Genomic DNA, 57,017 nt, shown 5'->3' with positions numbered 1-57,017 from the left:
GGGGATATCCTGCAATCCCAGTGTTCCTGCATTGCGTAAGCGATAGAAATCAATGGCTAAATCGAGCCCCTGCCAGCTTTCAAACGGCTCCATATCGATATCAACAGAGTCGTCGCTTACATCGTCTTGTCGCAGCATCCTGACTAACTCAGCACCATTGGCCTGCAGAATTCTTTCCCGCAAGGGCTGAGGCCACTCGTTTGGCAAAAAGCGCTGCCGAGCCAGTTCGTGCAAATGCCATTCGGTAAATTCAGCATAACTGCCACTCTGCAGCACCTCTTTCTGCCACATCGCCTCATTGCCCTGCTGCGCGGTCATATACGCATGTTCGCGCTGATACAGGCCGAAGAACCGGTCAAAGCCACGCACCTCTGACAACACAGGTGTACTAACTTCAACCCGATTCGGCCCGTGCAGAGTCAGTAACTTATAGGCAGGCTGATAACCGGCGATAGACGGGGCCTGGATATTTACCAGCCGCTGTCCGTCATGGCCCTCGACCACACTGGTATGATTAAAGTGCATATGTCCGGCGACATGCAGTTGCAGGCCGGTATCAGCCAGCACCTGACTAACGTTGCGGGCTGGTTCACGCGCCATCTGGAAGCTTTGTGAACCAAACAGCTGACGAATATGGGGTGACATCCCACTGTAGAACTCTGCCATTGGATAGTGGCTAAAGGCGATCAGCTGCTTGCCCTGTTCCCGCGCCCTCAGCACCACCTCTGCTATCCACTCCACTACCTGTGGTTTATGAGTCAACAGCATGTTGTAACCCGCATTGCCAGCGCCTAAGAAATCCTCAGCCCGGTTCAGCTGTTCACGCTGGTCTGCCACTGGCTGGTATATATTGGCGTCTATCGCAAGTAACCAAAGCCCTTCAACCGGCTCAACCAGATAAGAAGCATCACTCACCGAGGTGCAATTGGTCAGCGAGTTTTCGTCTTCCGTTTGGCTTGGCGCACCTTCACGGCATATGCGGTAGTGTCGCTGCGTTAACGACGACGCCTGCTGCGCCTCACGCAAATTGTATTCTGCATAGGAGTAGCCGGAGTAAGGCGTTTCCCAATAAATATCTTCAGTCTGCGGCTGCAAACCGAACCCACCCATGTAATCAAAAATTCCCGCATAGCCAAGCTCGGTCAGTTCATCGCTGCAAATAACATCCGACGAGGCTGACTGCTGACACTGCTCGTGCTGATGGCTGTATATAGCGAGCGGCGCCCCATCAGGTCCGAGAAAATCCGGCTTTCCTGACGCTAAGTCATAAGGTCGAACCGGGTCATGGTTGCCAGTAATCACAAAGAACCGCATGCCATGCTCTTGCTCGTAGCGCTGCAGCAATCGCTGCAGACCACGCAAATGCAACGGCTGACCGTCGTCACTAAAGTCACCGGGCAAAATAACCAGCTCTACCCCTTGCGCTGTCAGTTCATCTAACGCTGCATGCAGCGCAAAGTAGTTTTCATTGAACAGACGGGTAGAGTGGAGCTGCGCCTGCATGGTACGCAATACAGCCCGCGGCTGATGGGCAGTTTCGCCAATCCCGGCGAAAGCACCATCGCTAAAGCTTGCATACACATCATGGAAATGAACATCCGGCAAAAACGCTATCCGGGTGCCGGTAAGCGCAGGTTCCTGACTGCTATCAAGCGCAAGGCTGTGGCCACAGGCGGCGAGTAGGATCAGTCCGCTCACCGCCTTGCCGAGTTTGCTCAACGCCATCAAATATCTGCCCGGATACCCAGGCTGATACGACGCCCTGAGAACTCATTCATAACCGGGAAGCGAGGGTCGATGGTGTAACCGCGGGTCGCTTCATCGCTCATATTAATGCCTTTAAGCGTCAGTCTGACCCGGTCACTCAACTGGTAGCCCAGCGCTATATCGACCTGACCATAGCCTTCGCGGTAGACCGGATACATATTACGTTCGATCACTTCCACGTAGTCATCTTTGTAGTTGTACGAAACCCGTGCATCGAAGCGGTCATTCTCAAAGTACAAGGTGGCGTTATACACTTTGTCCGCTAAGCCTTCCGGTGGGGTCGGAATGTTCAACGTTGATGCCCCTGTTAATGAATTATCCAGCATCGTGTAGTTGCTGTTAATACCGAATCCTTCAAGCGCCGGGTGAATCGCGTCGAATGGCAAATGCGCAATCAATTCGAGGCCGGAAATACTGTAAGAGCCATCCGCGTTAATCGGCTGATAGACATCAAAGTCGTAATAACCGTCCAGGGTGCCGTTGGCATTCAGCTTCTCAACGTCTTCCACGATGCCTGTCAGCTCCTGGCGTACCACGCCCTCAATGCGTTTTTCAAAATAGGTCGCGGCAAACAAACCGCCATTATCAAGGTACCATTCGAGGCCCAGATCCCATTGGTCTGCATAGGTCGGCTCAAGGTCCGGATTGCCGTCACTGAAACGGAATTCGTTCCAGCTGACGCTGCGCCGGTAGGCAATGTCAGTCAGCGCAGGACGCATCAGGGTGCGTGACGCCGCTCCGCGCAACACCACCTGGTCAGTCAACTGTGCCGTCAGGTTGAGGCTGGGCAGGAAGTCACGGTAGCTTCCATCGCTCGACACCGGTGATTCGGTATAACCGGTCGAACCATCAGGATTCTGAACCTGGTGAAAGCCAAAGGAATTAACCGACGTATCCACAGCACGAACGCCAGTATTTAAAGCCACAGGCACACGGCCCACATCAAAACTGAAATTGGCCATCAGGTAGCCAGCCAATACCTCTTCGTCCACGCGATAGAACTCACCTGGCTCAAAGTCCACCGCAAACCCCGGGTAGCGGAAGGTGTCACGCGCGTACGCATTGGACGGTTGCATCCAGTTGATGTCGTTGGGCCGATACCCGCCACCAGGGACAATATCCGTCACATACTCAAGCTCGCTTTCAGTCAACAACCGCGTATTGCTCCAGGATGCATCCCCTGCTGCAGGGCCACCCACCAGGGTGTCACCAAAATTACGCTGCTTCGATTTATCGGTATAACGCACACCAAAGCGGATATCCATTAATGCAGGTAGCCAGTCCAGCCGCATGTCACGGGTAATATCCAGTTGTGCCGCGTACTTATCATCTTCAACCTCTTCCAGGTTCACCTGATACGATTCAAATACGTACTGCTCAACGTCCTGATACATATCGAATCCGGCACCGCTTTGGCTGGGAATGGTTTCACCGCCGCGTTCGGTATAACGTGTGCGTGAAGGCGCAAACGCCACATGTTTGAGGTTGGCGAAGTCTTCTAGTTTACTGGCGCCTGAATAACCCACCAGGCCCGTTACACTCCAGGGACCCTGCTGCCAGTCGAGCGATAAACTCAACTGAGAAAAATCGGTATCACCGACGGTTTCTTTACTTAAAAACTCATGCTGGGTCGCCGTATAAGACGCATCCGTCAACACCATAATGCCGTAATCAGCCAAGGTGGTGTCATCGTAGTCATGGATCTGCTCCAGGGTACTGATACTCGACGCCGAATAAGCTGCCGCATCGTACTCATCTTCCGTGGTGTTATAGCCACCGAGCATGGCGTCCAGGGTCAGACTAAAACTGTCTGACGGGCGGTACTGTAGCGCCGCAGTCGCGCCCCATTTCTCCTGATCATTTAAATAAACACGGTCGCCCGCCTTATTCAGGAAGACCACCCGCGAGGTTTCCTCACTGTCAAAGCGGTCATCAATGACGCGTCCTGTATCACGCTCTACCACGTCAACCGCCTGCTGCCCCTGGGCGTCACGTTCTGCACTGCCGGTGCGTGCGGCAAAGCGTTCCAGCGGGCGGAAGTCGACCCCTGAATTGGAGTCCGTCCGGTTGGTCCGGGTTGCATACGACAACGATGCCAACCCACCCCAGGGACCCGATGTCGTGCTGGCCAGGAACGAAACCCGCGGGTCTACTTCACCGGACATCGAATTATGAGCAGCTTCCGCACTGGCAATAAAGCGTGACTCTGAATAGTCAAACGGACGCGCGGTGGAAATCATTACTGAGCCCGCGATTCCGCCCTCTTCGTCCGCTGCTGTTGGTGATTTCTGAATAGTGACCTGCTGAATAATTTCAGAGGCGAAAATATCAAATTCAACATCACGACCACCGCTACCTGACGCTGTGGCCAGGCCGTTAATCGAGACATGAGTAAATTCTGTGGGCAGGCCGCGCACATTAACCCGGGTTCCGAGGCCTTTGTCACGCTCAATGGTAACCCCGGGGATCCGTTGCAGTGCTTCGGCCAGGTTCTGTTCCGGGAAGTCAGCAATATCAGTCGCGACCACTGAGTCAGAAAAACCGGTGTTATAACGCTTCAGATCATTTGCCTGCTCCAGGCTACGGCTGTAGCTGGCGGTCACCGAAATTACTTCAATATTCTCTTCGGTTTCCGCCGCCTCGTCCTGTGCCAGTGCAGAGCTCATTCCCGCATACAGACCGGTCGCAAGTGCAACCTGAATACAAATAGCTAACGGCGAACGTGCCGCACGACCAGAACTAATACAAACCTTGGATACACCCATGACAACCCCGCAAAATTGTGTTTGTTATAAGCACTCAGAGCAACTGAGCACCTTGCGGAGAAGTACATTAGCGCCGGATTATGACAATTTAACTGAATAATTTTTGCGCTTTAATGAATAACCATTCACAACCATTCTCTGTCAGTTAACCTGGTTACGTTCATGCTCAAGTAGCCAGCGCTTGCGTTCGAGCCCACCGCCATAACCGGTTAAGTTGCCATTGCTGCCAATTACCCGGTGGCAGGGCACCACAATAGCGACCCGGTTATAGCCATTGGCATTGGCTACCGCGCGCACCGCAGTGGGTCGCCCCAGATAGTCCGCCTGTGCCTTGTAGCTGCGGGTCTGAGCGTAGGGGATCGTTTGCAGGCCTTGCCACACCTGCTGCTGGAAATCGGTTCCGGGCATATCCAGCGCTATCGAGAACTCGCGCCGTACACCAGCAAAATACTCCTCAAGTTCAGTTTTGGCTTGCCGGATATGGTCATTCTCACCCAACATAACGGGGGCTTTTAATAGCCGCTGCAGATCTCTGAATTCGGTTTCCAGCATCCGTCGGTCAACAAATTCGAGCAAACAAACCCCCTTCTCAGTCGCCCCCAACAACATGGGTCCGAGTGGTGTTGTAAGCCGGTCAAGTAAAATGGGTTGCGTCTCTGCGCTCACCGAGGGTTTCTGCCCGACCAGTTTTTTATAGGTATAACCGAACCCACTCAGCGACTGATAGCCCGTCTCATAAGCGCTGTCTATTACTGCCCGGCCATGCTTTAACTCTTCCAACGCCTGATTAATCCGGTACATTCGCTGAAACGTCTGGAACGTCATTCCATAGTGCTTTTTAAACCATCGTCGCACCGTTTCCGGGCCTATTCCCCGTTGCCGCAATTGCTCGTCGGTCACTTTGGTTTTCTCAGCATTGCGCACCATGTCGATTGCCTGTGCTACAGCCGGCGGTGCCTGGCAGGCATTCTCGGTGGGCCGGCATATCTTGCACGGCCGGTAACCGTGGTCCAGTGCATCTTTATAATGAGTGAAAAACTCGACGTTTTCCGGCTTAGGTTTGCGCGCACGACAACTGGCAATGCAAAACACCGAGGTCGTTTTCACACCGGCATAGAAAATCCCTACGTAGGACGGGTCTTTATCAAGCAAGGCCTGATAATAGCGTTGCTGCATCTGTTGATCAGTTATTCGCATCGGATTAATCCTTCGGTTAAAAACCTTTGGTAGGCTAAAGTTAATCTCACTGCGTGACTGTCAGCAACCGAAAACTGGACAACTATTTTAGCCGCATCTGTCAGTTCTGATACCAACTTGGTATCATCCACCGCAGACCATCGATGAACGAAAAATCAGCAGGCGGGCCCATGAGTAAGAAAAAACCAGAATCTATCGTATTAGAAACCCCGACCGGTTCTGATCATGTATTGCTGCATTCATGCTGCGCCCCCTGTTCCGGCGAAGTAATGGAACGCATGGCTGACGCTGGTATCCGGTTTACTATTTTCTTTTACAATCCCAATATTCACCCGGAAAAAGAATACCTGCTGCGTAAAGAAGAAAATATCCGTTTTGCTGAAAAGCTTGGGATCCCCTTTATCGATGCGGATTACGACAGCAAAAACTGGTTTCAACGAATCAAAGGGCTGGAGTGGGAACCTGAACGCGGTGAACGCTGCACCGTCTGTTTTGACATGCGCTTCGAGCGCACCGCACTCTACGCTCATGAACATGGTTTCGATACCATCACCAGTTGCCTGGGGATTTCCCGCTGGAAAAACATGGAGCAAATTAACGACTGCGGACAACGTGCAGTGGCTCGCTACCCTGGTATGCATTACTGGACCTTTAACTGGCGCAAACAGGGTGGCGCCGCGCGGATGGTCGAAATCGCAAAGCGCGAACGGTTCTATCAACAGGAATATTGTGGCTGCGTCTATTCCTTACGCGACACCAACCGCTGGCGAATGGAAAACGGCCGCGAACGAATCCAAATCGGGGTTGAGTATTACTCGCCGGAAAACTGAATTCCTGAAAGGTAATACCCAGGCCTGTTTATTCATTGGCTGCCAGATCACTGGCCGCACACTCCATCAGCAGTTCGCGGACCACACACTTGGCGCAGTTATTTATGCATTTAAAGTCACTCGCCACCAGATAGCCATGGCTCATTAAGAACCGTAGACGCGAACGGCTGATACAGATCGTTACCCCTTCATCTACGGCGGTGTTCTGAGCGCCGGGCTCAATGATATAGGGGTGACGGGGTTTGTTTGCCATCAGTGTACCCTCCCATCGAGCTGTGCAGACGTGACAACGCACAGGCGCTTTGATTCGCTCTAATCAATACACATTGGTAGCGCTGAATAAGCGCTCGAACGTCACTTTCTGTGTTACTTGTATAAAGTCGGTTCAGGGTGTGCAGCGACTGGCTAAAGTCATTTAACGCGGCGGCTTGCTGGTGCATGCGCAGTTTAGTCGCCGCCAACAGGATAACCGCCTTGCAATAGGCTTCCAGATTAGTATCGCTGGGAGGCTGCTGGGTCACAAACGAGGTCGCCAGCCGGACACAGCGCGCCAGCGAAACCTCAGCCGCTTTATACAGCCCGCACTCCAGCTCCTGAGTCGCAATTCTGAGAAAATTTGTGTAAGTCGCTTTACCGTTGTTCATTGTGATGACTCCCATGCTGTCCTTAAATCCTAGTGTAATTGAGAATCATTATCAACACGACCAATTAAGTTAGCTTGCTATCTATCCCTTTTTCGCACTGATTAGTCGCTTCGCTGTCTAATCCAGGTTGTATTTCTTACCCAAATAGGGGAAAGTCTTTACGTTTTGTTCGAAGTAACTATCAGGAAGCTCTTATGTTTATGCGCAAAAAGACTCTAACCGCTATCGCGGTCAGCGCAGCGTTAACACTCGCTGCATGTTCAGACCAGGCAGACCAGGCAGACAATGCGTCTGCCAATACTGGTTCTGAAAATACTCAATCCCAGGTTGCCGGAAACGACACGGCTCAACTGGATTCCAGCAATCCATTCGCTCAACCGTCAGAACTTCAGTATGAAGCCCCTGACTTTAGCATCATCGAAGATGACCATTTCTTACCTGCCTTTGAACAGGGCATGCAGGATCATATGGCCGAGATTGAAGCCATTGCGACCAATTCAGAGCCTGCAACCTTTGAAAACACCATCGTCGCGATGGAGAGAAGCGGTGAGTTATTAACCCGTGTATCGCGTGTATTCTTCAACCTGACTGGCACCGACAGCAATGAACAGCGCCGTGACATTCAGCGTACGCTGTCGCCGAAACTGTCAGCGCATTCAGACGACATTAATCTGAATGCTGACCTGTTCGCCCGCGTTGAATCACTTTACAACCAACGTGACGAACTGGGTCTCGACTCTGAAGCTGAACGCTTACTTGAAGTCTACTATGACCGTTTTGTCAGTGCGGGCGCGAAGCTCAACGAAGAAGAGCGTCAGCAAATTCGTGAACTGAACGAAGAACACGCTAACCTGACCACTCAATTTGCGCAAAACCAACTGGCTATTACCAGCGATATCGCTGTAGTGGTTGACTCCGAAGAAGAGCTCGACGGTTTGTCAGACAGCGAAATTCGCAGCGCTGCAAATGCTGCGCAGGACGCTGGTCATGAGGGTAAATACTTACTTAGCATCACCAACACAACACGCCAGCCAGTGCTGTCTTCGCTGAATAACCGCGAACTGCGTCAGCGTGTGTGGGAAGCGTCTGCCTATCGCGGTACTTCAGGTGAACTGGATAACCGTCCACTGGTGAAGCGTCTGACCGAAATCCGCGCTGAACGCGCTGAGCTTTTGGGCTTCGACACCTGGGCTGATTACCAGTTGCAGGACACCATGGCAGAAAACCCAGGCAACGTACTGGAAATGCTAAGCAGCATGGTGCCAGCGGTTGTGGCCAACACCGAGCTTGAACAGGCCGATATTCAGGCCCTGATCGACCGTGAAGGCGGCGACTTTGAGGTTCAGCCGTGGGACTGGGCTTATTATGCTGAACAGGTGCGTCAGGAACGTTATGACTTAGACGAAGAAGAAGTACGCCAGTACTTTGAATTCAACCGTGTATTGCACGACGGCGTCTTCTACACCATGAACCGCCTCTATGGTTTGACCTTCGAAGAACGTGATGACCTGCCTACCTACCACCCGGACGTCGACGTCTACGAAGTGTTTGATCACGACGGTACCAGCCTGGCTATTTTCTACGCGGATTACTTTGCGCGTGAAGGGAAACGTGGCGGCGCCTGGATGACCTCTTTTGTTGGTCAGTCACACTTGCTTGAGAAAAAGCCTGTGGTTGTGAATGTTATGAACATTCCAAAAGGTCCAGAGGGTGAACCGACGCTGATTTCCTATGACCATGTCACCACCATGTTCCATGAACTGGGCCACGGTATCCACGGCATGCTGTCAAACGTGAACTACCCGTCGTTAGCCGGTACCTCGGTATCGCGCGACTTTGTTGAGTTCCCGTCTACTTTTGAAGAAGACTGGGCAGCGTACCCTGACGTGTTAAGCAACTACGCTAAGCACTACGAGACTGGCGAACCTATCCCGGACGAACTGCTGGAAAAAATCATGCAGTCGCGCAGCTTCAACCAGGGCTTCGATACCCTTGAGTACATTGCGGCAGCATTCCTCGATATGGAATGGCATATGCTGGATGCAGACACTGAGGTCGAAGACGTAGAAGCGTTCGAAGCAGCAGCGTTAGAGAAGCACGGTGTAAATATGCCGGCAGTTCCACCACGATACAAGTCGACCTATTTTAACCACTCCATTGGTGGTGGTTATTCAGCTGGTTACTACGCGTACATGTGGAGTGAAATTCTGGCTGCGGATGCCTTTGCTTATGTACAAAGCAGAGGTGGTCTGTCACGCGAGAACGGGAACCTGTATCGCCGCGCTATTCTGGAAACCGGTAACTCTCGTCCACCAATGGAATCTTACATTGAATTCCGTGGTCAGGAGCCAACTACAGAAGCATTGCTAATTCGTCGTGGTCTGAAAACCAACGTCGAGTAAGTTAATCCTACTGCCTAAAAAGCCCCGGTAACCAACGTTGCCGGGGCTTTTTTTATCATCCACTAAAACAAACCGTTGATATCAGCAAACAACTTCAATCTGGCTGAGTAAGTTCAATATCAACTGTGAACGGCACCGTTTCAGTTTCACCTCGATACCAGATCTCGACCGTGTTCGGCTCGCCATGGAAATAATACACATCGACCGGCTCCCCATCCCGACGAGGTAACGTCAATGTGGCAATTTCCGCCAGATAGCCATGCTCATCCCGAGTGAAGACCTGGTTTCGTTGCTCAACCATGGGTTCGTTAATATCCGCAACTTCCCGGGGGGTGAATTCAGCATAATCAACAATAAGCTGGTTCCCATTCAAGCTCAGGCCCGCTGGTAACTGGTCTTTCTGATAACTGTCTTTAACAATCCCTGGGGCGGTGAGAACCGGAATAGTCGCCTTCAATCTGGTCGGTGTGACCACAAAGCGAGCGGGATCGTATTCTATTCGGCTGACCATAAAACTAAACGGCAGGCTGTCCGCACTTTCTTCATCAGCCTCGACGACCTCCACCCGCTCTCCACTTGCAGCAAAAAACTGCACGTCACCAGCATTCGGCTTATTGTAGCGCTCAAAAATAGGGATAAAGAGGTCACTTTGCACCACTGGGTAATGGAAAAATACCTGAGCGGGATAAGTAATACTCGGATCTGATGCCGGTGAAATACGACGCTGGCGAATTTCGATCTGCTGCTGCATCGCTGCTGCATCCAAATCGTTATATTCAGCACGCACTTCCTTACGGTGATTATAAACCGGCGGGGTCAGAGGAAGCTGCGGCAACGACGTCAGGTTGACCTGCTCTGCTGCGCTCGGTGGAGTGAATGAGTACACCGGCAGCTCAATCGTCTGCTTTACCTCACGCCGCGGGTGTTCGCCAGCCAGCAAGGTCACCTTAGCCGTCTCCACCGGCCCATGGAAAGCGTATGCGTTATACAAGGAAGCGCCTTCATCCGCGTCCAGAGACTGATTAAATGTTTCTAGCTCAGCCTGAGCATCCTCTACGCGCAATTCACCGTCAGCAGCCTTACTAATCAATTGACCAAGCAGTTCACTCAGTCGCGGCTGACGATCGCCACGCTGGCGGCCGGTAACCCGTCGCTGAATATATTGACCACTTGCAGTAATGGCTTCGCCAATCACCTCATCCTCACGCAGCCCAGTGGGCTCACCGTCAGTGCTCTCAATTTCAATTGCGTACGAGTAGTTGTTCAGTTCCAGCAAGGTCACCACGTACCCGTTCTGCTCAACTGGCTGCCCAATATTCGCTGCAGTCAGTTCGAGTTCAATAAAATCCTGCGGCAACTGAGCATAAAACTCGGCTGTTGCAGCAACGGCTCGCGGGGCATTCTCTTCGCGTGGTTTGGTAAAGCAATAGCCGTCCCGCATACGGATAATATCCGCTGTTTCTTGTTGGCTACTGTCCTCATCGGCTACCTGCAGTAACTCTCCGCTTTCTAGCTGCACACTCTGCAATCTGAGACGATGTGCCAACGGCAACGAGAACCCCTCATGCAGTGACAAGCCCTGCCCGTTTGAAGAGCGAAAACACGCTCGGGAGCTTGACTGGGTACTCACCAATAAGCTCCCCAGATAAGCATCGGTCATCGACTCGATGCTCGCGTAATCACCGAGCCGATGCATCCGCGGCTGGGTATATTCAATTTCATAAGGCTTTGAGTCAAAAGCCAGCGTTTCCAACTCCCAGTAATAGTTCTGCTGCTCTGCCTCCCACAGTAACTGGGCCAGTGCCTGGTCATCAAGCTGACGCAGAATCTCATATCGGCGCTCATTTAGCTGCAAACGTTGCTCCATTTGCTGTTGTACGGTCAATGTGGTGGTCTCTGTCTGTGGGCTACACCCCAGGGCCAGTCCCAGCAACAGGGCCCCAGCCAATACCTGCATTGCTCTAACGTTCATCGGTCCGTGCACTCCTTCTACGGTGAGTATTTCCTTCTGAGAAGTAGAGGTTACCTGTCTGCGCTTCGTTTGCACATTGGTTCAGCACAAAAAACCATACCTACAATCCCGAACGTTTCCATTGTATTCTCCTTACCTGGCAAAACGACCGTTACCGTTGAGGCGTCTATGAAGTTTGACCATTTTTACCAGCTCGCGATCGAGCGAAAAGGCAGCAAAGCAGCAGTTCGTGAGCGTCTTCCGCATGTCGCAACCGCCCGCGAATTAACCGAATTCGGCGATGACCGCTACCTGGCGGCCCTGACTAAGTGTGTCTTTCGCGCAGGTTTCGTCTGGCGCATTATTGAAAATAAATGGCCAGGCTTTGAACAGGCATTCAGCGGTTTTGTACCAGCCTATTGGCAGCAGGTGCCGCCCGAGCGGTTAGAAACACTGGCACGCGACGAGCGCATTGTGCGTAATATGCAGAAAATTGCCACGGTGCCGCGTAACGCCTTCATGATTATGGAAGCAGCAGAAACCCATGGCAGCTTTGGTAACTTTCTCGCCCAATGGCCATCAAGCGACCAGGCAGGCTTGCTGCTCTGGCTCAAGAAAAACGGTTCGCGCCTGGGCGGCGCCAGTGCTCAGTATTTTTTACGCATGGTCGGCTATGACGGGTTCGTTCTTTCCGCAGACGTGGTGACTGCATTGCAAAACCACAACCTCATGGATGCCACGCCCGGTACCCAAAAAGGTCTTAAGCAGGCGCAGCAGGTCTTTAACCAATGGCATCAGGAGACAAAACTGCCTTACGCTCACTTGTCTAAAATTCTGTCAATGACACTCGACGCGCGTTAAGGCAGCCAGATAACCCCTGCCTGGTTTAGTGTTCAACCTCGATATTAAAACGCAGGGTGAACGGCATGGTCACGGGAATCGCCTCGTAGCATTCACCCATGATGTCACCCACATAGCAGTCCTCATCTGACTGGTCTTCGGTCTTCTTCGTCAGTTCAGTCACGGTACCCGACCAGGTACCGCTCAGGTAGCCATCTTCAAAGGCGTCAAGGCTGAGTTGAAAACTGGAGGTGCGAAACACATCCGCGTCAAAGTTGAGCTCCCGAAGCGGGTTTAGCGGCTGAAAATATACCTCACTATTACCAGAGCTAAGCGATGGAATGTCGATGCGCATCGATGCATAGTTGAAGTTCTGAATAATACTGGCGTAGGAATAATTCCCCACTAACAGTGGCGAAAATGACATATACATCATCAGGCTATCATCACTAAACCGGTGTGCCCGGTAAGTGGAATCTCTGTCACAGGTCCCCCCAGACGGACATGCAATAGTGAACTGCCCGGCATTTGCACGACGAACTTCATAGGCTTCGCCGTCAAGCTCATACTCAAGTACATAGCCTCCGCTCGCCAGAATTTCTTCATCCGTTTTCGAGCTATCACAGCCCACTAACACCGCCAGCAAAATACAACTTAACACCAGGTTCCCTTTCATCAGCATGCTCCTTTAATTAAGATTCCTATTTTTTACCCATCACTTCCTGTCGTTCCCGCTCATACTGCGGATACGACTTATCAACGCGCTGACGGCACTCGTCATAATCCTCAATAGTGCCGTTACGGCACTCCTGCAACTGACGCGAGCGAACCTCTTCATACCAGGCCTGAGTCGTGCAGCCAGTCAGGCCTAATGCCAGAAAAAGAATAATTAGTTTCATAAAAAAGTCCTGTTAAAGCTTTATATGTAGAGTCAACGCTAAGGCTGTATATCAGCCGGCTCTTCGTGCTCCAACTCCCCAACTATACTGCCGTCAGCACTATAACTGACGAGTAGATAACTATACCCTGGCGCCAGATACAGTGGGAAACGCTCGCCCGGATACAATAAAACCTGGTCGTAAGCCACCTCATTCATTCCATGCTGGTAAGCTCTAACCAGAACTGCCTCGTCACCGTGTCGCAGTTCATCTGCAATAACGACCGGGGTTCCCAGAGTTTGACGATAGTACCCTGTTTTCAAACTGTCCGGCCCAGGCAACGGAAGATGGACCTGAGCGTCGACAAGTCCGCGGTACTGACCAGTTACCCGCGAACGATTATTATCATCTGCTAACACCATCCCTGAGTTTGCCAACGCAGAATCGCTGCCAGCATATCCACAACTGGTAAGATCGATAGTGAATGGATCAATAGCCGACTGTTCCTTTAATCGTGCTGCCATCCAGCGAAGCTCGTCGGGTCCTTTTGCGGCTTCCGCAATATGATCCCAGCCGGCAAAAATTACAAACCGGGCGTCGTCGTCCGCTTGCTCAATTTGATTGAGAATGTTTGTTGCCTGGGTAAGTTCACGCACCTCAAATGCCGACTCACCCTCAGCTATTGCTCTCGTCGATTCATAGCCAAAAACCTGAAAACCCATAGCCTGCGCCTGACGTATCAACGCTGAAAACGTCGGTTCCTGAGTGTAAAAACCATGTACCGGGGAAAGCTCTTCACTATCCGCCAAATCAGCCTGAAATGCCTCAAAACCGATATGAGTGAAGCCCGCAGACTTCAGTATTTCAAGCTGACTAGCCACAAATACTCTTGCTTCGATGCGAAAATGGTTTTCGTTAAACATTACCACCTTCTGATCGGCAACCACGTCACTTATCCACGAGGATACAGGCGCGAGTCGAGTGATATCATCGTCGGAAAAACAAGACTGCGACTCAGGTATATCCTGTAAAGTGGCAGCCAGATCCTGACGACCAACAAAGGTGTAGAAGGTTGCCCGCATCTGGTTACTCAGCCCAACGGGTTCGAGCGCTTTCACTCGCTCATAGGTCACACCGAAAGCCCCTCTCTCTAATAAGGGAGCCATATAATCGGCCGAGCTTTGAGGACTCACAAACAGCGCGGCCATCATTACTCCCTTAACCATCCTTGGCGTGTTCATCACCGCGACGAAACCAGATGAATGATATTTGCCGGGCTGGAGATCCAAAACGCTTTGAAGTCGTCCGGAAGCGGTTCAATTTCGTCCCGTCGGTGGCACCCTTGTTCTTTCAGATACGCTGACGCCGCCTCGATATCATTAGTTACGATTTCCAGCCAGGTTTCGGCCTGACTAAGAGCCGCCACAGAGTCCAGCCACAATACCTTATCGCCAAACGCAAACTTTGGCGTCGCCCCTGGCTCATCGGAGGTTAATTCCTCAAGTCCAAGTACCTCACGGTAAAAATGCACCGTTGTTTGATACTCATGGGTAGGGATCTTCATCGCAATATTGGCGCCCGGCGTAAATACAGGTTTCATTAGTTATCTCCAGTCAACCGCTAATGCAGTCAGCAGTTGATAATAATCAGAGATTACGAGCACAACAAAATATTTACAAGAATAAATACTACCTAGCTGTACTGGGCTGCGAACTCTGCAGAGGGGGGTATGACCTGGATTACATCAATCAGCACGCCGTTCGGATCTGCAGTAATAAAGTGGCGTTGCCCGAAGTCTTCGCTTCGAATCGGCTGGTGCATGGTTAAACCCGCCTCGCGCAAGCGTTGATAGTGACTGTCTGCATCATCCACTTCAAAGTTAAGCAGTAAGCCACCCGCAAGCGGCTGACGAAAACTCTTTGGTATTGTCGGGTGCCCGGCTTGCAGCAACGCCAGTTCAAAAGGTTGCCCCTGCCCTGCGCGCAGGCTGACATACCAGTCGGCTTCGAATGTTACTTCAAACCCAAAATAACGGGTGTAAAATGCTTTCGATGCTGCCACATCGCCGGTCATCAGCACTGGGTAAACACTGTTAAATTTCATATCAACCACCTCAAGTCAGAATAGAGTGCTCATTGTGGTCAACGGGTTGGTTGGTGTCTTGTAAAAATGCGACATCAGCACGTGCCCTCGAAGGTGGCAAACCATGAAAGCCGACGAACTCATGGGTGAAATGACTTTGATCTGTATACCCCAGGTCAAACGCTATGTCGGCCAGCGACAATTGGGAATGAGTCAGCAAGCGGGTTGCCCGCTGGACACGGATAACCTGAGAAAAATGCTTAGGCGACAAGCCTACTATCTCGACGAAGTCACGTTCAAACTGACGACGGCTTTTACCGTACGTAGCAGCCAGTCGTGCTACCGAATGAAAGCTTCCGGCATGCTCCTCTTTGCATGAAGTGGCCTGACCAAAGTTCCCCTGACAGCTACTAAGCTGATGAATCAGGCTATCAAGTTTGCTCTGTTGGGGTGAGCAGCGCGCCAAATGCTTGCTCAGAATCCGGTCCAGCTGAGCAAAAATATAATCACCATCAATGCATTCGCTGGCAGCGAGAATATCGCTGACAAGCTGCCCATGCGCCGGAACAGCAAGGTTCGTTAACTCAGCTGCTTTGGCATCAAGAAAATGCCTGCTCTGCCCGGGTCTAAACCGAACGCCCAGATAATCCACGCCGAGTTCGAGCACCAGTTGAATCCGACACCTGCTGGTGCCATACATGTCTGCGCGTTGACGGCCTGAATACCCGGCCACTACCACCAGGTCGACCGCTCCATCCGGCAGCACAGTATACGTCGGTGCCCTATTGTTACGACTGAACCAGTAATGACTAATGTAGGGCCGTAACGGAGCTGCTGGTAACGAAACCATACTTGGTGCCTGGTGTTCCATCCGCAGTTCCTCCGCTATCGCCACGGTTCGTTCGCGACTGTGTGCCAGTGGCTGTCTGCCAGGCATTCGCGAGTATGGGTCTACGACCCGGAAGCCTGTTTCTCCACTCTGAAAAACACCCCATCCCAGAGTATATACGCTGAATCGCTACCCGCTTTGATCATCTTTGAACCTGCAGCAATCCAGTTGTCAGGGCAGCCAACTTCAACAATTTCAACCTGCTCGCCTGCTATTCCAAGTGCCTGCAAGGTGGCTCTGTAGGATGCATAAAATTCATCCCCGGTCAGAGATGAAGTGGTAAAGGTCGGGCTGTCACAGCGCTCGTCACGAAAGGCGACCTTGGCTGGGGTATAGGTTAGTTCTGAGCCAAACCAGGTTTCTGCCTGCTCCATTCCCATCGCGCTCATGCCCGGAAATTCGGCGTCCGACACCTCCCAGGTACCGAAATACCAGTCACTGTCCGCGGCAGCGCAAGACAAGGTAAATAAGCAAAGCAGTAAACTAATATATCGCATTCAGGGCCTCCTGTAGGGTTGATAGCAGACGATCGATGATGGAATAAAAAAGGCAGCGCCATCACTGACCCTGCCTTTTTAGCATGAACCTGTCGCTGCTTACCAGGCGTACTTCACACTCAGTTGCACGTTGCGCGGCGCGCCAAAAAAGCCCTGGTTGAAGAAGTCGATACTGGAATAGTATTTTTCGTCAAACAGGTTATTCAGGTTCAGGTTGAGATCCCAGTTCTGGCTTAACTGGTAGCTGGCCATCGCGTTCACCACCGTGTAGCTGCCCTGGTTAAAGGTTTCTCCATTCGGCCCCACACCCGGGTTCGAAACCTCACTTTGCCAGTTCGCATTAACACCGAAGCGGAACGCATCGTTCCACGCATACAGAACGCTCGCTTTGATCATATCTTCAGGCAAATAAGGAGCATAGGCTATACCATTGGCATCTTCCGATTCGGTATGGGTATAACTAAAGAAAATATTCAGCGAATCAGTTGGTTTACCGGTCAGTTCAATCTCGTAGCCGTCACTTTCAGCACCTGCTATTCCAATGTGTGGAAAATCCACGCCGCCGGGCAGTAACTCAGTATTGTCCGGGTCCGGCACCGCCAGGTTGTCTTCTTTTACTTTGAACACAGCGAAACTAGCGGTTAATGCTTCATTGAAAAAGTCACCTTTTAGACCCGCTTCAATATTCGACCCCTCGACCGGACCGACAAGGCGGTTATTGACATCTTTTGCCGCCTGCGGCTGGAAGATCTCGGTGTAACTAAGGTACCCGGACAGTGTGTCAGTCAGGTCATAGACCACACCAGCATAAGGCGTGTTGACGCTACTGTGCTTATAAATACCGGTGGTGCCGTCGATATCATACTCACTTAAACGATTCCCCAGTATGACCGTCACGTCATCGTGCACATTCAGTTGCGCGGCAGCGTAGACACCGGTCTGTGTCTCAGTGCCGTAATTTACTGCCGGTGTCTGGCCAAATACAGGGCGCTCAATGCCAGTTCCCCACTCAAACAGATTACCGACTTCAATCGTGCTCTGCGCATAGAACGAATCCGCCGTGATCTCCTGTTCTGAATGCAGTGCACCCGCCGTTAACTGGTGCTGGCGGCCAAGAAATTCAAACGGACCGGACGCCAGTGCTCTGAACGACGTCTGTTCGCGGTCAGACTGGTATATCATTGACGACGCACCCAGCCCCAACCCGGTTTCGCGGTCCGGGAAACCAAACATATAGACCAAATCCGCATCCATTTCATCCTGACGGTGTTCAACGTCCAGTTGTACGTCCCAGCCATTATCGAAGGCGTGCTCTAACTGAACAAACCCATTGATGCTTTCACGGTCCCATTTGCTCCAGTCAGAGGCTGTGGTGGTGCTAACGGGTAAGTCATCGGCCTGGCTGCCGTCGGCGTAGAACAGCGGTAATGCACCCCACATACTCCCTTGCGGATTGCGCTGACTGTAGTCGGCACCCAGGGTCAACCGGGTGTGTGCAGATAAGTCAGCGGTTACTACGCCATAGAGCTGAAGATTCTCTTTTTCTGCCAGGTCGGTGAAGTTCTCGCCTTCTTCATACGCCATGGCTACGCGGCCTTTGACATCACCGCTGGCCGCAAGAGTCTGTGAATGATCAAGCTCCAGCCGACGGTTGTTCCAGGAGCCAAACTGAGCATTGGCGTAGCCACCGTCCTCGACTTTTGGCCGTTTGCGGATCAGGTTAATAGCAGCAGAAGGTTCACCGGCCCCAGTTAGTAAGCCCGTGGCCCCCCGCACGACTTCGACACGTTCAAACATGACCGAATCATTCACCGCTTCACTGAAGAAGCTGTCGTAACTGATGGGGACACCGTCGAACTGGAAATTGGTAATATCACGTCCACGGGCACGGAAGAAAAAACGGTCCGTTTCGGCCTGCTGGGCGTGAATACCCGGCGCAAACTGCATGACATCAGCGACTGAGTTCAAGGAAAAGCTATCAATAAAAGTGCGGTCGATAATCGAAATTGATTGAGGTGTCTGACGCAGGGTTAGCGGTAAACCGGTAGCGGTGGTCGCCTGATCAAGCGCGCTGCCAGTGACTTCAATCCGCTCGAAAATTTTCTCCCGCGTTTCACTCTGTGGTTCAGACCCTTGCTCCGTGTCCTGTTCGACCTGCGCCAGCGTTGCTGACGTAAACAGTGCTGAGCTTATCGCCAGCGCCAAAACACCTTTATTGAAAACCTGCATACTTTTCCCCTGCCCTTTTTCGCTAACCAAAATCACAAATGAGAATTATTCTCAGCACATTCTATTTGATAATGGTTCCCGTTTTCAATATCATTCCGGAAAGTTTTATTGGGGACTCAACATGACACAGCGACAATGGTTCAAATTACACGGGTGGTGCTCGCTGCCCATCTGGATGCTGTTTTGCTTCATCTGCATTACTGGCACCATCGCCGTCTTCAGCCACGAACTAACCTGGCTGTTCAATGAAAATGCCCGCGCTGTGAATCCAGACGGGCTTGCAGCTATGCCCGTTTCAGAGCTTGTTGGCATCGTCCAGAGCCAGTTTCCAAACGCGCATATCACCACGGTGATGACGTTTGAACCCTACCTGATCAATGCAGTGATGTTTTCCAGCGACGAGATCCCGGTCGGCATTGCCTATGTCAACCAATACACAGGGGTGGTGCAGGAAGTAAACCAGGGCATTACCTTTATCAACTTCATGCGTTCGCTGCATAGCTGGCTGTTGTTCCCGTGGCAAAACGGCTACAGCATTGGCTACTATCTGGTGTCTGCGATGTCCTTTGTGATGATAGGAGCCCTGATTACTGGCCTGGTCATTTACAAGAAGTTCTGGCGTGCTTACACCCAACCCAAAATACGCGTCAGCAAAGGCAAAAAGTCATTGCTGACGGACCTCCATAAACATGGTGGTGCCTGGTCGATTTGGTTTCTGATTTTAATGAGCGTAACCGGCCTCTGGTACTTTACCCAGCAAGTGTTCTGGCACGCCGATATCGACATCGAAGGCCATGCGCCGCTGGTTCAGACTACAGACATTCCGCTTGGCGAACAGGCCCAGCCGCCGGTGTCCTTTGCGCAGGCACTGCAAATCGCTGAGCAACGTTTTCCCGATATTCGCCCTAGCTTTATCATGATGCCCGAACATAACCGCGACATGTTTAAAATTATGGGGGGCGGCGATTTCATATTCTTTGATCAGTATTCATACCGCCTCGATATTAACCCCTGGAACGGAGAAATCGCCCGGGCGGTGTCGCCGGATAGCATGGGCACACTGCAAACCATCCAGCATATTGTCGATCCGCTGCACTACGGCACCATTGGTGGTATCTGGACCAAAGCCATCTGGTTCATCTTTGGTCTGATCCTGTCTGCCATGTCCATCACTGGCTTTTTACTCTGGGGCTCACGCACCGTGAAAGCGTCCAAAGCACGACAAACGCAGACTCAGGATCAGTTGCACCACCCGTTACCACAAGAGGAAGCCCGCTAATGGCACGTCGCAAAAATACATTCTGGAACCGCAATAAATTTAAATTCAGCGGCCTGATTCTGGTCCTGCCTATCTATTTCCTGTATCAGTCGCTGCAACCACCCGAGTTTCCACCGATGTGGGATGAAAAGACCATAGGCCCATTCAAAGTCGCGATACAGCCGCTGAACAACGAGCCTCCGTACGCTCACCATGACGACTGGGTGAAAGACTTTTCCGCCTACGTTAACCAAGGTGAAGTCAGAAATATCCGTCAGGGGTACGTTAATATCGGCACCAGCGCAATTCCGTTGCAGGAACTTGAACAGGACGACGTTGGAATTCTGCATGGCAGTGAACTATTGCAGCACGTGCACGCGATTGCACCGCAAACCTTCAGCGCAGAACAGCGGGTTTGGGTCACCTTACAAACCTGGGATGGCGATGTGTACCAGGGGAACTGGGAACTTCCGGCGAATTGGTTAAAATAAAGCTTTAAATACGAATCGTTATCATTTACGATCCCCTCAAATTAAAAACAGCACATTGCTGAGGGGACCGATGAATTTTCAAAAAACCTTACTCGCGGCTGGTATTCTGGCCGCTTTCTACAGCGCCGGCTCATACGCCCAGACTGAGAACCAGAACCAACAACCAGCTCCAGAAGAGCAAAGCCAGGCCGACGAGGACGACATTGAAGTCATTACCGTCAGCGCCCGCGGCTTAATTTCCTACGTTAGTGCCACTGGGGCCAAGTCAGACACGCCGATCACAGAAACACCCATGTCGGTATCAGTGCTGACTGAAGCCCGGATTGAAGACTTAGGCGCTGTCACCGTGCAGGACGCTATCGGCTATGTGGCGGGCCTCTACAATGGACCCTACGGAGTAGACACCCGCGGCGACTGGGCGCAGATCCGGGGCGTTGCGCCGGTGCAGTATCTGGACGGCTTAAAGTCACTGTTTGGTTACTACAACAACGTGCGGGTGAACCCGTACTCACTGGGTCAAATCGAAATCCTCAAAGGACCAAGTTCGGTGCTGTACGGGCAAGGTTCGACCGGCGGCATTATCAACCTGGTCAGCAAACGGCCGAAAGCTGAAACCGAAGGCCAGTTCTGGGCCCAGGCTGGTAACTATTCACGTACTCAGGTCGCTGGCGACATTACCGGCGCACTTAATGATGACGCCTCGCTACTTGGCCGTTTTGTTGGTTTGTACCGCGACAGCGATACTCAGACGGACTATGTCCCGGACAACAGTCTCTTGCTGAACCCGTCACTAACCTGGCATGCCAGCGACGACACGCAGGTTACCCTGATTGGTAATATTCAACGCAATGAATCAGGCTCCAGCACCCAGTTTTTCCCCTGGCAAGGTACCCTGCTGCCGAATGAATTTGGCCCGATAGACAGCTCAACCTTTGTCTCAGAGCCTGGCTTCGATGCTTATGACACCGAGCAAAACTCGTTAACGGCGATTATCGACCACCGTATCAACCTCGACTGGCGTGTCCGTCTGGCGAGCCGCTACAGCGATAGCAACTCCGATTATCGCACCATGTACGGCTGGCCACCTGTGTTTCAGGAGGACAACCGCACCGTGTCCAGGGTTTCCTATCTTTCGCTTGCCGAGTCCCAGGCATGGACCACTGATTTTCAATTGCATGGGTCGCTGTATACCGGGCCGGTCGAGCATGAGTTAGTGTTTGGTGTGGATTTCCAGGACGCGTACACCGACAATGACTACGCCTATGGTGCCAATAACCCGCTTGATCTCTACAACCCAGTTTATGGTGAGGCCACAGGCCTGCCCACCGAGGCTGATGTTGTCGATTATCCGGGCAGCACCCTGTATCAGCTGGGTCTGTATGCTCAAAATAATATGCGTATTGACGACAAATGGCTGGTTTCCGCGGCAATGCGTCGCGATCGGGCCACCACCAATCCGGAAGCCGGAGCGTCTACCGACCAGTACGCCACCACTCGTCGTCTTGGCTTTATGTACCTGATGGATGGGGGCGTGTCGCCCTACTTAAGTTACAGTGAGTCCTTTTCACCGGTGTTGGGCACCAATGCATTTGGCAACCCGTTTGTCCCCAGCGAAGGGCAACAATGGGAAGCCGGGATCAAGTTCCAGCCACAAGGGACAGAACACCTGCTAACCGCATCGCTCTATCAGATCACCGAACAAAACCGCACCACCCAACTCAGCGCTGAACAGGCCGCCGACCCAACCGTGGTCAACCCCAACGGCCAGGTTCAGACCGGTGAAGTTGAAATTGAAGGTATCGAGCTTGAAGCGCAGTTGGCCTGGGATTCATTGGATGTTTACGCAAGTTACGCCTACACCGATGCAGTGGTAAGTAAAAGTAACAACCCGACGGAGCAAGGCGCTACCCTGGTTTCAACACCAGATCAGCAGGCCTCAATCTGGGCCACCTACCGACCACAGCACTGGAACGGCTTCAAAATCGGTGCCGGCGCACGCTATGTCGGCAATACCATGGACGGCAGTGCGTATCTGGAACAGGATGGCACGGTACTAAACGACCCGTTAGAAACCCCCGGCTATACGTTGTTTGATTTTATGATTGGTTACGAATGGGCTAACTACAGCCTTAGTCTGGACATCGATAACCTGACCGATAAAACCGTACTCAGTTCGTGCCTGGCTCGCGGCGACTGTTTCTACGGTCAACAACGCACAGTGATGGCAAACTTCCGCTATAGCTTTTAGCCCTTGAAGTCTGAGGTGAGCGCGCCCGTGCTCACCTCAGTTCATCGCATTTCGACCTCCCACTCATTCAAGCGCCTAAAACTGTCATAGTCCTGTTCTAGCCTGTCCAAAACACAATAAGGAGCAGGTTATGAGCATTTCAAGACGTCATTTTCTAAAATTATCCGGCGCATTGTCGCTAGCACTCTCGACACCTATTCTGGTCTCCAAAGCCAGGGCCGATAGCGCGCCCGTCAATGTACCCGTCACCGACGTCGATTTTGATTGCGGTATTGCCAGCGGCGATCCGGGCTGCGACCGGGTGATGCTATGGACGCGGGCAACACCCAAAGCGCAAACCCCCAGCGTAACAATTGAATGGGACATCGCGACCGATCAGGACTTCCGCCATATTGTCCGAAGCGGCACAGCGACCACCTTCCCCCACCGCGACTACACGGTAAAAATAGACGTCCAGGAATTAGCTGAGAACCAGGTCTATTTCTATCGTTTCAAAGGGCAAAACGGTTACTCGGCAAGCGGTAAAACCCGTACCCTGGCGAAGCGCGGTATCGACCATTTAAAACTCGCTGTCTTTTCCTGCTCTAATTACCCGGCTGGGTATTTTCATGCCTACCGCGAAGCCGTTAAAAACGACGACATCGATTTTACCCTGCACCTTGGCGATTACATTTACGAATACGGCAGCGGTGGCTACGCCACAGAACAGGCAGCGGAACTGGGTCGGTCGCTGGCCGCAGACAATAACGGCGAACTCTTTACGCTGCAGGACTATCGCAAGCGCTATCAACTCTACCGTCAAGATCAGGACCTGCAGTTAATGCACGCTGCCGCTCCCTGCATAGCGGTATGGGACGATCACGAAATCAGCAATGACACCTGGATTGCCGGCGCCGAAAATCACGATGCCAGTGAAGGTGACTTCTTCGCCCGGCGAGCGGCGGCTATCCAGGCCTATTATGAATGGATGCCGATTCGTCCGCCTGAAGGAGAGCAGTCATTACGCATATATCGCAGCTTCGACTTTGGCCAACTGTTTAGTCTGCATATGCTTGATACGCGGATTATTAAGCGAACCCAGCAACTTGAATACCGCAATTTCATGGATCCTGAAAACGGTCATTTTGACGCCTCGGGGTTTCAAACCCGAATGGCCGAATACCGGGCCCTGCTCGGCCACGAACAACGCGAATGGTTACGCCAGCAAATTGAAACCTCACCGGCCCACTGGCAAATTATCGGTCAGCAATTGCTGATGAGCCGAATGCAGCTCCCCGCCGAGATGATGGCCAACCAGGATCTCACCCGGGTGCCTCAGTTACTGGCTGATTTAGTGCCGCTTAAGCAGCGTGCCCTGGCAGGCGAAAGCCTGAGCGATGAAGAACGCAGACGCATCTCGCAGGTGATGCCCTACAACCTCGATGCCTGGGACGGCTATGCAGTCGAGCGGGAAATGGTTTATCGCGACTGGAGTGCTGCGGGTAAGCCCGTGGTTGTGCTCGCTGGCGACACCCACAACGCCTGGCACAATGTATTGCGTAACCAGCAAGGTGAGCAGGTTGCTGTTGAGTTTGCCACCTCGAGTGTTTCCTCACCCGGTATGGAATATTATCTCAAGCTTGATCAGCAAAATGCCTCACAAACTGCTGCGGCGATGCAGACCCTGATCGATGATTTACAGTACTGCAACCTTCATCAGCGCGGCTTTATGACCCTGACTATCCGTCCCGATACCATTGACGTAGAATGGGTCTTCATCGATAGCGTACACCAGCGTGACTACCGTGTTGCTGGTCGCCATGCCCTGACCCATCGCAGCTAAGCGCAGCGCTCACTAAACAAAAAAAGGGGTTGCCTCAGGCAACCCCTTTTTTACTGGTATGTTAGTATTTAAAAGCCAAATTGCTTATGAAACTCAATGCCTACCATACGCGGAGAACCTGCAATAAAGGTTGGGTTGCCAAATGAACCACCCGTGTTGCCGGCATCAACCAGATACGACTTATCAAACAGGTTATTGGCGTAGAGTTTTACCGACCAACGCTGTTCCGGGTGTTCAATACCAATCCGCAGGTTAGTCAGCTGGACAGCGCCCTCTCCGATATCCAGGCCCATCACTGGCGCGTTATCCGGGTCAAAATAGATATCAGAACGGAAACTGTAGACCAGGGAGCTGGTCAGGTTGAGCGTGGAGGTCAACGGCCGCTGATGGAACAGGCCTGAACTGAATGTCCATTCCGGCTGCATGCGGAACCGGTTGCCCGCCAGATCACCGTTATTACTGTTACGGTCAATGCGCGCATCGATGTAAGCCATATTACTAAACACCTGAGTGTGGTCACTCAGGCGATAACGCAGATCGGCTTCAAAGCCAACATTGCGCGCCGCGCCAGCGTTATCAGTGTAGAAATTTCCGGCATCATCCTGCAAAGTGACCTGAAAATCTGAGTAATCCTGATAAAACACAGACGCGGTATAGTTCATCGCCCGGTCAAATAGAAACCCTTTCACCCCAGCTTCATAGTTCCAGATAATTTCCGCCGCTACTTCAGTCACATCCGGCACCACCGTGCCCTGCTCCGACTGAGCAGAACTGACACTCAGCACCTCGGCACGTCGGCCTTTACCGATCGTGGCATACAGGTTCAGTTGCGGGTTAACCCGGTACAAGGCGTTAAAGCGCGGTAACCAGTCATCGTAGGACGCACTGGCAGTAAAACGCTCACCATCGGTGCTCGCGATTGGCAGTAAGGGTATGCCAGCCAGAACCGAGGCCGGTAGCGCGGAGCTGTAGCTACTTTCTTTAGATTCATCGACGTAACGCAGGCCAGCAGTCAGCTCCAGCGTCTCGGATACATCGTAGGCGATATCAAAGAACGCAGAGTAGCTACTGTTGTCGCCAAAGTTCGTGTATTCAGCCTGATACGGCAGTACCTCGGCAGCACCCCCGGTTAAAAGCGGCGTCAGCAGGTTGACTGAGCCATCTTCATTGACGCACGGTAAACCTGAACCGAGCATCCCCATGCAGTTGAGGAAAATTGATTCTTCTGTGCTAAACGGCACGCGCTGTGAACCATCTTCGCTGAAGTAATTTACCCCAAATAACATGGTGCTGCGGTCACCCATTTGGGTAAAACGAAACTCCTGACTGAACTGGTCGCCCTCAGCGTCTTCTGCAAATTCAAGGAACCAGGCCTGGGTACCATCCGCATCGAACACCTCCAGCGAATCGAAAGAGCGCAAGCCACTGATCGAGGTAAAGGTTAAGCTGTCATTCAGCTCCCAGTTCACTGTCAGGTTAAGGTCATCCAGGGTTCGATCCAGGCCCAGCTTTTCCCGCCCAAGAACCTCAGCCGATAGCGGACTACCTGACATTTCGACGAACGAATACGGGCTGGTGTCACCGCCGGTTGGAGCGAATAGCCCGTTCTTAAACGAGGTTCCCGTATCTTCGTTTCGCTCATAGGTGTATACCAAATCCACAGTCACGTAGTCAGTCGGTAACCAACGCAACGATGGCCGCACCCCGAGACGCTGAATACCGTTCATATCATCCTGGCGAATACCATTGGGGTCCTGCGAGGCTTCGCTACCAGCAATATTGTCAATATAGCCGTCACGCTCACGATAACTCAACGCCAGCCGGCCCTGCAGCTTCGAGTTGCCCCCCGTTACGAAACCTTCCGTCGAGCGAGCGTTGTAACTGCCAGCGGAGGCACGCAGGCTGGCGGCAAATTCTTGCTGTGGCTTATTGGTTGAAACGGCCAGCGCACCCACTGCAGCGGCCGTGCCGAACAGTGTAGACTGCGGCCCACGAACCACTTCAACCCGTTCAATATCGAACAGCTCAAAGTAAGACCCGCGTGACCGGGAAATATCGACCCCGTTATAAAAAATAGAAACCCGCGGTGCAGCCTGCGCACTGCCGCTGTCTGAGGTGATGCCGCGGATGACAAATCCCGGGTTATTCGGACTTTGCTCCTGAATCACCAAGCCCGGTGTAATATCAGACAACACATCCAGTTCGACAATCCCAAGTTCCTCCAGCAACTCCCCCGAGTAGGCACTGATAGTTGCGGGTACATCCTGTATCGCCTGAGTCCTGCGCTGGGTTGTTACCATAATGCGCTCTATTTCTTCCGTCGCTTCGGGCTCGGTTTGAGCCTGGGTCGCTGGCGCATAAAGCAGTGCCGCAATGCACGCGCTGAGCGTGGTATAGGTAAAGGGTAGTGATTTAACTATCATTATTATAAGTCCATATTTTGTGAGAGTTATGAGAGAGCTATGTGAGTAATACGGACCTAATTTAGGGCTAATTAGCGGCAGTTTTATGATAGAAAAATGAATCTAAAGTTACGCAACATTCACGAAAATGTAGTAAACACCGAATAAATGTCATCAAAGTTAAAAGAACATAGGCTAGCCTGATTTTAGTCCTGTGCTGCCACCGACCCTGAGGATCTTTCTGATGTTAACCACTCACCCGCTGCGCTTACTGCTACTGATTTGTTTATCGTTACCAGCCATGGCTGTGAGTGAGTCAGATAGCATCAACATTCAGGTCGGAGAACGTCCGTTGTATTTAACTGACCGCCTGCCTGAGGGTCCTTTAAAGTCAAAACTGCAGTCGTGCGACCTCAACACTATTGCACCGCAACCGTTTTCTATTGCCCATCGTGGTGCGTCACTGTTCTATCCCGAACATAGCGAAGCCGCGTATCTGGCAGCGATTCGTCAGGGTGCCGGTGTGGTCGAATGCGACGTGACCTTTACCCGTGATAAAAAACTGGTGTGCCGCCACTCACAGTGCGATCTCCACCACACCACCGATATTCTGGCGCGTCCAGAGCTGGCTAGCCGTTGCCGGGTCCCTTTCACCCCATTCGATCCACAAACAGGCGAGCCCGCGCAAGCTCAGTGCTGCACGTCCGAATTCACGCTGGCTGAAATTGAATCCTTATGTGCTGTTATGGAAGGCTTTGACGAGACCGCCAGCACAGCGCAAGACTATCTTCGCGGCGGTCCGGCATGGCGTACCCAGCTCCATGGCCAGTGTGAAAAACCAATGTCCCACGCGGCCAGCATAGCGCTGATAGACGAATATGGTCGTGCCATGACACCCGAGCTGAAAGCTGCTGAAGTAGCAATGCCCTTTAATGATTTCAGTCGTGCAGATTTCGCCGATGCAGTCGTCGAAGCCTATATCGACGCAGATATAGAACCTCAGCGTGTATTCCTGCAGTCATTTCACCTCGAGGACATTGAGCACTGGTTAGCCAACTGGCCGCAGTTTGCCGAGCAGGCAATTTGGCTCGATGGCCGCCAAACCCTGCCCGACTTTGACCCCCAGCAACCGCAGAGTTGGCAGATCTCAATGCAGGAGTTGTATGACAAGGGCGTGCGGTATCTGGGCCCACCGCTATGGATGCTGGTGACGAGCGAGAACGGGAACATTGTTCCGTCGCTGTATGCCCAGCACGCCAAAGCCGCCGGGCTGAAGTTAATTGCATGGACCGTTGAACGTTCAGGGACGCTGTATGACGGTGGGGGCTGGTACTACCAAACTATTAGCGAGATCACAGAGGACCCATCGATGGTGCTGCAATTACTGGACGTACTGAAGCACGATGTCGGCGTCGAAGGCGTCTTTTCCGACTGGCCTGCGACCACCACCTACTTCGCGCATTGCACAGCAGAGTAAAAGCTGCTGTGCCGCTGCTGGTTGAGCAAAGCGGGTCGTTTTCGTTCCTCGAGTACCTCGTCAACCACAAAAACCCCTGTCATACAGTTTTACACTCCATTGCGGCTATATTTCATTCACTTTATATCGTAAAAGTACCGAACCAGACTCAAACCAATCAACGCCCAACAGGCTAAGACCAATTCGTTGTTTTATCGCCGTAAATGCTCGCGGATCAGCTACCCCTATATAGGGTTGGGCGACAATATGAAGTTCATTCACCAGCCCTTCGTTTAACAAGCTGTCGGCAAGGCTGGGGCTACCGAAAATAACCACCCGACCCTGTATTCCCGCCAGCGTTTGGCGAATGCTCTCAAGACCAGGCTTAATCTGTGTCGTATTGTTCCAGGTCACGGCAACCGATGTACCGGAGACTACCAGCTTAGGGATATGATGAAACGCTGTCGCCAACGCCAGCGTCCCCGCGGGCAGATCGGTTTGGCTAGCCGTTTGCGGCCAGAACTGCATAAACAATTCAAAGGTATGCCTGCCCAGCAGCATCGCAGCGGCGGAACGCGTAAGTTGAGTCGCGTAGTCGAGGTGTGCGTCATCGATGCTGCTATCCTGATGATGACACGACCCACCTGCTGTCACATTGATTGAATGGACGACATGTGCCAATTGCAAACTCCTGTCCAGATCTGTTTAGCCTGCATGCTAGTCGGATCAGGACGACGCGTTTCGACAACCCCCGGCTTGCAACCTGCTACTCAATCCCGGGTAATCCTGTCAGTCAAGCTGGACGTTCTGAATTGACTGGTCCAGAGCAGAGGGTCTGGTTGACAGGTAGGCAATCGGAATCAAACCGCCAAGCGCACCAATAAAGAAACAAATTACCCCCGCCAGGGCAATTAGCACCAAGGTGGGAAACGAGTTCAATAACCCTTTGCTTTTAGCAATTAACAAACCCAGCACCAGTGTATAAATTATAGCCACGATAGTGCCTGTTCTGGCACCCACCTCAAAGGCATTCTCGCTGCCGACAATGGTACCTGCGATTCCCCCGGCTAAGGCTCCAATAAGAACACCTAAAATGACGTACGCCAGGTAAAAACCAAAGGCCTGCTTAGCAGATCGCTCATAAAGGAAATTGGTTAGGTTTGAAAACATAATGTATCCCTCGTGGTGTCGCTGATAGCGTTATTATCTTACTGACTTTACAAGAGTTAATACGGACGGACAAGCGTGGATATCAAACCTCAGGCTTTGCTGGAATAGACCCCCAGCGCGGTTACTGTTAACAGAATCAGCGCCATACCAAGCAGCTGCGGAGCTGCCAGGCTTTGCGCCAGAAAGACGACACCAAATAACGACGCAGTAACCGGCTCAATCATCGCTACAATAGCCGCCAACGCCGGCGCCGTGTAATTCAGGCCCCTGATATACAAGATAAATGATATCCCGCCCCCTAAGAGTCCCAGCGCCAGGAACAGCGGCAAACGCGGTGCTGACAATACCTCCAGCGTTTCCGTGGTGCCGCTCAGACCAATTAATAAGACTGCAAGAATTGCGAAGGCTATTAGCAGAATCGCCTGAGGGCTGCCATGCGGAGCTGCGTATTTGAAACCAAAAATGAAGAGTGCATAGGACATTCCGGAAAGCAGTCCTGCGCCTGCGGCAATCAGGGTAACGTCGGTGTTTTCCAGGTCATAAATACCGGTAAGCAATACAACACCAGCCATCACCAACACCATGGCAATACACTTCGGCACCGTAGGTTTTTCAAGCCTGAATAAAAAAGACACGATATAAACAAAAACGGGGGCGCAGTACATCAGGGTTGCCGCCACAGCGACACTGCCCTCGGCGATGCTGATAAAATAAAACGTGAAGTTACCCGTTACCCCCACACCTGCAAGCACTGACCAGAACCATAACCGGGGGTTGGCCAGCCCACTATGGTGTGGCTTGAGCGCCAGCCAAATGAGAACAAAGAGGAGTCCGGTTCCGCCGCGGTAGAACGAGACCACAACAGGATCCCACCCCTCGCCGGTGAGTATCCCCGCGATACCACCAGAAAGTCCCCAGCAAAGCGCCGCAAGCGCTACAAAGGCCAGACTCCAGTTCGTGTTTCTGATGCTTGAAACTGCTCGTAAGGGGATTCTGATCTGCCAATGCATATTGCAAACCCTTTTCCTTACCCACCAAAGACAGTAAAGCTAAGCCCCACATAGGCCGCGTAGCCTAACAGAAGCAGGCCACCCTCCAGTCGGCTGAGACGATGCCCCGTATAAAGAAACAGTAACAGAACCAGTGAAGTGCCCAGCATCACCCACTGATCAAACTGCAGAATTCGTTGGTGAACCGGTAGCGGTTGCAACAACGCCGAAATACCAAGGATCCCAAGCAGGTTAAAGATATTGCTACCCAGAATATTACCAATAGCAACGTCCGCATGGCGGCGAAACGCAGCGATAACTGAAATCGAAAGCTCCGGCAACGAGGTTCCCACCGCAACCAGTGTCAGTCCGATGACCGCTTCGGACACGCCGAATGATTCGGCAATACCGACCGCCCCTCGTAGCAGTACCTGAGAGCCCGCGATTAAAAGCACTAGACCCAGCACTATTGCGGTGATCATCCATAATACGGTTCGCGGCAAGGAGGCGACTTCCTCTCCTTCCGCCCGATGTAGTTCTGCAGACGGTGCCGTGCCAAGCTGTTCAGTCCGGTACGCCCAGGTGAGATAAGCCAACAGCACAATTAAAAGAATCGCAGCATCCCATCTGGCCAGCGCACTTCCGCCGACGAGTATCAGAAAGAGGATACTTGCGGCCACCACGGTAATTGCATCACGCCGCAATACAAGTGGCCGCACAGCAAGCGGTGTTATCAGCGCACACAGCCCCAAAATCAGCAAAATATTCCCGATATTACTACCAACCACATTACCCACAGCGATATCCGGACGTTCGCTTAATGCCGCATCAATGGAAACCACCAATTCCGGAGCTGAAGTACCAAAACCAACGATAAGCAGGCCACTTAGCAGGGGCGACACTCCCAGCCGCTGTGCAGCCGCCAGTGCCCCTCTGATTAGCGCTTCACCCCCGGTGGTTAGGAGTAAAACGCCTAGTGCCACCAACAATAAATTCAACACTCGTTAGTTCCCTTAAAATACTCCATGCGTATTCTCCTTTCGTTACATCGCGCCAGCCCCTTGTATGCGACGCGAGTATGCCTCAAAACATGTCTGCCAGCTTGCTCGCTCATAACAGCGAGCTAAATATGCCGTCACCTTCGGATAGGTTTCTAAAATAGTTGTATGCTGAATCTGACGCACAGCCAACGCCATCAGAATATCCGGGTACGTGAAAACGTTTCCCAGTAAATAGCGTGTCTTGCTAAGCGTGTCACTTAAAATCTCAAGGCGTTTATGCGCTAACTCGACCAGCGCCGGCCGACGAAGCTTAGCCCACTCGGCGTCAGCATCGAACAAGTCAATGGACGCAATCTCCGTTAACGGCCCCTCCACAGTATCCAGCGCCGCAAAAGCCCATTGCAGGGCTTTTGCCCGCTCTGCTGCAGGCTCCGGCATAAGCTTTCCTGACTTTTCTGCCAGATAACTGACTATAGCCCCTGATTCGAAAAGAATTAAACCATCGTCATCGATAGCAGGGACTTTTCCGAATGGGTTGAGCGCGAGAAAATCAGGACCATGCAACTCATCTGCAAAATCATCCAACCCTCGACCTGGTATTCTAATTCACATTCCTCAAGTGCCCATAGCACACGCAGGTCACGTGTGATACCAATCACCTGCGGCGCTACCTTGCCAAATCCGTACACTGTAATCATCATTGTTCTCCCAACCGCCGTTTTATTACGACTGTAAGTAAGGCTGCGGCCAGAATCGCCGAGCCATCCTTAGTCGTCTATGGCTGGGTTAATTCGACGATTTACATGTGTTTCTACGAATGCTGGAATATCGGGTGAACCAAGCGCTGTTTCAGTTGGCTCCTGTGCAGCCAACGAGCCGCTACATGCAATGGATGCAAGAATAACTACTATGACTCGTTTCATTGGAGGGCCTGCTCAATCTCACGCTCCATTTCTGGAGTGAGGGCGGTGGAGCGCGGGGGTAGCGCCACATCGCCGCGCTCGCCGTTTCGGTCAATATCATCCAGCAACCGTTTCATAAGCGCGATTTCGCGAACCTGTGCAGCAATAATCTCGTCCGCCAACTCGCGAACCCGGGGGTCGTTAATGCTCGCCTTGCGGGCATTATTGATCGCGATAGAATGGTGCGGGATCATAGATTTCATAAAGTTCACGTCGCCGATTACCAACTGGCTTCTATTCGAAAATAATAAAAACAGGCCTAACACCGCGGCTAAAACCACAATGGCGATCTTGGTTCCCTGCCCCTTATACATTGACCACATAAACGACAGCATCACAATGGTCATCACACAGCCCATCACCAACGAAGCGATTAGCCGATTCATGCTAAAGACAGCATGGTCAAATGAGTAAACGAACTGGTACATCAGAAAAAACATAACCAACGTTGAGGTCACAATCATCGCTGCGAATCGACCCCAGCTCATCCCTTCCATATGCTCCTGATTAGCCATAGCGGTTCCTCCTTCATTGCACACCGAAACTGGTTAAGATGTCAGAAAGGAGTATAGGTCCACTGGTCAAAAATGCGACAGGGCGGCGCGCAAACTCTGGGTCAGATGCTCTGGGTAAGCCTGGGTCAGCGATATCGAGTCACAGTTCTGGAAGCGGCAGAACTCCGTCACGGCGTCGGCAAAGGCTGCAATAACAACATCATGGTCAAAGTTATGAGGCTCAAAGTGCAGTGACTTTATTTCCAGGTGGCTTATTTTTCGGTAGGCTTTGCAATCCATACGGCCAACAAACTGGTCGCGGTAAAGCAGGGGCAGGCAGAAGTAGCCAAACTGACGTTTAGCGGCGGGGACATAGCATTCTATCTGGTAGTCGTACTGAAATAAGGATTTTAGACGGTCGCGCTGGATCACACTGTTGTCGAATGGCGACAAAATCTGTAGGCGGGTATTCAGCCGCGGCAACGGCCTTTCCAGGCCTCCGGCTTGCAGCAAGAAAACTTCTCCGTTGCCAAGTTGAACCTGGTCTAAGCTACCCTGCGCCAGCCTTTCGTTGACCAGAGTTTTCATCGTTTTGCGCAGCTCAGAATTACGCCGCAAATAAGTCAGCCCTTTCAGCGACACCAAGCCATGACAGCGCAGTTGCTGCTCTAACATATGAGCTGCCAATTCTTCTGTAGTCGGCATCTGGGTATTAACGTGCGCTGGCAACACCCGCTCGGTCAGGTCATAAGTTTTCTGAAAACCTTCACGGTCACTGACCATCAGGTCACCCTGCATATAGAGCTGCTCAAGTGCTTTTTTGGCTGGCTTCCAGTCCCACCAGCCTGCTCGTTTGGTGGCATTGTTTTCAAGATCACGCGAACGCAACGGGCCGTCGGATGTAATCCTTGCCAACAGCTCAGACATCAGCTTGTGATCCGGGTTTCGATTCCAGTGGGTCTGACCGCTTTTAATCGCGTGTTTGTAAGGTAGCGAAAAACGAAAATCCTCGATCGGCAGAAACGCGGCCGCGTGGGACCAATATTCGAAAATATCACCTGCGCGCAGCATCTGATTGGTCATCGATGGCGTAAACCCGGGCACCCGGGAATACAAAACATGATGGTGCGCCCGTTCCACCACAGAAATGGTGTCAATCTGCACATAGCCAATATGCTTAATTGCCTTGCGCGCGCCTGATACCCCGCGCCCATACGGCTTAGCCTGCAACAACCCCTGTGCAGCCAAAGCAATGCGACGCAGCCGAGTCAGGTCGTTGCTAGTCGACATATCAGGCCCCGGCATGGTGATGCAGTGTCGTGTTGCAAGGGTTAAGGTCGTACATTGTTTAGCAGCTTAACCAGTTCGCTAACCACAAGCTCCGGCTCGTCGTCCTGCACGAAGTGTCCGCTTTGGCTGGTAACCACCGCCTCGCTCCGGGGGAACTGGTTTACCCACTCGCTTTGTATCTGGCCCCAAAGCCGACGCCCCTCTTCACTTTCAAATGCAGTAGAAGGGTCTTCAGCCACTTTCACCCCGGCAATTAAGGTCACCGGTATATCACCAATCTCGGCAAGGCCAGCGGCAGGTGACTTGTCCCACATCATATCCAGGAAGCACCATCTACCTTCGCCTGCGGCGTAATCGTTTTGTTTGACCATCTCAATTTCCGCGCGCCCCTCTTCCGGGTTTAGCTGATAAACAATATCAACGTCACGAGGGTTTTCCGGATCAACCATCAGCATGGCGGCGACGTCTCCCTGATGAGTCGCGGCGAAATTGCGAGCGGTGGTGCCGCCAAGCGAATGCCCGACATACACAATTGGCCGCTCAACATGCAAAGCGTTAAGCAGTTGATCGACTTCATCGACGTAATCTGCCGCGCTACGTTGCCCACTGCAAGGTTCTGAATTACCTTCGCCTAAGCGGGAAAACCTGATCGCAGTAATATCGGCGGGCAGGCGTTCCCATATTGAGTCCCATCCCGCCATTCCGGATAAAGCACCAGCATCGAAGAGCACAACCCTGTCGCCGCCCTCTTTAACTTCATATTCTATCGACCCTCCATCAAGCTCAAGCATGGACGAAGCCGCGACTTGAAAGTTAACTAAGCCGATCAACAAAACACTAAGCGCTTTCAACAAAAAATTTCCTTATGTCTATGAATTCAGACCTTAACCTTGTACCCAGTGCGGAACACCCACCAGATTATCACAAGGAAAAGCGCTAAGAATGAACATATCATAATCAGGCTCCAGACAATGCTGACGTCTGCCACCCCATAAAAGCTCCAGCGAAAACCACTTACCAGGTACACCACCGGATTAAACAAGGTCACCTTCTGCCAGAATTCAGGCAGCATGCTAATCGAGTAGAAGGTACCGCCGAGAAACGCCAGCGGCGTGACCACCATCAGTGGGATAGCCTGCAGTCGTTCAAAACCATCCGCCATAACCCCTATAATGAAACCAAGCAGGCTGAAGGTAACAGCAGTCAGCAACAGAAATAAAACCATCCAAAACGGGTGCATAATCGAGTAATCGACAAATACCCGTGCGGTTAGCAGAATAATAACCCCGAGAATTAACGACTTAGTGGCGGCCGCCCCGACGTACCCGACGACAATCTCAAACGCCGACACCGGTGCCGAGAGGATTTCATAAATAGCACCGGACCACTTCGGCATGTAAATACCGAAGGAAGAATTCGACGTACTCTCGGTCAGGACCATCAGCATAATAAGCCCCGGCACAATAAACGCGCCGTAACTGATGCCATCAATGCTGGCCATCGCCGAGCCGATTGCTGAGCCGAATACAATAAAGTACAACGAGGTAGACAACACTGGCGAAGCAATGCTCTGCATCGGTGTGCGCCAGGTGCGCGCCAGCTCGGATAAGTAAATCGCTTTTATCGCATACCAGTTCATGCGCGTGCCTCCACCAGGTTTACAAAAATTTGTTCGAGTGATGTCTGTTCTGTACGCACATCACTCAGCATAATATCCGCCCGATTCAGCGCCCCCAGCACCTCAGTCACCCGGTTTTGCTGGCTATTGCTGTCGTAGGTATAGGTCAGCCGTTGCGCAGCAGCGTCATAATCAATCTCAAAGTCGTCAAACTCAGGGGGTAACGACGTCACAGGTGTCTGCAAGTGCAGAATAAGCTGCTTCTTGCCGAGCTGTTTCATCAGCTGGTCTTTGTTCTCGGTCAGCACGATCTCCCCACCACGAATGATACTAATGCGGTCAGCTATCTCTTCCGCCTCTTCGATATAATGCGTAGTGAGAATAATGGTGACGCCCTGACGGCGCAGCTTTTCGATAAGGCGCCACATATCGCGGCGTAATTCCACGTCCACACCCGCCGTTGGCTCATCCAGAAATAGAATTTCAGGCTCATGGGCCAGTGCTTTGGCAATCAGAACCCGCCGCTTCATACCACCCGAGAGTGACTGCAGCTGCTCATCCCGTTTGTCCCATAACGTCAGCGAACGCAGCACCTCTTCCAGGTAGTCATCGTTGGCCGGTTTACCAAATACCCCGCGGCTAAAACGCAGGGTATTCCACACCGTGTCAAACATATTGATAGAAAGCTCCTGCGGCACCAGCCCGATTTTGCTGCGGGTTTTACGATAGTCACGCACCACGTCATAACCATCCACGGACACCGACCCACTGCCGGGGTTAACCAGCCCACAAATGATACTAATCAGCGTGGTCTTTCCCGCACCATTTGGCCCTAGCAGCGCAAGAATTTCGCCTCGCTCGATGCTCAGACTGACATCGTTCAGAGCCTGCAGCCCGGACGGATAGCGCTTGCTTAAGTTTTTAACTTCAAGAATTGTCTTCATTGAGTTCTCCAGAATGGTATCCAGCAACTAATCGATACAGCTCCGCGTAAATCAACCAAAGCTACCGATTAATTCGTAACGCTGGCAATGCTAATAGTTGAAGTTAGGTTTAGGTCAAGAAATTTTCGGTGGGTGGATTTACTATTTAGCCCACGCAGTAGCCAATAAGTGACGGGCATCAGGTAGTTGTATAGGCAAAAGAGAAAACCCAGGGTATTAATGATACTAAATTACTCAGTTCGAAGAGCATTAATACCCGGGGGATTATGTTACAGCTCAGAGCACGATTTAAGCGAGTCGTCCTCGGAACGGCACATAACAGGATAACTTTCCGCATGCTCTTTAGTTGGCTCTACAGTAAGCACCATATCTTTAAAGTTGTCCCAGCCATTCTCAGCCATTAATACGCAATAATCTGGATTTACGTCCTTTTCACACTCTGTTTTGGCGCGTTGGAGCGCTACATACTCCACTTCACACGCGTTTACATCGGCTGGTTCAACAAATGTTGCGGAGCAATAGCCAGCATCGACATCATCGTTCTTAAACGTTTTCCACGAAACCCCTGTACTTGAACAACCAGACAGGATCACCGCTGCGCTAAGGACCATAATTGCTTTTTTTATCATTTTTCTTCCTCTTTTTTTAATAAACTGCTCTTTTGTATATAGCCGCGAACAAACCACAGGCCGCACGCTATTTACGTTGGCTCGGCTTCTTTTTCAACGCCTAGCCGACCCATTTTGGCTCGATCAATGGCAAGATCCTGCAGCTTGCTCAGCTTCACTTTCGACATTGAAATAGCAATTCCAGCGCATACAGGCGCCAATAGGTATATAAGAGGATTTAACTGGAGTAGCCAGCAACCCGCGATATGAAGAATCATTGCTAGAAGGCCTATTGGCAAGCGTACTTTCAGTCGGTAGGGAAAGCCTGTATATCTGGCAAACAGGCCAATCACCACCGCAGGCAATAACAGCATAAACGCAAGAACACCGCCCATTTCACCAAAGAATAAATAGAGTGCTGCCGCAGGTAACGCGCCGCCTATTGCGCCAAAAAAAGCGGCAAGTGGACGCTCTTTCTTATTGAGTTCAGCATACGCATGCTGCATCTCTTCGATTGAATATTTCATTGTTTTCCAAGTCTCTCGACCATCAATGTTAGCACTTGATAATGCTCTGATTCCGGGGTTATATCGTACTGCCCCGCCCTAATTTCATCAGGAAATCCATTACATATCTTTAGCTGTTCTGCGCGACTTCCGGATAATACTTCATCGATCATTTCGGTCCCGATTGCACTTAAAGTTTCAGATTTTTCCGTCAGCATTGTTTGTCTTATGGCCTGCTCCTGTTCGCTGCCGAGTTCTCCTGCAGTTTGATGCGCCGTCAAGAACACGCTCATCGCTATCCAACGAGTGCCAGCATATGAGTATTCGCCATTATTGAGTTTCCAGTTATCCACAATACCATCCTCAAACGTGTCATCTCGTCCAAGAAGATTTTTGCAGGTACCGGCAGCTCTAATTACGAAAGCGTGGAGTCCTGCAGCGTATTCTGCGGCAGCATGTAATCTTGCTTCGGTTCTGTCACCTGATCCATCCGTTGTAGCGCAGGATGTTAAGAGCGTTATTTGCAACATGAAACATAGAACTATCGATATTTTATTTAGTTTCAAAATCCTCTCCGATACCTTTGAAACACTGCTAACAAACGCTGATTTATATAGAAATCACCAGAATTTCCACCAAGGCTTCTTTTTTTTAGTTCCATCACCAGGGAATACTATTTCTCCGTTATCTGCACTGACATCGAAAAAACCTACAGAATGTTTTATCGCCAATTCCCGCACTTTAGGGTAAGCCTCTTCAACTACAGACCATGAAAAGGCAGAATAAATGACATTCTGCCCTATGCTATAGTCCGTTACTCTGGAGTCATCCGAATCCTCGTTTGCCAGCGGGCCATTCATCGCCGGAAAATGCTCTATCATTTCCTGAAGCCACGCCTGCAGTCCTGGTGAAGATACGGTGGGATTCTGATAGCCATGGTCTTCTGTCCATTTTGTTTGGTGGGCATACCATGCCATGAACTCTTTTCTCTCTTTCGGTGCAGCTGTCGGCTCAAACACCATCAAGTCATAACTCATACTCTTCCCTTTCGCGGTGCACAATGGCTATCTATTGGTTTTTAGTTAGTTGGCAGGGAGTCGGGCATTAATGCCCAGGCCTCAAATTCAGCCTCCAGTGCTTCCATCGAGCCAGGAAGTCCGGCGTCCAAGCCAGCTTGAGCCAGCCATTCATCGAATGACTGACCGTTCCTCATGGTATCGGCCATGTTTCCAAGAATTTGAGGGTTACCAGTCTGTTGCAGCAAATAGTCGAGCCAGCCACGGGTTTGCGCGTAAAAGATTCGTCCTTCGGCAATTTGCTCTGCACTCACCGACGCCGACAGTACTGCCGCGCCTTCCTCAGTCGCTCTTTCCCGCGCTTCTCGCATCAACTCACGCAGGTCACTATTGTTGAATACCGGGTGAGTCATCGACAGGTAAGAACCCAGCGGCACCAGTTTCTCTTCTCGTGCCAGCTGCCGAAATTCCGTACGTCGCCCTGCCGTCATTTCATCAGATTCAGCCGTAATTGCAGCCGCCTCGTCAAGCCAGTCAGGCGCATCGCCGCCATACTGTGTTCCGCCTGGCCGGGTCGATGGCCAAACGCCTTCTATAAATAACTTGTGCGCTACTTCATGCCGTAACGCCGTGGGCTCAAGTGTGGTGGCTGTTGATGTCGCAGCTGGAGGATGTTGCGCCAGCGCCCTCTCAAGCAGCCTTTCAACTTGCTCTGGACCTGGTGTTCTCCCAGCGCCGGATAACTGGGCCTCGATCTGCTCGCGAATCGCCTGTGTACGAGGGTCGGTCGAATTTTCACTAGCAGTGTCGTCAGCAAACCGCCAGGGTAAAGCCCATGCAAAACCGGCTGCACGAATCGAGGCGAGCGCTGGTGCATGTTGAACATCGACGATGGCACCGTCCAAAGGCGTCCGTGCAAAGTAGTGAGTAAAGGCTTCAAAAGCCGCTTCTCGTTCCCTCGCCGCCTCCACCGCCTGACACTGACTTGGCGCTATTACCCACCCTTGCGCCGATCTGAACCAGTGCTTTCGCGGAATCGATTCCACCGGCACCGCCTCGTCATCCGGCCACGACTCAAACCCCTCCGGTTCAGGGCCACATTCTGCAAACGTCACCGAGCTAAGAAACGCCAGCCCCAAAGGCCAAAGACGATATTTGATATTCATGGCAAATCTCCGATTGTATGATTATTAATCAACCGTAAATATAACCAGGATATTTGAGCCGGGGCAAGATTTCGGGGGAATGTATGCAGTGGGATTTAAAGAGTGGGAAAAGGGAAGAGAGGAAAGTGAGATAAACAAAGCCTGCCAACAACTTGGTCAGCAGGCTTTTAAACTTGTCGCTAGCGAGGAAGCTCGAAGCGGTACTCGTGTCGCTCCAACGGCCCTTCCACGTCAACCTGGAAAGTCTCTACCAGAACTTCGTCATTATCGAAAATGCTGAACACCCGATACATCGGCGTATGTCGCGTTTCGTCAGGTATTTTAGTCCGCTCCAGCGCCGGAATATGCAGGTAGTGTACATGGTCGATGCGTTTTGAATGCTCAACCCGCTCCATGTCCATATGCAGATCACCCGAAATCACAGCAGCTAAGTTCGGCTGCGCAACGATATCTGCAAATCCTTCATGGGTAATGCCTTTATCCGCATTCTCTGGGTAGACGCCCGTTTGCGCACCATGAACAATAAGAAGAACAGGCTTCGGCGCCAGGTTGGTAATCTGCTCATGCATCCAGGCAATACCTTCGTCACCAAAATCGCGGCCGAAGTCAGGCGAGGCGAATACCAAAGCGACGGAGTCATGCTCAAGTACGTAACTTGGCTGTTCAATCGTAACCTTGCCCTCATTCCACAGGTTAGCGTAACGCATGTAACGCTCTACACTCTCACCGTGCTCTTCGTTACCCATAATCGGGTAAAACGGAAGTGTCAGGCGTTGCAGGATCGGCGTCACATTCTCATATTGAATGGTCGTGCCTTTATGAGCAATGTCACCCACGCCAGCAACAAAATCAAAATTACGCTGCTCATTTAACCGATTAACTTCATCAACTGCAGCTGACACACCAGGGAACTCCGCCTCCGGCTTGGGTTCGGCATCCCCCAACACCGCGAAACTCAGTACCACGTTATTATCAGCGGTATCAGCCTCAGCGCTGTCAGTACAGCCACTTGTTAAAGTAATGGTCCCGATAAGGGAAATAGCAGTAAGAATTCGAATCAAAGACATATGGCCGAGCCCTATTGTTAGTTTTTTTAAATAAGCCTGAGTAAATAGCAGGGCGAATGCTAGCGAAAGAGTATGTCAGATAGATGACAGTCTGATATCGGTCGGCGCAGCTGCGATGCAGGATACGTGATTCTTGATGAGTCCTTCGGTGGTAGTTAACGGATAAATTTGGCCATAGTATGGGTGTTCCCGGCTTCAGTCTCTTCAAGCCCCGCCTTTACCCCCGCGCGGTTTCGTTCCGGCAGGTTTTGACTCGCTTTCAGTTTACCGGTTAACGCTTCAATCTTTATCTCAATACCAACAATAACCTGCATCAAACGTTGGGTGTAATCCGATGGTGCGTCAGTGACTGACCAGGGGTCACTCATTTTTGATTCGTGTTGATCGGTGAGGTTATGGAGGTGCTGTTGCAGCCAGACAGGGTCCTCAATCACCGTTGCCTTGCCTTCGGCATGCACAGCCAGGTAATTCCAGGTCGGTACCACTCTGCCCGTCTCGGCCTTGGTTGGATACCACGAGGGAGAGATATACGCATCAGGCCCCTGAAACACCACCAGAACCCGGCCGCCATCGAGCAACCGATTCCATACCGGATTATTCCGCGCAACATGGCATTGCAGCGTACCCAAAGAGGCGTCGTTACCACTGAGATAAAACGGAACATGGTTGGCTTCTATTCCATTCTCATCCGCAACAATCAGCACCCCGAATCCATAGTCACGGATATACTGGTGAAGCCTTGCTTTATCGTCTTCCGCAAAATGTCTGGGGACGTACATCTTCTATAAACCTTCTTTAATTTAATTAGCGACCGCACTCGGATTAGTGTTTTTCATCAGCCTTTATTTTCCTCAGGATACCGGTCAACAGCGCAACGACGGATGCCACCACAGAAAACTGCCCAAGCATCAGCATCGCTAGCTTAGGCCAGAAGTTAATTTCTTCGGTAAACAATGGATGCCAGACCCACACGAGCGTCAAATTACCGGGAAACAACAATATCTGAACGCCCGGCATCGGCCCGCCCCATGTATCCCACAAATTCCAGCTGAGAGTAAAAGCTGCTAAACCGACGACTAGTGCGATAATGCCAGCGTAAAGTGCAACGGTGTGGGTTTTAAGCGTTTTCATATTGTTCCAGTTCAAAAGCGCACTGATTGACGCGAATGGAATGTGTGTATATATTTAGAATATACACATAACTAAAGGTGGCCGCCATGCGAACCAATATAGAAATAGATGACAAATTAATGAATGACGCGCTTAAGGCTACAGGAGTCAAAACAAAGAAAGAAGCCGTAGAGCTTGGCCTCAAAGCATTGATCAAAATGAAAAAACAAGAAGAAATAAAGCAGTACAGAGGCAAGCTGGAATGGTCAGGCGATCTCGACGATATGAGACGCGCCTCTTGATACTTGTGGATTCCAGCGTCTGGATTGATTACTTCAGCGGTAATGACTCAGCCGAGGCCGATTTTCTTGACCGTACTCTGGGTAGTCGCGCCGTCGCTATTGGCGATTTGATCCTGGTTGAGGTCCTCCAGGGGTTTCGGCACGACAGAGATTATAAGATTGCCAAACGCATGCTCGAAGAGCTAACCGTGTTTGAAATGCTTGGGCAAAGCATGGCAATAAAAAGTGCAGAGAATTTCCGAAAGTTACGCAAAAAAGGCATTACAATTCGAAAAACCGCCGACGTTATTATTGCGTCATTTTGCATCGAACATAACCTTCCTTTACTGTTCTCAGATAAAGACTTTCTGCCATTTGTAAAACATCTCGGACTTCTTAATGCTACTAGCATTTAGGGAAGCCATACAGACAACCAACCAGCAGGACAAATAACGTCATAACGAATGTGCGCATCGATTTCATACTGTGGTGCTCCAATGAAGTGCAACGGCTGTGGAATACATGGTGTCTCTTTCCTATACTCAGGAAACAACTGATTATTTTTTAAACACCCGGAGTTCCCTGATGCCCGATTCTGACTGCCTAGCCTTGCTTGCTAATCCGCATATACGTCTGTCGGGTTCTGTCGATCAGTCCATGTATGACCGCTTCCGTCAGCAGCTGGAAACCTGCCCCGCGGGGCCTATCGTTATTTCCATCACCACGCTCGGTGGTGATCCCGAGGTAGCGCGGCTGATGGGTGACGATGTTCGTTTACTAAGGGAGCAGGATGGGCGCGAGATAATATTCCTCGGTAAGGTCGCGGTTTATTCGGCTGGCGCCACGTTCATGGCAGCCTTCCCGGTCGATTGTCGTTTCCTGACCGAGGAGACATGGCTGATGATCCACGACCGCCAGATGCACAAAACCATCCCCCTCGACGGCCCTTTGCGTAGCTGCGTTGCAGTGCTCAAGGCCACACTTCACGAAATCGAACATTCCGTTATTATTGAGCAACAGGGCTTTCAGGCGATAATCAAAGACTCAAAGGTGGATTTCGACACAGTTTGCGAGCGGGCTCACGAAAACTGGTATATCAATTGCCGCGAGGCGGTCAAACTTGGGCTGGTCCATAACGTGATTTGAGCCGATCTATATTCCCAACGATGGTAGCAATATACGAGACCAGGCATTTTCACGCCGCAGCTAGAAGCTTACTGAATAGGGATGGCGAGTCTTGCAAGTCGCTCTCTTTCATCTGAAAATGAAACAGCAACTGAAGACACTTTACCCATCACACGATTTTCATCAACGAATCCCCAAGCGCGTGAATCCACACTATTGTTCCTGTAATCGCCCATCACGAACAACTTCCCGTCAGGAACAACAACGCGTCTTCCTGAGTTCGGAAAGCTTCTGCCTCTAATTACTTTAAAAGCATGCTCGGCTTCAAAAAGAGTCTCGGTGCCGAGAATAATATCATCCGTTGAATGGGTCACGGACTGCTCCAGGCGCCGATTATTTATATAGATGGTATTGTCTTCTATGTAGAGACTATCGCCGGGTACACCCATGACCCTTTTCACATAGAGCACATCTTCATGCGGCGGAATGAAGGTAATAATGTCGCCCCGCTCAGGCTGGCTCCATGTGAAAAGCCGCTTATTAAAATAAGGGAGCGATGGACCAAAGCTGGTCTTATCAATCCAGATGACATCGCCGGGAAGAATCGTCGGCTCCATAGAACTGGTGGGAACATGCGACCAATCTGCATAAGCGGTTCGGAAAAACAGCATCAGGAAAATAACGAGTAAAAATGATTTGTATCCTTTAACGACGCTTTTTACTTTATTCATTCGTATCGCTCCTAAGAATGGCTAACACATACCGTAGTTATCTTTCCGTTATCTGTACCATTTTTTGCAACTGAAGATAACGGTCTAACCGGGGAGTTATGTCATAGCGTCCAGTGCTAACTTGATGCGCAAAGTTATTGCAGCTTTCTAGCTGGTCATTATGACTCCCGGAAAGATGGGCATTGGCCATCCGAGCACTATCCCTCTCTATCGCAGCACCAAACTCCGCAGCCTCCGCGCGCGCTACAGCGAATCCCTTATCCTCCCCTAACTCTGCCTGTCTTAGTTTCATGTTAAGGTACGCCTGCGCCATGATTAACGTCCTACCAGCGTCTATATATTCTCTATTTCTGGTTTTCCAGCCATCACTTATGCCATCCATTATCGCGTCGTCTTGTCCAAGGAGATCCGTGCAGCTATGAGCAACTCCGGCTACATAAAGCTCAAGGACCCTCATATATGACGCTGCACTCATTAAATTTCTATACTCATCCTCAGGCGTCGTCGCCTCATCTTTATCCGCCGTTGAGGCACAGGATGCTAAAAAAACCACTTGAAGCAGAACACATAAGGTTCGCAATATTTCCTTATATTTCAATGCCTTCTCCGTGTTCCGATAGTAAATGATTTCTTAAAGGTCATTTACGGGCTTCTATTGACTCCGCTTCCAGTGCTTTATTTTTGCTGGAATCAAGAAAAAACCAGCCAACAACCACCAGAATCAATGGAGCTGAGTAGTAGCCAAGTTTAATGCCTATAGCACCATTGAATGTAGAGGCAGATGAAGTATCGAGTGAAGAAAGACCAAATATTTTCATCAATATGTTTCCAGCAGCAAGTACGAAAAATATGATCGCAATGTTTCGTCTTGTAGTAGCCTGTTTTCTGGCTTTATTCATTTTTATTCTCCCTGATTTAGAATGCTCGGCTCACCGAGCTTTTTTTTAGAAACTACACGGGCCGCAGTTGGTTATCCCCCACTCATAGCGGCCCCTACTCACAGCGGATGGTTCTCGAGCCACTCGCTGTCCTCTGCTTTTTTGGTGAAATTCCAAAGGCTGTCTTTATCAATAGACGAACTAATCAGCAGCCGTGTATCCGACACCCGATCAAACTCCACGTCGTAAAATCGTAAAACATGCTCCACCCGGTCTACATGCTCTTTAGTAAGCAACGCAGGGTCTTCAACGAAGCCCTCCCGGTTATCTAAGACAAGCGGCATATACTCCTGGCTTGCAGGAGCCTGGCTACAAGAACCAAGGAAAAGAGCGAGTATTAGGGCGCAGATAATTTTATGCTTCATGGATTACAACTCGATGTAAGTCCAAAGCTAGCAACACGCTTCACCGCAGGACACGTTGCTCCGGTTAAGTAAGAATCAAGGGTTTTCGCATGAACAGCGCGGTGCGAATGATATCAACGTAAATCTGTTCCTTGTCAGCATGACTTAGCAACGACACGCTCTCGCCATTTTGTAGGTTCACTTGTATCTGGTTATTCACATAACTGCGCTCACCGGTGGTAAGTAGCTTGTTAAGCTGCAATGACTCGACGTCACGAAATCGAATGTTGCGCTTGTTACCGGGCAGCGTCAGCAGCTCTTTTCGGCTGTCTAACGTCGCGTTACTGGTACCAGATCCAAGCAAATAGAGACCTACCAAACTAAAAGGAATAGCCAACATTACGCTCTGCATAAACCCGCCCCACTCCATAAACTGGATGGGAATGGGGCCGCCAGTCAGCGACTGATATAGAAAATACAATTCGACTCCAAGCGCCCCATGAGGCGAGAGTAAAAAGGCGAGTGCCATGATAGTCAGGGTTTTACTGCGGACTACTTTAAGCTTGTGTTTGTTGGTTGCTTTTAGTCGACCGGTAGAGAAGTTCGAGGCGTTACGCGCTGGCGCAGCATCGCGCTGACTGCTTTGAGGAGCAAGCTGCAGACCAGGAATGTTCCCGGGCTCGCTTTCCAGCCACTGCCGCTCATCACGGCTAAAGCCCGGTTCAGACCCGAGCAGATAATACAAACCCAGCAAAATAAAGGTGCCGAACATGACGGCATTGCCAATCCAAACCCGCAAAAAACTGCGCTGTAACCGCGATTTTCCTTTTTCTAAGGCAATAATAAAAATATTGGCGTCAGCGATTCTGGTTTCCAGCAAACGGATATCTTCTTCCGTACTGTCGCTAGCGGCGCCCGTCGTGGCTTGCTCGAGTTCATGACGCAGCTCTGCAAGTTCCGTGCGGTGTTTGTCAATTCGCTCGCTATGACTCTCCATGCTTTGATGGTGGAGGCTCCACGAGCGCTTCACTTGATGAGCAGCAGCACCGATAACCATAGTGATAAGAATGAGGATAAGTACACGAATAGTCCATTTGATCACGTTAATAAGTCCATTTAGGTTCGAATAACCCTAATAGTAACAAAACCTTACAGGGGAAAGCGACTGTATCAGAGCGCTGCTGTTACTATGCCCTACCCGAACCAAGCCATGAGCGGAGTCGGGAGCCCCATTTTCTCTCATAGAAAGGTTTGGTTTGATTGATAAAGTAGTCGCTCACCCCCTGTTCATTCTCATGAACCGGGTATAAATCAACTGGCTCACCGTCAGGTGCAGTATCACCCGCTACATTGCCGGCCTCCCTCATCACCTTCTCACTACCGCCTTCTGCTTCGATGCCCACTATTAGATGTGGCCTTTCATCAACAGAGGTATCGTGCATGAGCGCTAAGTATGCTTTTTTAACATTACTGTGCTTCGCTAAAAGCTGGGTAAGAGAATCAACCATTCTAGAGGGATAGTTAGACGGCTGGCCGAGTAGCACCTTAGTTTCTTTCTCAACCACCCTTGGAGACGGCGCCCGACTAATGCCGATAGATAACAGCTGAGCAACTTCTTCGGGACTAAACTCCTTGCCATACTCCGACATAGGGTTGAGAACCAGTCTGGCCCCCTCGGTCATCTCAAATAAAGAACGGGCCGGCAAAGCCAGGAATGATTCTTCGCGCTCAATCGATTTCTGCAGAACTTCCAGCGATGAAAAGAACGGGATGACAGGTGACGCATCGGCCTTTTCCCAGTGTTTGATCTGGATTTTACTGCCGGCCTCTAAATAGACCTCTCCGTCAGTATCTGCCTCTGCGGTTGTTCCGAGTACAAATACCTTCGAGCTCAGCAGGACTTCACAGAACTGCGGCCGATGAGCCGGCTCCCCCGCTGCCAAGCGTAAAATTTCTTCCAGTTTATTTTCTTCAGTTATTTCCACGATTTTTAGCTTGCATCCCACGTGCAGATTTCATTTACGCCATAGAAACCACCGGCACTAAACCAGAGCCCTCCCTTTCCACAGATCGAACAAGCCGATGCATTATCCACCTTAAAGACAAAATTGTCGGGTCACGGAAATATTTAAATTTCATTTTATTCAGAATTTTTGATTGGGTGTTTAGGTTTTCCCAATGTACGTATATACAGCTAACTCAACTAATAAATACCATAATACACAAGCCAACGAAATTCCGGCGGATATAATTGCCTCCTTTTTTCCATAGTGTTCACTATCAAGTCGTCTACTAAAAACAATGAAGCCCACAATGAAAAAGCAAATCAAATAAGGCGGAATGAAAACCTCGACACCCTGTACGTTTGACGCAATCGCCATTTGCGGTGCGGCGATGATAGCTCGAACAACAAATGCGATTCCCGCTGTAAGGTAAATAGCACGGAATGGGTTATTTATTCTAAATAGTCGAGAATTTTTCCCCAGCCACGCTAAAAAAATAGCTGGTATCAAGGTAACTCCAAGAAACCCAACTAAGAGAAAAAGCCCTATGAGGAAAAATGAGGGAGCAACAATCATAATTAAAACCTAATGCCGAACTCAGAGGCGAATTGTTATGGTTGTGGGTCAGACTCGGCCTTTTTTGAGTACTTCTCGACCACCTTTCCAGTGGTCGCCCAAATCAACACTCCGCTCCACGCGATTAATGAGAACCCCGCAGGGACACACGCAAGTAAGATCAATTTGAAGTGCTTGCGGTTGAAAAACAAAGCGAGGACTGCAGGCAGGAACCATAGAGCTACAACTACAATACCCACAATAGCTATCATTATGTAATTTTCACTAACAAATATCTTCTCTAAAAACTCCATCTACCTTTCCTCCGGTGAAACATAACGCCCGAAATAACCGACGTGCGTTAGCGTGTCTGGCGCCGCAGGCGCGAACTGATGCGACTTGTTATGCAGCTGTAAGCTCAACCTTCTGCACCTTATCTAAACTCAAATTCTTTCCTGCATGCCACAAATCGTAAGCATCCTGCATCGCCAACCAACTTTCAGGGCTTCTACCTAAAGCTTTCGATAAACGAAGAGCCATTTCCGGGCTAATGCCACTTTGACACTTCAAAACCCGGTTCAAAGTAGACGGTGAAACATCTAATTTTGCCGCCAGATAACGGCAACTCAAGCCAAAAGGTTCCATATAGGTTGCAGATATAAATTCACCCGGATGGGCTGGGTTAAACATTACAGACATCAGTGATAATCCTCATAGTCAAGCAGATACACATGGCCATCACGAAACTCAAAGGTCAAACGCCAGTTGCCACTGACCGTGATCGACCAAATGCCCTTTCGGTCACCTTTTAACGGATGGAGTTTGTATCCAGGAATGTCGAGATCTGAAGCTTCCATCGCAGTATTCAGCGCCGTTAATTGCAAACGCAATCTAGTAGCATGTTTCACCTGAATACCACGGGTACTTCCTGTTTCGAAGTAAAGCCTCAGTCCCTTGTGCTTGAAAGTTCTAATCATGGATTATAGTGTAGCGCGTTGCGCAACAGTGTCAAACTGTATAGCGCACGGCTATGCAGCGCGAGCTTGCGAGCGTCCGGCAGCCGAAGGCTGCGAACATAAGCCGCTTGTTAAATGTCTTTCGCTTCAACAGCCGTACCTATCCTTTATATACTGATGGTAGTACTGCCCCACCGACCTAGCACTGATGAACTCACGGAAAACTCTCTCGGGAACCCTGCAAAAACTGTAGACAGGGTCGCTGTCTTCAAAATCTACATACATGCGCATAGCGTCGGAATCGTAGCCAATACGCCGAATAGCCGTTGACCTAACCATTACCCATTCTGCCATTGTTCCCTCTCCTTTTTAAGCCGGTCTCCGGTCAGAACCCGTTAGATACATGATGTGTTGTAGCATTTAACGCCAAAAGAACCCGTGCCTACGGCGTCGGGTTACTTGCCTTAGGCTTAGGTACTTCAAAGTAGCTGAGAACTTCAAATGCAAGCCTGCTTTCATTAAGTGGTTTTTCGTATTGAAAATAGCAATTCCAATAACTGATGGCCCTTTGTCTAGTGAGATGTATAAATCCTGGATTTTCGTTAAAGAATTCAATATACATATCACGGTTTAACTTACCTAAATTGCTATGGATTATGCTGATAATCTCAATCACATACTCTCCACATAGCTGTATTACAAAGGGAACAACATACGGGCTATTGGTATGAATAACTTCCCTCAAAAATCGCTCCCTTACAAAACCGTCTGACATTCTTGAATAAAGGCACGACCATACTAACTGCTGTGCGTCAGAGCAGTTCAAAGGTGGTGGAACGTCACCATAGAGCCGCGAGGGTATGCTTATGTTTTCTCCCTGCACTATCACATCAAATGTATGCTTTGGCATGCCTAGGTTACGTGACAAGAACCTAGGAACCATTACCTTATGTTCTTCTATTAATTCTCTCATTTCTGGCATGATGCTCAATGGTTTTGAAGGCTAACGCTCAAAGCAGCGGTGCCGAACGCATCCGATGCCTTTGCTTGTTATAGCCATTTTGTACGCTCGAACTCAAACCAGGGAGTGCAGTTTCGCCACCGCAGTCTCTGAAACTGTAAACCTTGAGCTTTTGCAGGTTAACTATTTTTGAAATATCAGACTCGCTGCAATCTTGGCCAAAAACAATTCCTTTCAATGAATTTTTGAATTCGAAAAAAATCTCATCTTGATGCTCAAAAATGGCAAATCTAAACTCTGATTCATGCTCCCAATCTTTGGCCTTTTCGAAATACAACCTATTTTGATATTTTAAGATATGCTCGTAAGCATAGTCTTTCGCGCCATGCTTTTCTAAGTGATCCACATTGATAATGAAGGCGGATTCCATTTGCATTTCTTGAATAATCCGATCTTTGTAGTCAACATGGTCATACTTATAAGTCTCCGATGAAAATGCATCATGAAACAGATTTGTAAACCTATTGAAATCAAATATAAGACAAACTCCTGCATGATTCCCACCGTATTGAGCCCACATTCTCAGTTTGCAAAATCCTCTTTTGGGTGTGTCAATCATATGATTTCCAGTTAACTCACCATCCTTAGAAAAGCAAAGCAGCTTTGTTAGCTTTTTGAAGTAAGGGTTTAAGGTTTCTGAAAAATATTCCGGTGTATAATCTGTTAAATCTCTGTTTTCGTTTGTTCCAGGTATGAAGAACCAATTTTTGGATTCTTTTGGATCATTTGTTTCCAAAAATGATGAAAACATAAGTTGTCCATGTTTGAGTATGTGCTCTATCGCTGTCGATGATTTTGTATAGTGGTATATACTTTGCACTGTCTTTTTGATAAGTGAACAATTTCTTCAGTTACTCTCTGTGGTTATAACGCCGCTCAGCACGCGCGGCTATGAAATGGAGGCGAAGCCGCAATGTAGTAGACGTCGCCGTGACTGGCCTTGTTAGGTGAAACACCCAAGCTATCGAGATCTTACCGCATGAAACTCTCGACGTAGCCAGTTGCGTATCCAAGAGAAAAAATTAGAAGCCCCGCATGTGCAATGACCTGAAATACATACGCCCACTTGAATCCGAGATACAGCCAAAATTTATTTCTCTCGTTAGACAGTACCGCCGACAGATTCGGACGATTACAGGTGTTGGTAATTGCCGCCTCGAATAGAAGCGCATATATAAGCAAAGCGATCAAGTAATGCAGGGCTACTTTGTGATCAGCGGCAAGGCCGAGCACCGCTTCGCCTTCGATCTTAAAGAAGGACACGATAGCTGCGACCGCAGCAATTAACACCATGTCGAATTTAAAGTAGAACAGGCAACTGTCTCTCCATCGAGAGAGCGCCGAAATGAATGATGCCTGCTTTGTTTCAACTTCCATATTCACCTAACGCCTCAAACACCGGTGCAGCTTGCTGCGCCCGATGCTTTGAATTGTTAGGGTTTACTACATGGGGCAATGAAATTAAAACTGAAAGTCCAGTCCCCTCATTTATCCATTCATTACATGAAGCAGTCAACTCGACTCTGGAAGGCTGATCAACATAAAACTTAGCTCCATGAATAAAGGTATGATGAGCATTGATTACAAGATCATCTTCACATCTTAGTACATGCCTGAACCCATCTGTAGGAATAAGAGTAGCGAATGAAAGCATTATCCAGTGATCAGAACCTGCTTCTGTCATATCAATTGAGATATCAAGGTGAGAGCATTTTTTTGCATATTTAGACAGTGGTATTGTTGATAGTCGAGCAGAACCAGCATCGATTTCAATATCTTCATACTCAAATTCTTCAATTACTTGTCGCTCTCCATGCGGAGTATTTACCACAACCTTGCGGCAAGATGATTTCTCTTCTCCTTTGAGGAAACCCACTTTAATATCACTATAACCGTCTTTAGTCGGATAAAGACGATAGGATATATTTGAATCAACATAAACTGTATTGGAATCAAGATATGCTCTAGCATTTATTAAATAATTACTTCGTACACACTTATTTGTTACATCCATTGCTTGGCTTATATATGTATTTAGGTAATCTTCAATATTTGAATATGCTTGCTTTTCTTCCATTGACGGCTTGATTAGAGCACTTAGTGCTTCTCTCTTACTTTCAGAGTCTATATTCCCTAGGAAATTTCTGCTGACAACGATGTCTTGCAACAAACTTCTTATTTTGTCTACAAATTCTGACGTACCACTGGCATAGGTAAAGATTGAAGCAACAAGAACTGCTATACCAACAGACTCAACAGCTTTCACTAATACACTATAACCAAATAACATTCGAGGAAATTGTAAATCCACTAAAATTGCCAAAAGAACAAGAACAATCCCAAGCCAGAAGTAGTTGGTAAATAACTTTAAAAATCCGTAATTACTATTCTTAGACATTCGATACTTCCATGATTCTATTTACTTATGTGTTAGCCTAACGCCCGCATAAACGGCGCGAGTTTGCGAGCGTCCGGCGACTGATAGGAAGCGAATTTGATGCGATTGTTAGGTGCTTACCTTGACAATAATGCAACAAACTCTTCATCTGTAATCTCTTTTTCTGGATAAGGATGATCATCGTGCACAACCCAGCCGCTGTGGCCATGTTCCAACCTATGCTGAGACCCTACCAATACACAATTTGGCAAAACGACTTCTTTAACAAAAGGCGTTTCCTCATGCTCTTTAGCCACGTACATCGCCCCCTTAGTACCCGAAATGTACCAAGGTTGCCCACCAAACGAAGAGAACTGTTTTTTTATAATTTGTTGTAAGGTTTGTATTGCTTCGAGTGCACCTTCCTTGGCAGTGTTATCTGTTTCAGGGTTGAAGTGAATGGATTGATTGCGAACCCCTGCTAGTTTTCTGAAAAGGTCAGCGGCTTCTGGAAGAAGCACCGACCATGAAATAAGTGTTTCAATAGCGACATCCCAATTGTCGAAGGACTCTTTTCTATAGACCTTTTTATACTCAGGTGTTGATTTATAATAACCTCGTAAGTGAAGGATTAATCGGTTAAGCATCCGTTCTCCAAGAGTACAAGCAGAAACCAGCGCCGGATAGTAACTCCCATGTACGAACGCATTCCGGCACTGCCTCATGAACACGTTGTGAAAGGAGATCAAAGACAGAGGGTTAGCGCCAAGCACTGTAAAGTCATCAATTTTGCGTTCGTGATCTTTAGCTCCAAACTCAAACACTAAGCCATCACGAATAGATCGTTTGTTTTGAAGCCAAAGCTGACTATTACTTTCCTCCCAGTCATCTTTGATTTCTGTATTAAGCATGACTGCTCGGGTGTCGAAATCGTATGCTAGAACTCTATATCGCTTCATGTCATTTGGCACCTAACGCCGTTGTTCAGCGGCAGCCTTGGCAGAGCGAAGCGGCGGCAAGGCTGTCCGTTGGAGAGCCTCTAGGCCCGGAACGAACTGCAAATATTGGTTAACCCATGGACTTCAGTCACCCCCTAACTATCGGGAAGTCAATCTTTGGTAGCGATCTGGCGTCTTTCCCAATAGACCAAATCCAGCAGAATGCTACTAGATCCTTTTTATCTTTACCTTGTAATTCATCTATTGTAAATCTAAAAGCCGGACACGCAATCTCATGCACTTGTGAATTCTCTTCGATAGTAAATAGTTTACTAGAGAATTCTTTCTCAAGTGTTGTGTGCCTGCGCTGTTCAACAACTCCTGAAAAAATAGAAAGCCTTATTGGATGAGCACACTTTAGCAACTTAGACCAGTCCTCTTTTATCTGGCCTGGCGTAGCCCCATCACTTTTTATTTCAATAGCGGTATCATGCGCCTCTTTAGGAGGTCCAAGTGTAAGATCAATCCTTTTTCTCGCATTTGGATACGGCTGCTCTTTTAAAGTAACAAATGACTCTGATAACGTATCAATCAGAATCTCTCTTAAAAGTTGACGCACTAAAAACTCATCTGTCGCGTCATCAAACCTTGCTCCGGCATCAAAATACAATGTCGGCACCTTAGCAGATAGCCGATAAGCCACTCTCTGCCAATTAAGTTCAATCTTTCCTATTGCTTCAGGCGCATTCGGCAAGTTCACCACCATACCCAATAGCGAGGGCCTCTTTAGGAATAGTTAAATGATCAGCCAAAGCTTCCCAGCTAACAGCTCTACCCCAGCTAGGGCTACCATTTTCGTCAAATTCAACTGGCATAAGAGAATATGAATGCTCCAAAAGGCCTACACCTGTTGGGTAGTGTTCAAACCATTTCGCGTTTTTCGATATTTTACTAAGATTAATCAGATCCTCTCTTATTATTTCAGCCGCGTTAGTTACAGAAGTACCGTAATAATCCTTTAACTGGCTACATATCACAATCATCAATTTGTCCGACTTCCTGACAATAATAGTCAACGAACATTTGGACTCGACAATTGAAGAAAAGCCCTTAAAAGTGAATTCATCACAAACCTCCAAGCAGTCCAGAATTTCTGGCCATTTATTCAGATCCTCAAACTTATCTTTCATATCAGGGGATATCCTCACTCATAGAAATAGTTAACGCTTCAATAATGGGCCGGAACGCGGCGGCGAAGCTGCGGAGTGGAGGTCCAGCCCCGCAGGGGCGCCATTGATTGATTTGTTAAGAGTTTTCATGCTCTTCGATTAGGGCCAACAACTCGCCTGGCTTCACAATATGGGCATTACAAATTTTGTGTAACTCGCCACGTAGCTTCAGTATACGGTTGTCGGTGGTAATGAAATAGCCTCCATACTTATGGGCCTCAAACACATGCTCGGCATCCTGCTGCATTTTCTCGGGCTTGCCATTACCAGTGAGAATATCCCATATCTCCTGCTTCTTCTGCCGCTCGTGCTGCGCCAACCCAGTTTCGATGGTGTAGAGCTTCTTAGCTGCAGCGGCTTTGACATGCGTTGGAGTATTTGGGTGCTCAGACTCTTTAAGAGTTGAGTGAGCGACAACGAGGTTTATTTCTCCCTTTTCATAGCGCTCAAATATTTCATCTGATGCACTGGTCTCCGGCTCATATTTTGGATCAAATGCACATGAGTCAATAAAGATATTTGCATAAAACGGATCTAGTGCCATGAGACTCTCCTTGTACTCTTAACGCCTCACACAGCGGCGCGCGTTAGCGCGTCCAGCCCGAAGGGCGATGCTGCTTTGACTTGTTACATGTTTACTCGACATTGCCTTCAATCCATGAGGAAATATCTGGATGATTAGCTTGTGCTGAGCTTGTTAATTCTGATGGGTTTTCGCAGAGCGAGCCTGTATAAGATTTTGCTTTCTTGAATAGCAGCTCCCAATCCAACTCGTCTTTCTCTTCATCATCTGGATCAAGCCAGCAGCCATCGAAGAAAACTTTCCCAGAAGTGATTTGCCATACAAAATCATGGGCACTATTTGAAACAAGTGCTCTTTCGCCTTCGGAACCCAAGAAAACCACCGGCGGTTCACCTTTCAAATCAGGGTAGAACCAAAGACAAAATAAAGAGCCACAGCCGTCTTGACCAAATTGGATGAAATTATGTTCTGTTTCTCTCCACTTCTTTCCTCCCAGCCACATATCTAAGACGTCTGATGTTTCTGAGAATGTTTGCCTGTTAGCTTCGTAATCAATGGGCCAACTTATCACCTCTTCGAGCGACATCCTATCTAGGAAGGCAATATCCTCTTGCGTTTTTTTACTTAGTTCAAATTCCACACTGTCATCCTTAAGCCATGTAACGCTTTGCTCACCGGAAAATTCGGAGCGTAGCGAGTAATTTTCCCGTGTGCAGCAACTGGTTACGTTTCCTCTGGTTATAGTGCGAGAGAACGTACCCATTTGTTCTGGTGTTCACGGCCAGCCAATAAATCAGTCAATCGGGATTCAACGTGTTCCGGCTCCCACACCGCCGCTCGCTCCAAATTGACACAATCATCCCGCAAAGCACGCTTTTCCTCCGGATGGCGATATAAACTTGCCAGAGATGATGTCTTTTTTAAAAAACCAAGGGTCCAGTTCTACGTGTGACGGCAAATCTATAGTGCCAACGATAGACCAGTGGGCCTTACCGATAGCGTTGTTTATCACCCATACCGAGAAGGCAATAGGCGCACTCGAAATATCGGCCGGCATCTCCTTGGTATTGGCTCGGCGTGTGAAGAATGCTATCAATGGTTCCTCAACGACAACGCCAAAGCCGAATCCCCCATCCTCGAGCGGAACCGCCACTACGTTCCCTTCAGTCCATCGCTTTGCTCTGACCTCTCCCCCACGAATAGAACCATGACATCGATGAGATTTCCATTAAAATGGGTCAAGTGGAGATCTCAAAATGAAAAAACGTTACAGCGAAGAACAAATCATCAAGGCCATCAAAGAGCACGAGGCTGGAGCCAAGGTCGAGGACATTTGCCGTCGCCTAGGCATATCCAATGGCACTTTTTACAACTGGCGCAGTAAATACGCTGGTATGGAAGTCAACG

66 protein-coding genes (1 of these 66 running past the window's edge) are annotated in these 57,017 nt (G+C 49.9%); 12 read left to right on the top strand and 54 right to left on the bottom strand.

The window, feature by feature from the left end; translation table 11 throughout:
- From CWE12_RS07285 to CWE12_RS07275, 3 genes are all read right to left on the bottom strand, one after another.
- A protein-coding gene (locus CWE12_RS07285; RefSeq protein WP_126789043.1) for a metallophosphoesterase family protein crosses the window boundary here: on the bottom strand, positions 1–1,725 show its 5' portion. Its footprint begins 183 nt before the window's first position; the window shows 1,725 of its 1,908 coding nt (coding positions 1–1,725); it begins with the start codon at positions 1,723–1,725; its stop codon lies beyond the left edge, outside the window.
- Positions 1,725–4,532, bottom strand: coding sequence for a TonB-dependent receptor (locus CWE12_RS07280; protein WP_126789042.1), 2,808 nt, complete (start codon positions 4,530–4,532; stop codon positions 1,725–1,727). The genes CWE12_RS07285 and CWE12_RS07280 overlap by 1 nt, the downstream gene beginning before the upstream one ends.
- A 141-nt stretch (positions 4,533–4,673) precedes the next feature.
- A complete protein-coding gene (locus CWE12_RS07275) occupies positions 4,674–5,729 on the bottom strand; it encodes a bifunctional transcriptional activator/DNA repair enzyme AdaA (RefSeq protein ID WP_126789041.1) in 1,056 nt (351 codons plus the stop codon).
- A gap of 170 nt (positions 5,730–5,899) precedes the next feature.
- Between CWE12_RS07275 and CWE12_RS07270 the strand changes: the two genes are divergently transcribed.
- Positions 5,900–6,559: an epoxyqueuosine reductase QueH gene (locus tag CWE12_RS07270; RefSeq protein ID WP_126789040.1), complete on the top strand. Its 660-nt coding sequence runs from the start codon at positions 5,900–5,902 to the stop codon at positions 6,557–6,559.
- A 28-nt stretch (positions 6,560–6,587) separates the two neighbouring features.
- On the opposite strand, the gene CWE12_RS07265 is transcribed toward CWE12_RS07270, so the two are convergent.
- The gene (locus CWE12_RS07265) at positions 6,588–6,812 is read right to left on the bottom strand and encodes a hypothetical protein (RefSeq protein ID WP_126789039.1); all 225 of its coding nucleotides are present in this window, start codon (positions 6,810–6,812) and stop codon (positions 6,588–6,590) included.
- A complete protein-coding gene (locus tag CWE12_RS07260) occupies positions 6,778–7,218 on the bottom strand; it encodes a hypothetical protein (protein WP_126789038.1) in 441 nt (146 codons plus the stop codon). The genes CWE12_RS07265 and CWE12_RS07260 overlap by 35 nt, the downstream gene beginning before the upstream one ends.
- 185 nt (positions 7,219–7,403) lie before the next feature.
- On the opposite strand from CWE12_RS07260, the gene CWE12_RS07255 reads away from it, so the two are divergent.
- On the top strand, positions 7,404–9,605 hold the full coding sequence (locus CWE12_RS07255; RefSeq protein ID WP_126789037.1) for a M3 family metallopeptidase: 2,202 nt from the start codon (positions 7,404–7,406) through the stop codon (positions 9,603–9,605).
- 94 nt (positions 9,606–9,699) lie between these two features.
- On the opposite strand, the gene CWE12_RS07250 is transcribed toward CWE12_RS07255, so the two are convergent.
- Complete coding sequence (locus tag CWE12_RS07250) at positions 9,700–11,577, bottom strand: hypothetical protein (RefSeq protein ID WP_126789036.1); 1,878 nt, start codon at positions 11,575–11,577, stop codon at positions 9,700–9,702.
- Positions 11,578–11,745: 168 nt separating this feature from the next.
- Here CWE12_RS07250 and CWE12_RS07245 point away from each other — a divergent pair, with 168 nt between their 5' ends.
- Complete coding sequence (locus CWE12_RS07245) at positions 11,746–12,417, top strand: DNA-3-methyladenine glycosylase I (RefSeq protein WP_126789035.1); 672 nt, start codon at positions 11,746–11,748, stop codon at positions 12,415–12,417.
- Positions 12,418–12,442: 25 nt separating this feature from the next.
- Here CWE12_RS07245 and CWE12_RS07240 read toward each other — a convergent pair whose 3' ends face one another.
- From CWE12_RS07240 to CWE12_RS07205, 8 genes are all read right to left on the bottom strand, one after another.
- A complete protein-coding gene (locus tag CWE12_RS07240; protein ID WP_126789034.1) occupies positions 12,443–13,072 on the bottom strand; it encodes a hypothetical protein in 630 nt (209 codons plus the stop codon).
- Between the two features lie 25 nt (positions 13,073–13,097).
- On the bottom strand, positions 13,098–13,295 hold the full coding sequence (locus tag CWE12_RS07235; RefSeq protein WP_126789033.1) for a hypothetical protein: 198 nt from the start codon (positions 13,293–13,295) through the stop codon (positions 13,098–13,100).
- A 38-nt stretch (positions 13,296–13,333) separates the two neighbouring features.
- Positions 13,334–14,482: a hypothetical protein gene (locus CWE12_RS07230; RefSeq protein ID WP_157981942.1), complete on the bottom strand. Its 1,149-nt coding sequence runs from the start codon at positions 14,480–14,482 to the stop codon at positions 13,334–13,336.
- 32 nt (positions 14,483–14,514) lie between these two features.
- The gene (locus CWE12_RS07225; protein ID WP_126789031.1) at positions 14,515–14,874 is read right to left on the bottom strand and encodes a VOC family protein; all 360 of its coding nucleotides are present in this window, start codon (positions 14,872–14,874) and stop codon (positions 14,515–14,517) included.
- A 92-nt stretch (positions 14,875–14,966) separates the two neighbouring features.
- On the bottom strand, positions 14,967–15,377 hold the full coding sequence (locus CWE12_RS07220) for a VOC family protein (protein ID WP_126789030.1): 411 nt from the start codon (positions 15,375–15,377) through the stop codon (positions 14,967–14,969).
- A 10-nt stretch (positions 15,378–15,387) separates the two neighbouring features.
- Positions 15,388–16,293: a helix-turn-helix domain-containing protein gene (locus CWE12_RS07215; RefSeq protein WP_126789029.1), complete on the bottom strand. Its 906-nt coding sequence runs from the start codon at positions 16,291–16,293 to the stop codon at positions 15,388–15,390.
- A 14-nt stretch (positions 16,294–16,307) separates the two neighbouring features.
- On the bottom strand, positions 16,308–16,742 hold the full coding sequence (locus tag CWE12_RS07210; protein ID WP_126789028.1) for a hypothetical protein: 435 nt from the start codon (positions 16,740–16,742) through the stop codon (positions 16,308–16,310).
- Between the two features lie 99 nt (positions 16,743–16,841).
- Positions 16,842–18,971, bottom strand: coding sequence for a TonB-dependent siderophore receptor (locus CWE12_RS07205; protein WP_126789027.1), 2,130 nt, complete (start codon positions 18,969–18,971; stop codon positions 16,842–16,844).
- Between the two features lie 121 nt (positions 18,972–19,092).
- On the opposite strand from CWE12_RS07205, the gene CWE12_RS07200 reads away from it, so the two are divergent.
- From CWE12_RS07200 to CWE12_RS07185, 4 genes are all read left to right on the top strand, one after another.
- Positions 19,093–20,250: a PepSY-associated TM helix domain-containing protein gene (locus tag CWE12_RS07200; protein WP_126789026.1), complete on the top strand. Its 1,158-nt coding sequence runs from the start codon at positions 19,093–19,095 to the stop codon at positions 20,248–20,250.
- Positions 20,250–20,720, top strand: a complete 471-nt coding sequence (locus tag CWE12_RS07195) for a hypothetical protein (protein WP_126789025.1) — start codon at positions 20,250–20,252, stop codon at positions 20,718–20,720. The genes CWE12_RS07200 and CWE12_RS07195 overlap by 1 nt, the downstream gene beginning before the upstream one ends.
- A gap of 70 nt (positions 20,721–20,790) precedes the next feature.
- Positions 20,791–22,968 carry a TonB-dependent siderophore receptor gene (locus CWE12_RS07190; RefSeq protein ID WP_126789024.1) on the top strand — a complete coding sequence of 726 codons (2,178 nt, stop codon included), beginning with the start codon at positions 20,791–20,793 and terminating at the stop codon, positions 22,966–22,968.
- A 130-nt stretch (positions 22,969–23,098) separates the two neighbouring features.
- On the top strand, positions 23,099–24,790 hold the full coding sequence (locus tag CWE12_RS07185; protein WP_126789023.1) for an alkaline phosphatase D family protein: 1,692 nt from the start codon (positions 23,099–23,101) through the stop codon (positions 24,788–24,790).
- Between the two features lie 68 nt (positions 24,791–24,858).
- On the opposite strand, the gene CWE12_RS07180 is transcribed toward CWE12_RS07185, so the two are convergent.
- The gene (locus tag CWE12_RS07180) at positions 24,859–27,213 is read right to left on the bottom strand and encodes a TonB-dependent receptor (RefSeq protein WP_126789022.1); all 2,355 of its coding nucleotides are present in this window, start codon (positions 27,211–27,213) and stop codon (positions 24,859–24,861) included.
- Between the two features lie 223 nt (positions 27,214–27,436).
- On the opposite strand from CWE12_RS07180, the gene CWE12_RS07175 reads away from it, so the two are divergent.
- A complete protein-coding gene (locus CWE12_RS07175; protein ID WP_126789021.1) occupies positions 27,437–28,669 on the top strand; it encodes a glycerophosphodiester phosphodiesterase family protein in 1,233 nt (410 codons plus the stop codon).
- Between the two features lie 105 nt (positions 28,670–28,774).
- Here the strand turns inward: CWE12_RS07175 and CWE12_RS07170 are convergent, their stop codons facing one another.
- The 18 genes from CWE12_RS07170 to CWE12_RS07080 all read right to left on the bottom strand — a co-directional run bounded on the left by CWE12_RS07170 (position 28,775) and on the right by CWE12_RS07080 (position 42,610).
- Positions 28,775–29,329 carry a dihydrofolate reductase family protein gene (locus CWE12_RS07170; protein ID WP_126789020.1) on the bottom strand — a complete coding sequence of 185 codons (555 nt, stop codon included), beginning with the start codon at positions 29,327–29,329 and terminating at the stop codon, positions 28,775–28,777.
- A 108-nt stretch (positions 29,330–29,437) separates the two neighbouring features.
- Positions 29,438–29,818 carry a hypothetical protein gene (locus CWE12_RS07165; protein WP_126789019.1) on the bottom strand — a complete coding sequence of 127 codons (381 nt, stop codon included), beginning with the start codon at positions 29,816–29,818 and terminating at the stop codon, positions 29,438–29,440.
- An 89-nt stretch (positions 29,819–29,907) separates the two neighbouring features.
- Positions 29,908–30,828, bottom strand: coding sequence for a DMT family transporter (locus CWE12_RS07160; RefSeq protein WP_126789018.1), 921 nt, complete (start codon positions 30,826–30,828; stop codon positions 29,908–29,910).
- Positions 30,829–30,845: 17 nt separating this feature from the next.
- Positions 30,846–31,808: a calcium/sodium antiporter gene (locus tag CWE12_RS07155; protein ID WP_126789017.1), complete on the bottom strand. Its 963-nt coding sequence runs from the start codon at positions 31,806–31,808 to the stop codon at positions 30,846–30,848.
- 42 nt (positions 31,809–31,850) lie between these two features.
- Positions 31,851–32,393 (bottom strand): glutathione S-transferase family protein, encoded by a 543-nt coding sequence (locus CWE12_RS07150; RefSeq protein WP_157981941.1) that lies wholly within the window; start codon positions 32,391–32,393, stop codon positions 31,851–31,853.
- A 334-nt stretch (positions 32,394–32,727) separates the two neighbouring features.
- Positions 32,728–33,285: a DUF305 domain-containing protein gene (locus CWE12_RS07140; protein WP_126789015.1), complete on the bottom strand. Its 558-nt coding sequence runs from the start codon at positions 33,283–33,285 to the stop codon at positions 32,728–32,730.
- A gap of 66 nt (positions 33,286–33,351) precedes the next feature.
- Entirely contained in the window at positions 33,352–34,554 is a 1,203-nt protein-coding gene (locus CWE12_RS07135) for a winged helix-turn-helix domain-containing protein (RefSeq protein ID WP_126789014.1), read from the bottom strand.
- A 41-nt stretch (positions 34,555–34,595) separates the two neighbouring features.
- Positions 34,596–35,408, bottom strand: coding sequence for an alpha/beta fold hydrolase (locus CWE12_RS07130; RefSeq protein ID WP_126789013.1), 813 nt, complete (start codon positions 35,406–35,408; stop codon positions 34,596–34,598).
- A gap of 23 nt (positions 35,409–35,431) precedes the next feature.
- On the bottom strand, positions 35,432–36,193 hold the full coding sequence (locus tag CWE12_RS07125; RefSeq protein ID WP_126789012.1) for an ABC transporter permease: 762 nt from the start codon (positions 36,191–36,193) through the stop codon (positions 35,432–35,434).
- The gene (locus CWE12_RS07120; RefSeq protein WP_126789011.1) at positions 36,190–37,116 is read right to left on the bottom strand and encodes an ABC transporter ATP-binding protein; all 927 of its coding nucleotides are present in this window, start codon (positions 37,114–37,116) and stop codon (positions 36,190–36,192) included. Before CWE12_RS07120 ends, CWE12_RS07125 begins: the two co-directional genes overlap by 4 nt.
- Positions 37,117–37,385: 269 nt before the next feature.
- Positions 37,386–37,745, bottom strand: a complete 360-nt coding sequence (locus CWE12_RS07115; RefSeq protein WP_126789010.1) for a hypothetical protein — start codon at positions 37,743–37,745, stop codon at positions 37,386–37,388.
- Positions 37,746–37,816: 71 nt separating this feature from the next.
- The gene (locus CWE12_RS07110) at positions 37,817–38,251 is read right to left on the bottom strand and encodes a hypothetical protein (RefSeq protein WP_126789009.1); all 435 of its coding nucleotides are present in this window, start codon (positions 38,249–38,251) and stop codon (positions 37,817–37,819) included.
- Positions 38,248–38,583: a hypothetical protein gene (locus CWE12_RS07105; protein WP_126789008.1), complete on the bottom strand. Its 336-nt coding sequence runs from the start codon at positions 38,581–38,583 to the stop codon at positions 38,248–38,250. Before CWE12_RS07105 ends, CWE12_RS07110 begins: the two co-directional genes overlap by 4 nt.
- A 267-nt stretch (positions 38,584–38,850) precedes the next feature.
- Entirely contained in the window at positions 38,851–39,267 is a 417-nt protein-coding gene (locus tag CWE12_RS07100) for a hypothetical protein (RefSeq protein WP_126789007.1), read from the bottom strand.
- Positions 39,268–39,308: 41 nt separating this feature from the next.
- Entirely contained in the window at positions 39,309–40,412 is a 1,104-nt protein-coding gene (locus tag CWE12_RS07095) for a hypothetical protein (RefSeq protein WP_126789006.1), read from the bottom strand.
- Positions 40,413–40,591: 179 nt separating this feature from the next.
- On the bottom strand, positions 40,592–41,479 hold the full coding sequence (locus tag CWE12_RS07090; protein WP_126789005.1) for a metallophosphoesterase family protein: 888 nt from the start codon (positions 41,477–41,479) through the stop codon (positions 40,592–40,594).
- A gap of 155 nt (positions 41,480–41,634) precedes the next feature.
- Entirely contained in the window at positions 41,635–42,258 is a 624-nt protein-coding gene (locus CWE12_RS07085; protein WP_126789004.1) for an FMN-binding negative transcriptional regulator, read from the bottom strand.
- Positions 42,259–42,301: 43 nt separating this feature from the next.
- Positions 42,302–42,610 carry a hypothetical protein gene (locus CWE12_RS07080; RefSeq protein WP_126789003.1) on the bottom strand — a complete coding sequence of 103 codons (309 nt, stop codon included), beginning with the start codon at positions 42,608–42,610 and terminating at the stop codon, positions 42,302–42,304.
- A gap of 86 nt (positions 42,611–42,696) precedes the next feature.
- Between CWE12_RS07080 and CWE12_RS07075 the strand changes: the two genes are divergently transcribed.
- From CWE12_RS07075 to CWE12_RS07065, 3 genes are all read left to right on the top strand, one after another.
- Positions 42,697–42,891, top strand: coding sequence for a type II toxin-antitoxin system VapB family antitoxin (locus tag CWE12_RS07075; RefSeq protein WP_126789002.1), 195 nt, complete (start codon positions 42,697–42,699; stop codon positions 42,889–42,891).
- A gap of 5 nt (positions 42,892–42,896) precedes the next feature.
- A complete protein-coding gene (vapC, locus tag CWE12_RS07070) occupies positions 42,897–43,286 on the top strand; it encodes a type II toxin-antitoxin system VapC family toxin (RefSeq protein ID WP_241984180.1) in 390 nt (129 codons plus the stop codon).
- Between the two features lie 169 nt (positions 43,287–43,455).
- Positions 43,456–44,016 (top strand): ATP-dependent Clp protease proteolytic subunit, encoded by a 561-nt coding sequence (locus tag CWE12_RS07065; protein WP_126789000.1) that lies wholly within the window; start codon positions 43,456–43,458, stop codon positions 44,014–44,016.
- A 68-nt stretch (positions 44,017–44,084) separates the two neighbouring features.
- Here CWE12_RS07065 and lepB read toward each other — a convergent pair whose 3' ends face one another.
- From lepB to CWE12_RS13755, 21 genes are all read right to left on the bottom strand, one after another.
- On the bottom strand, positions 44,085–44,726 hold the full coding sequence (gene lepB / locus CWE12_RS07060; RefSeq protein ID WP_126788999.1) for a signal peptidase I: 642 nt from the start codon (positions 44,724–44,726) through the stop codon (positions 44,085–44,087).
- A 37-nt stretch (positions 44,727–44,763) separates the two neighbouring features.
- Entirely contained in the window at positions 44,764–45,324 is a 561-nt protein-coding gene (locus tag CWE12_RS07055) for a hypothetical protein (protein WP_126788998.1), read from the bottom strand.
- A 40-nt stretch (positions 45,325–45,364) separates the two neighbouring features.
- The gene (locus CWE12_RS07050; RefSeq protein ID WP_126788997.1) at positions 45,365–45,625 is read right to left on the bottom strand and encodes a hypothetical protein; all 261 of its coding nucleotides are present in this window, start codon (positions 45,623–45,625) and stop codon (positions 45,365–45,367) included.
- Between the two features lie 98 nt (positions 45,626–45,723).
- Positions 45,724–45,948 carry a hypothetical protein gene (locus tag CWE12_RS07045; RefSeq protein WP_126788996.1) on the bottom strand — a complete coding sequence of 75 codons (225 nt, stop codon included), beginning with the start codon at positions 45,946–45,948 and terminating at the stop codon, positions 45,724–45,726.
- Between the two features lie 145 nt (positions 45,949–46,093).
- Entirely contained in the window at positions 46,094–47,110 is a 1,017-nt protein-coding gene (locus CWE12_RS07040) for a hypothetical protein (RefSeq protein WP_126788995.1), read from the bottom strand.
- A gap of 85 nt (positions 47,111–47,195) precedes the next feature.
- A complete protein-coding gene (gene sseB, locus CWE12_RS07035) occupies positions 47,196–47,993 on the bottom strand; it encodes an enhanced serine sensitivity protein SseB (RefSeq protein WP_126788994.1) in 798 nt (265 codons plus the stop codon).
- 180 nt (positions 47,994–48,173) lie between these two features.
- A complete protein-coding gene (locus CWE12_RS07030; protein WP_126788993.1) occupies positions 48,174–48,587 on the bottom strand; it encodes a hypothetical protein in 414 nt (137 codons plus the stop codon).
- A 35-nt stretch (positions 48,588–48,622) separates the two neighbouring features.
- Complete coding sequence (locus CWE12_RS07025) at positions 48,623–48,880, bottom strand: superinfection immunity protein (RefSeq protein WP_126788992.1); 258 nt, start codon at positions 48,878–48,880, stop codon at positions 48,623–48,625.
- Positions 48,881–48,968: 88 nt separating this feature from the next.
- Positions 48,969–49,265, bottom strand: coding sequence for a HigA family addiction module antitoxin (locus CWE12_RS07020; protein WP_126788991.1), 297 nt, complete (start codon positions 49,263–49,265; stop codon positions 48,969–48,971).
- Positions 49,265–49,543 carry a type II toxin-antitoxin system RelE/ParE family toxin gene (locus CWE12_RS07015; protein ID WP_126788990.1) on the bottom strand — a complete coding sequence of 93 codons (279 nt, stop codon included), beginning with the start codon at positions 49,541–49,543 and terminating at the stop codon, positions 49,265–49,267. Before CWE12_RS07015 ends, CWE12_RS07020 begins: the two co-directional genes overlap by 1 nt.
- Positions 49,544–49,669: 126 nt before the next feature.
- Positions 49,670–49,861: a KTSC domain-containing protein gene (locus tag CWE12_RS13765; protein ID WP_420836634.1), complete on the bottom strand. Its 192-nt coding sequence runs from the start codon at positions 49,859–49,861 to the stop codon at positions 49,670–49,672.
- 81 nt (positions 49,862–49,942) lie between these two features.
- A complete protein-coding gene (locus tag CWE12_RS13760; RefSeq protein WP_126788988.1) occupies positions 49,943–50,149 on the bottom strand; it encodes an RRXRR domain-containing protein in 207 nt (68 codons plus the stop codon).
- 383 nt (positions 50,150–50,532) lie between these two features.
- Positions 50,533–51,294 carry a DUF2971 domain-containing protein gene (locus CWE12_RS07000; protein ID WP_198675715.1) on the bottom strand — a complete coding sequence of 254 codons (762 nt, stop codon included), beginning with the start codon at positions 51,292–51,294 and terminating at the stop codon, positions 50,533–50,535.
- Positions 51,295–51,515: 221 nt separating this feature from the next.
- Positions 51,516–51,920 carry a hypothetical protein gene (locus CWE12_RS06995; protein WP_126788987.1) on the bottom strand — a complete coding sequence of 135 codons (405 nt, stop codon included), beginning with the start codon at positions 51,918–51,920 and terminating at the stop codon, positions 51,516–51,518.
- Complete coding sequence (locus CWE12_RS06990; RefSeq protein WP_126788986.1) at positions 51,910–52,941, bottom strand: hypothetical protein; 1,032 nt, start codon at positions 52,939–52,941, stop codon at positions 51,910–51,912. Before CWE12_RS06990 ends, CWE12_RS06995 begins: the two co-directional genes overlap by 11 nt.
- 116 nt (positions 52,942–53,057) lie before the next feature.
- Positions 53,058–53,831: a hypothetical protein gene (locus CWE12_RS06985; protein ID WP_198675714.1), complete on the bottom strand. Its 774-nt coding sequence runs from the start codon at positions 53,829–53,831 to the stop codon at positions 53,058–53,060.
- 175 nt (positions 53,832–54,006) lie between these two features.
- On the bottom strand, positions 54,007–54,612 hold the full coding sequence (locus CWE12_RS06980) for a hypothetical protein (RefSeq protein ID WP_126788984.1): 606 nt from the start codon (positions 54,610–54,612) through the stop codon (positions 54,007–54,009).
- Entirely contained in the window at positions 54,596–55,048 is a 453-nt protein-coding gene (locus tag CWE12_RS06975) for a hypothetical protein (RefSeq protein WP_126788983.1), read from the bottom strand. The genes CWE12_RS06980 and CWE12_RS06975 overlap by 17 nt, the downstream gene beginning before the upstream one ends.
- A 115-nt stretch (positions 55,049–55,163) precedes the next feature.
- Positions 55,164–55,631, bottom strand: coding sequence for a PIN domain-containing protein (locus tag CWE12_RS06970; RefSeq protein ID WP_126788982.1), 468 nt, complete (start codon positions 55,629–55,631; stop codon positions 55,164–55,166).
- 91 nt (positions 55,632–55,722) lie between these two features.
- Complete coding sequence (locus tag CWE12_RS06965; RefSeq protein WP_126788981.1) at positions 55,723–56,250, bottom strand: hypothetical protein; 528 nt, start codon at positions 56,248–56,250, stop codon at positions 55,723–55,725.
- Positions 56,251–56,466: 216 nt separating this feature from the next.
- On the bottom strand, positions 56,467–56,763 hold the full coding sequence (locus tag CWE12_RS13755; protein WP_157981939.1) for an Imm26 family immunity protein: 297 nt from the start codon (positions 56,761–56,763) through the stop codon (positions 56,467–56,469).
- Positions 56,764–56,866: 103 nt separating this feature from the next.
- Between CWE12_RS13755 and CWE12_RS06955 the strand changes: the two genes are divergently transcribed.
- On the top strand, positions 56,867–57,017 hold a 151-nt coding region (locus CWE12_RS06955; protein ID WP_133306975.1), incomplete at its 3' end, for a transposase.

The sequence above is a fragment of the Aliidiomarina sedimenti genome (assembly GCF_003986955.1).
Classification (GTDB): Bacteria; Pseudomonadota; Gammaproteobacteria; order Enterobacterales; family Alteromonadaceae; genus Aliidiomarina; species Aliidiomarina sedimenti.
This window is presented reverse-complemented; position numbering and strand designations above follow the sequence as displayed.

Coding starts and splice junctions, on each gene's coding strand:
- CWE12_RS07080 (WP_126789003.1), bottom strand. CDS start 42,610: ATGAAAACGCTTAAAACCCACACCGTTGCACTTTACGCTGGCATTATC.
- CWE12_RS07265 (WP_126789039.1), bottom strand. CDS start 6,812: ATGGCAAACAAACCCCGTCACCCCTATATCATTGAGCCCGGCGCTCAG.
- CWE12_RS07140 (WP_126789015.1), bottom strand. CDS start 33,285: ATGGCTAATCAGGAGCATATGGAAGGGATGAGCTGGGGTCGATTCGCA.
- CWE12_RS07020 (WP_126788991.1), bottom strand. CDS start 49,265: ATGTCTGTAATGTTTAACCCAGCCCATCCGGGTGAATTTATATCTGCA.
- CWE12_RS07100 (WP_126789007.1), bottom strand. CDS start 39,267: ATGAGTTATGACTTGATGGTGTTTGAGCCGACAGCTGCACCGAAAGAG.
- CWE12_RS07125 (WP_126789012.1), bottom strand. CDS start 36,193: ATGAACTGGTATGCGATAAAAGCGATTTACTTATCCGAGCTGGCGCGC.
- CWE12_RS07165 (WP_126789019.1), bottom strand. CDS start 29,818: ATGTTTTCAAACCTAACCAATTTCCTTTATGAGCGATCTGCTAAGCAG.
- CWE12_RS07190 (WP_126789024.1), top strand. CDS start 20,791: ATGAATTTTCAAAAAACCTTACTCGCGGCTGGTATTCTGGCCGCTTTC.
- CWE12_RS06985 (WP_198675714.1), bottom strand. CDS start 53,831: ATGCTTAATACAGAAATCAAAGATGACTGGGAGGAAAGTAATAGTCAG.
- CWE12_RS07065 (WP_126789000.1), top strand. CDS start 43,456: ATGCCCGATTCTGACTGCCTAGCCTTGCTTGCTAATCCGCATATACGT.
- CWE12_RS07115 (WP_126789010.1), bottom strand. CDS start 37,745: ATGATAAAAAAAGCAATTATGGTCCTTAGCGCAGCGGTGATCCTGTCT.
- CWE12_RS06990 (WP_126788986.1), bottom strand. CDS start 52,941: ATGTCTAAGAATAGTAATTACGGATTTTTAAAGTTATTTACCAACTAC.
- CWE12_RS07030 (WP_126788993.1), bottom strand. CDS start 48,587: ATGATTGTTGCTCCCTCATTTTTCCTCATAGGGCTTTTTCTCTTAGTT.
- CWE12_RS07175 (WP_126789021.1), top strand. CDS start 27,437: ATGTTAACCACTCACCCGCTGCGCTTACTGCTACTGATTTGTTTATCG.
- CWE12_RS07210 (WP_126789028.1), bottom strand. CDS start 16,742: ATGCGATATATTAGTTTACTGCTTTGCTTATTTACCTTGTCTTGCGCT.
- CWE12_RS07235 (WP_126789033.1), bottom strand. CDS start 13,295: ATGAAACTAATTATTCTTTTTCTGGCATTAGGCCTGACTGGCTGCACG.
- CWE12_RS06995 (WP_126788987.1), bottom strand. CDS start 51,920: ATGGAAGTTGAAACAAAGCAGGCATCATTCATTTCGGCGCTCTCTCGA.
- CWE12_RS07015 (WP_126788990.1), bottom strand. CDS start 49,543: ATGATTAGAACTTTCAAGCACAAGGGACTGAGGCTTTACTTCGAAACA.
- CWE12_RS07250 (WP_126789036.1), bottom strand. CDS start 11,577: ATGAACGTTAGAGCAATGCAGGTATTGGCTGGGGCCCTGTTGCTGGGA.
- CWE12_RS07255 (WP_126789037.1), top strand. CDS start 7,404: ATGCGCAAAAAGACTCTAACCGCTATCGCGGTCAGCGCAGCGTTAACA.
- CWE12_RS07180 (WP_126789022.1), bottom strand. CDS start 27,213: ATGATAGTTAAATCACTACCCTTTACCTATACCACGCTCAGCGCGTGC.
- CWE12_RS07270 (WP_126789040.1), top strand. CDS start 5,900: ATGAGTAAGAAAAAACCAGAATCTATCGTATTAGAAACCCCGACCGGT.
- CWE12_RS07195 (WP_126789025.1), top strand. CDS start 20,250: ATGGCACGTCGCAAAAATACATTCTGGAACCGCAATAAATTTAAATTC.
- CWE12_RS07090 (WP_126789005.1), bottom strand. CDS start 41,479: ATGTCTTTGATTCGAATTCTTACTGCTATTTCCCTTATCGGGACCATT.
- CWE12_RS07260 (WP_126789038.1), bottom strand. CDS start 7,218: ATGGGAGTCATCACAATGAACAACGGTAAAGCGACTTACACAAATTTT.
- CWE12_RS07205 (WP_126789027.1), bottom strand. CDS start 18,971: ATGCAGGTTTTCAATAAAGGTGTTTTGGCGCTGGCGATAAGCTCAGCA.
- CWE12_RS07095 (WP_126789006.1), bottom strand. CDS start 40,412: ATGAATATCAAATATCGTCTTTGGCCTTTGGGGCTGGCGTTTCTTAGC.
- CWE12_RS07075 (WP_126789002.1), top strand. CDS start 42,697: ATGCGAACCAATATAGAAATAGATGACAAATTAATGAATGACGCGCTT.
- CWE12_RS07280 (WP_126789042.1), bottom strand. CDS start 4,532: ATGGGTGTATCCAAGGTTTGTATTAGTTCTGGTCGTGCGGCACGTTCG.
- CWE12_RS13765 (WP_420836634.1), bottom strand. CDS start 49,861: ATGGTTAGGTCAACGGCTATTCGGCGTATTGGCTACGATTCCGACGCT.
- CWE12_RS07025 (WP_126788992.1), bottom strand. CDS start 48,880: ATGGAGTTTTTAGAGAAGATATTTGTTAGTGAAAATTACATAATGATA.
- CWE12_RS07215 (WP_126789029.1), bottom strand. CDS start 16,293: ATGCCTGGCAGACAGCCACTGGCACACAGTCGCGAACGAACCGTGGCG.
- CWE12_RS07200 (WP_126789026.1), top strand. CDS start 19,093: ATGACACAGCGACAATGGTTCAAATTACACGGGTGGTGCTCGCTGCCC.
- CWE12_RS07220 (WP_126789030.1), bottom strand. CDS start 15,377: ATGAAATTTAACAGTGTTTACCCAGTGCTGATGACCGGCGATGTGGCA.
- CWE12_RS06975 (WP_126788983.1), bottom strand. CDS start 55,048: ATGAAAGATAAGTTTGAGGATCTGAATAAATGGCCAGAAATTCTGGAC.
- CWE12_RS07045 (WP_126788996.1), bottom strand. CDS start 45,948: ATGCCGCTTGTCTTAGATAACCGGGAGGGCTTCGTTGAAGACCCTGCG.
- lepB (WP_126788999.1), bottom strand. CDS start 44,726: ATGAATAAAGTAAAAAGCGTCGTTAAAGGATACAAATCATTTTTACTC.
- CWE12_RS07225 (WP_126789031.1), bottom strand. CDS start 14,874: ATGAAACCTGTATTTACGCCGGGCGCCAATATTGCGATGAAGATCCCT.
- CWE12_RS07085 (WP_126789004.1), bottom strand. CDS start 42,258: ATGTACGTCCCCAGACATTTTGCGGAAGACGATAAAGCAAGGCTTCAC.
- CWE12_RS07160 (WP_126789018.1), bottom strand. CDS start 30,828: ATGCATTGGCAGATCAGAATCCCCTTACGAGCAGTTTCAAGCATCAGA.
- CWE12_RS07230 (WP_157981942.1), bottom strand. CDS start 14,482: ATGGCCGCGCTGTTTGTGAGTCCTCAAAGCTCGGCCGATTATATGGCT.
- CWE12_RS06970 (WP_126788982.1), bottom strand. CDS start 55,631: ATGGCACTAGATCCGTTTTATGCAAATATCTTTATTGACTCATGTGCA.
- CWE12_RS07275 (WP_126789041.1), bottom strand. CDS start 5,729: ATGCGAATAACTGATCAACAGATGCAGCAACGCTATTATCAGGCCTTG.
- CWE12_RS07240 (WP_126789034.1), bottom strand. CDS start 13,072: ATGAAAGGGAACCTGGTGTTAAGTTGTATTTTGCTGGCGGTGTTAGTG.
- CWE12_RS07245 (WP_126789035.1), top strand. CDS start 11,746: ATGAAGTTTGACCATTTTTACCAGCTCGCGATCGAGCGAAAAGGCAGC.
- CWE12_RS07050 (WP_126788997.1), bottom strand. CDS start 45,625: ATGAATAAAGCCAGAAAACAGGCTACTACAAGACGAAACATTGCGATC.
- CWE12_RS07110 (WP_126789009.1), bottom strand. CDS start 38,251: ATGAAATATTCAATCGAAGAGATGCAGCATGCGTATGCTGAACTCAAT.
- CWE12_RS07000 (WP_198675715.1), bottom strand. CDS start 51,294: ATGTTTTCATCATTTTTGGAAACAAATGATCCAAAAGAATCCAAAAAT.
- CWE12_RS07135 (WP_126789014.1), bottom strand. CDS start 34,554: ATGTCGACTAGCAACGACCTGACTCGGCTGCGTCGCATTGCTTTGGCT.
- CWE12_RS07120 (WP_126789011.1), bottom strand. CDS start 37,116: ATGAAGACAATTCTTGAAGTTAAAAACTTAAGCAAGCGCTATCCGTCC.
- CWE12_RS07185 (WP_126789023.1), top strand. CDS start 23,099: ATGAGCATTTCAAGACGTCATTTTCTAAAATTATCCGGCGCATTGTCG.